This window comes from Spirosoma endbachense, from assembly GCF_010233585.1.
Classification (GTDB): Bacteria; Bacteroidota; Bacteroidia; order Cytophagales; family Spirosomataceae; genus Spirosoma; species Spirosoma endbachense.
The window spans coordinates 5987668-6028967 of the sequence record NZ_CP045997.1 but is presented as its reverse complement, the minus strand read 5'-3'; the positions used below and the strand labels follow the sequence as shown (position 1 = coordinate 6028967).

The window sequence follows — 41300 nt, the reverse complement described above, 5'->3', positions numbered from 1 at the left end:
CGACAGTAAGCATTGGCAGCAATGAATTTGGGAGGTTCAACAAAAAAGTCCCCGTTATCGAGCCGATAGCGGGGAACTTCAAATCTACTAACCCAAAACTACATGAAAAAATAGTAATAGGACTTTCTCGCCGACAAACTGCTGATTCTGGTTTTTAAAGAGCAGGTTGAAAGAAGTAAGGCTCCCGTATATTCTTGTGATGTATTGCTGAATATTCACTTTCTCTTCATCGTCCAGATTGCTGGCATTGATACGCTGTTCAAGTACACGAAGCCGGTCGCGGACCATGACAATTTTATGGAAAAAGCCATCGATCGGCATTTCTTTCGGCACCAGATCTGTGCGACCGGGCTTTAAGATCAACTTGCCTCCTTTCCATTTATCACCAAGCGGAACGACTTCGGTTTGGTCCGACCAGCGCTGTAGTACCCGCGCTAAAGCCTGTTCAACGTCGAACAAACTAACCAGGTCGCCATCTGGCTCGATGGCCTCCAGAATGGTCAGGGGTGTGTCGAATTTGAGTACCTTCACGCCATGTTGCAGAAAGGTGATGGTGTATCCAGTAGCTTTCAGGTTGATCACCACCCCATCGCCAAACTCCGTGTGGCTAATTCGGGAACCTATACCCAACAGTGTCGTCATAGGAATTGCAATGTTTAGATTTCATAAGAAAAATAAACAAACCTCGTGCCAGACTAAACTAATTACGCTTTAAATTACGTCATTCATCAATTTTGTATGCTGATAGAGGGAATTACTCCACTTACTACACAGAAAAGCAAGTTTAGTCTGCCTGAGGGGATTCATTACCTGAATTGTGCTACTCGTGCACCCTTAAGCAAATCCGTTGAACAGGCTGGACATGATGCCATCAGTCGCGACGCGAACCCATTTGGCCTTCGCCCCGACGATTTTTTTAGTGGATCGGTTCGTGTTCGCGCGTTATTTTCCGAGCTGATCAACAATCCCGACCCCGACCGTATTGCCATTGTTCCATCGGTTTCCTATGCGATGGCGGTGGTAGCCCGTAACCTGCCCAACAAGCCAGGAATTCGGGCCGGGCAAACCATTGTTCTGCTCGACAGTGAGTTCCCGAGCGACGTGTATGCCTGGGATCGTGTCAATAAGGAATTGGGATTACGGATAAAAACGGTTCCAATGCCCGATGAATTTCCGAGAGGTGCACGCTGGAACGAACAATTACTGGAGGCAATCGGTCCTGACACGGCATTGGTGTTGGCGCCACCTGTGCATTGGATGTATGGTATTCAGTTTGATCTGGAAGCAATCGGCAAGCGGGCCCGAGAAGTTGGAGCGTGGTTTGCCGTGGATGGCACGCAGGCAATTGGTGCATTACCTTTTGATTTGACTGCCTGCCAGCCCGACGTAGTCGTGTGTGCAGGCTACAAATGGCTCATGGGGCCGTATTCGCTTGGGTTGGCCTATTTTGGCCCGGCCTTCGATGAGGGTATTCCGCTTGAAGAAGGATGGATGAACCGATTAGACAGCAATCAGTTTCACCGCCTGATGGATTATCAGCCGATCTATCGGCCCAAAGCGTATCGCTATAACGTAGGGGAGCAATCGCATTTTATCCAGATGCCGATGCTGGAGGCTTCCCTGACGCAACTACTCGACTGGAAGCCGGAACGTATTCAGGCATACACCGAAGAACTGACAAAAAACGCCTGGCCGGCTCTGGAACAACTTGGTTGTCAGGTCGAACCGATAAATGGTAGTAAGGGGCGAAGTCATCACCTGGTTGGGCTTTGGCTACCCGAATATGCTGATTCACTGGCTGTTCAACAGGCGTTACTGGCTCAAAAAGTAGCTGTCTCACCCCGCGCCCGCGCCCTTAGAATTGCCCCACATGTCTATAATACGCCTGCTGATATTGATGCACTGGTTAGCGTATTGACCGAAGTGCTTTAAGATCAACAGCTTCAGTATATAGTTAGTAAACCACGTTTGCCGCCGACCGTATAGCGGTTCCTGGCGTTCGTGAGGTCAGGTTTATTGGCGTGAGGTCAGGTTCTTTAACCTGACCTCTTCGGTTTCTCCAAACCCCATCCGGTATGAAGGACGAGGTATAAAGAAACCGACACCACATCACCATACCCCCCTTTTTACTCACTAATTCACAGATTTATAAATCGCTCTGGAATCCTTCAGCCGAATGTAGGAAATACGGGTGTGGACTAGCCATATGGTTGTCTTAACAATGCACTGATTATAATCGATAAAATACTGAACCTAGCCTTTTCAGGTAGGAATTTCGATTGTACTAATCTATAATGACAATCGAAACCTGTCGTCAATTGGGAAATGAGTAATCAGATTGGCCGCTTGTTTATTTAGACTTTACCGGCATTTGTATTCTTTTTTGATAGAGTAATACTGCTTAGCAACCCCAAGCCTTTCTAAATAAAATTTTCTTAATAGTAATCTACATTTTTATTAAAGTATATAAAAGCCCTGGATATTATAGTAATAAAAACAAAGTTTCGTAAAATTGTGCAAAAATTTGTATATGCCATATTAATTATTGAGTCTTAAGGAATTTTTAATAGAATATATTGATTTTGTCGAGAATATGGTATTTTTGGGGTTTCAATTAAAAAATGGTTAAAACTTTTTACTGGTTACACTTCATGAGAAAACTTTTATTATGCATTTGGTTACTAACTACGTGCATCTGTCTGCCTGCGCTGGCTCAGGAGGTTACTGTGAGCGGCCGAGTTTCGTCTTCAGAAGATGGAACGGCATTGCCCGGAGTGAGTGTGCAATTGAAAGGAACAACCCGCGGCACAACCACCGATGCAGACGGGAACTATCGATTAAACGCTCCAGCTACTGGTCGATTGGTATTCAGCTTCATTGGGTTTAAGTCGCAGGAAGTTGCGGTAGGCAATCAATCGACGATTACCATTAGCTTATCGGCAGATGCGGCTAATCTGGATGAGGTCATCGTCACGACATTTGGTACCGCCAAACGGACATCGTTTACCGGTTCGGCTGGTACGCTTGCTCCCACTCAATTTCAAACCAGAGGAGTTAGTAACATTGGCCAGGCTCTTTCGGGGGCCATATCAGGCGTTCAGACGACTGCCAGTACTGGCCAGCCCGGTGCATCTCCTGATATTCGAATCCGGGGGTTTGGGTCAATTTCGTCGGGAAACGATCCGCTGTATGTAGTTGATGGTATTCCCTATTCGGGTAATATTTCCAACATAAGCCCTAATGACATTGAAAGTATTTCTGTCCTGAAAGATGCTGCTTCAACGGCTTTGTATGGCTCCAGAGCCGCTAATGGCGTGGTTGTCGTAACGACCAAAAAAGGGCAGAAAGACCGGAGTACGATCAATGTTCGTTATACAAAAGGATTGAGTACACGCGGCTTGCCTGAGTATGACCGTGTTGGCGTTGGCGAATACTACCCGTTGATGTGGGAAACGTATCGGAATAGTATTGCTTACCGCGCTACCAACCCTGTAGCGTTGGCCACGGCTAACGCGGATGCAACAAGCCGGTTGATCAGCCTGGTAGGCTACAATGCTTATAATGTGCCTGACAATCAGGTGGTCGACGTGAATGGTCAAATGAATCCGAATGCTCAGCTTCGGTTTTCGGCAGATGACCTGAACTGGGAGAAACCCATCATGCGCCAGGGAAATCGGGATGAACTGAACGTTAGCTTTGCAGGCGGACAGAACAAGTCTGATTATTTCCTGTCCCTGTCGTATCTGAACGATAAAGGCTATTTGATTCGCTCTGATTTCGAACGCATTACGGGCCGACTCAACATTAACTCACAGATGAAGCCCTGGCTCCGGACGGGTGCCAACTTGGGCGTAACCCTGACAAAGTCTAATCAGGCCGATGCGGGCGGTACGGCTGGTAGTACTACCTTTGTTAACCCGTTCTTTTTCTCCCGCAACATCGGGCCGATTTATCCAGTCTACGCGTACGATCCGAACAATCCGGGCCAGTTTCTGACACTCCCAAATGGAAACAGACGCTGGGACTATGGTAACCTGACGGCTTTGGGATTACCAGCCCGACCGCAGTTTGGTGGTCGCCATTCGGTTGCCGAAACGGTATTGAATCAGAACTATTTCCGCCGGAATGTACTCAGTGCCCGTGGTTTTGCTGAACTTTCCTTTCTACAGGATTTCAAATTCACCGCCAACATCGGTACTGACATTACCAATTACAACGGCTACACCTACGGAAACCCTGAAATTGGCGACGGTGCACCGGCTGGTCGTGCTAGTCATGAATTTCAAAACATTTCCAGTTATAACCTCAACCAACTGCTGAACTACAACAAGTCGTTTGGGAAAAATAACTTCGATGTTTTAGTGGGGCATGAAAACTTCCAGGTGGGCGATAACAATCTGGAAGGGTCACGCTCACAGCAGATTCTGGATGGGAACTACGAACTGGTTAACTTCACGACAACAACGAACCTGGCCTCGGTTGCCTTCCAGCGCCGGGTAGAAGGTTTCTTTTCGCGGATCAATTACGATTACGACCAGAAATACTTTCTTTCCGCTTCGGTACGGCGCGATGGGTCCAGTAAATTCTATCGGGATACGCGTTGGGGAAATTTCTATTCCGTCAGTGGTGCCTGGCGTTTAGATCAGGAGGATTTCCTACGGGCAATCCCAACAATCAGCGCCATGAAATTGAGGGCTTCCTATGGCCAGACAGGCAACGATGGTGGTGGAAATACAGGCCAGAGTGCCCAGGATAACACGATCAGTTATTATGCCTGGCAGCCGCTATATGGTCTGGGATGGAATAATGCATCGGAAGCTGGTATTTTACAGACGAGCCTGGGCAATCAGAACCTGGCATGGGAATCGAGCAATGCGTTTGACGTAGCGCTTGAGTTCAGCTTATTTAAAGGCCGCGTGTCGGGTACCGTCGAGTATTTCGATCGCCGATCGTCCAACCTGATTTTTGCCGTACCGTTGCCATTATCAGCAGGTATCTCAACCGTTACCCGGAATATAGGTACGATGTACAACCGGGGGATTGAGGTCGAATTGGGCCTTGAACCCATTCGTACCAAGAATTTCACCTGGCGTTTGGATCTGAATGCTACCCGGATCAAGAATAATATCACGAAAATGCCGGACGAAAATCCTGAGATTATCGACGGAACCAAGAAACTTGCGGTTGGCCGATCAATCTACGATTACTGGCTGCGTGAATTTAAAGGGGTCAATCCAGCAAATGGTGAGGTTGAGTATCGGGCGGCAAATTTCGTGGCGACCAACTCCCGCATCACGGAAGCGGGCGATACACTCACCAATAGTATCAACAACGCTCGTTTCCATTACAACGGAACTGCTATTCCGGCTTTGTCGGGTGGTTTTACCAACACGTTTCGGTACAAAGGTCTTTCGCTGTCGGCTTTGTTCGTCTACCAGTTAGGCGGCAAAACGTACGATGGAGCGTATGCTGCCCTGATGAGTTCGGGCGGGTATGGTAGTGCAAAATCTACCGACATCCTGAGACGGTGGCGGAATCCGGGCGACATCACGGATGTGCCCCGCATGGATGCTGGCCGGACCGGTGATTTCGACGCCCAATCGGATCGCTGGCTGATCGACGCCAGTTACATGAATCTTCGTTCGGTAACACTGTCCTATTCGCTGCCCAATGCACTGGCTCGTAAATTATTCCTGGAGAATGCTCAGGTTTACGTAAGTGGCGAAAACCTGCTTATTCTGTCGGGTCGGAAGGGGATGAACGTTCAGCAACAATTCAATGGAGTAACCGGTAACGTTTTCAGTCCGGCCAAGACCCTGGTACTGGGTGTTTCCTTTACACTTTAAGCTTCAGACAACTCATGAAAAAAAGATATTTGACGCTGGTATTGGCTCTGGGCCTGCTTACAACAGCGTGCGAAAAAGAATACTTAGAAACATCGCCTACCGGTAGTATCGATGCCGGATCTGCCTATTCAACCACGAAAAACGCTACGGCGGCTATTAATGGCATCTACCGGGCTATGGTCGTGCGGTATTTAAGTTCACAGGGACATTTTGGGCATCCGGCCATGATGATCATCCTGGACGTAATGGGCGAAGATGTTATAATTGCTAATACTTCGAATACCTGGCACCTTCCCGAAACACGCTGGCAGGCTCACCGCTCAGAAACGGCAGTAGGCAATCAGTTACCGTATGAATTGTACTACCGGCTGATCGGAAATGCCAATATCGCTATTGCGAATATCGATAAGGCGGCCGGGGCTCAGTCGGAGAAAAATCAGATCAAGGGCGAAGCGCTGGGATTACGGGCTTTTTCATATTTCAATCTGGTACAGCTTTTTGGTAAGCGATATAATGCCGCTGCAAAGCCGAATAGCCAGCTCGGCGTACCGCTGGTGCTGACACCGACAACCGAAGGATTGACCCGTGCGACCGTTGAGGACATCTATACGCAGATCAATAAGGATCTGGTCGATGCAGCTGCGCTCCTTACATCGGCCCGTAGCTACAAGTCACACATTAATCTTGAAGTGATAAAAGGCTTCCAGGCGCGGGTGGCGCTCACCCAGCAAAACTGGGCCGATGCCGCAAAGTATGCCGCTGAAGCGCGTAAAGGGTATGCACCAATGAGCGTAGCCCAATATCAGGATGGTTTTTCGGATATCAGCAATCCCGAATGGATCTGGGGATTCGATCACCTCGAAGATCAGTCGGAGTTTTTTGGTGCTTTTCACTCATACATCTCCTGCAATTATAATTCCACAAACATCCGCGTAGATCCGAAACAGATTAACAGTACGCTGTATGATCAGATTCCAGCGACGGATGTCCGCTCGAAAATGTGGGTTAAAACCCCAACAGCTACTAATTCTGTAGTACCGACGGGCGGGGTTCGGGTTCCCTACTTAAACCAGAAATTCCGACTGCCGGGTACACCATCGACGAGCGCCATGGGCGATATTCCGTATATGCGTTCTGCCGAAATGTACTTGATTGAAGCCGAAGCACAGGCACGTCTGGGGAATGCCACAGCTGCTGCCAGCCTGTTGTTTGACCTGGTTAGCAAGCGTGATCCATCCTACAAGCTATCGACCAAAACGGGTACTCAGCTAATGGATGAGATTCTGTTTAATCGGCGCGTTGAACTTTGGGGCGAAGGGTTTCGGTTTACCGACCTGAAACGTTTGAACCAACCCCTGAATCGGAATGGAGCTAACCTGAGCAGCGCCGTAGTGGTACTTTTCGACGTACCGGCTGGCGACAACCAGTGGGAGTTTTTGATTCCACGACGGGAAATAAACGCGAATAAGGCAATTGTACAGAACCCACTTTAGGAGTCCTGTCTTTTATACCAAACGCGCCTGACCGCATATGCGGTCAGGCGCGTTGATTTTGTTAGAGATGGCGTGTTTTCTGGTCCGGTTCAAAAACTTTAGTACGTTGGCTTAGAGCCGTGCCACGGTTTGTTTGCACATCATTAGTAACCGTGGCACGGCTCTAAGCCAACGTACTAAAGTGGATAAACACTTATAAAGTCTTCCCCGAATTAGGCTCTTCATACAGCTCCAGAGGCAAATCGTCGGGGTCGGCAAAAAAAGTGAAGCGACGGCCCGTGTGTTCATCAATCCGGACAGGTTCAGTCACTACGCCCTGCTGAGTCAGGTGCGCAATAGCTGCATCGAGATTTTCGACGGCAAAGGCCAGATGTCTCAGGCCAGCGGCTTCGGGTCGGGAAGGGCGTTTGGGCGGATTCGGAAACGAAAATAGCTCAATCAGATATTGCCCATTGAGTGCCAGATCTAACTTATACGATTGCCGTTCAGCCCGGTAGACCTCTCCCAGAATCGTTAGCCCTAGTATTTCGGTATAAAATCGTTTGGACGTTTCGTAGTCCGAGCAAATGATAGCAATATGATGTACGGCAGTCAGGTTAAGCATGATCACTAACGGGTAAGTAATGTATCGTCATCTGTTATGGCGGTGTCAATTGCCGTACCGTCTTTTCCGGCAGGGAAGGCCCGTTCAACTTCCCGTCGCTTGTTCCAGGGCGCAGTTGTCCGGCGAGCCATGTCAATGGCAAACAGAGCAACAATAGCCGTAAAGGCAATGAAAACGATGATAAAAATTCGACGATTGCGGTTCACGTAGTACGTACAATTTTTGATTTACGCTGACTATTTTACGTAAATCGGATCTCACAAATCTTTCGGAAGCTGCTTGGGAGCTATCTCGAAGCTTACGCTACCCGTTCGCCCGGATACCTCAGCCCAGCTAATGCCATCAAAGGTAACAGCTATTACGGCTCCCTTGCTCATAGAACCAACACTTTGGTGAGTCAGGAATTCGGCGAAATAAGATACATCAGGATTATGCCCGACAATCATTGCCGACTGAGGCCCCTCAGGCAAGGCGTTTATGGCAGCAAGGTACGCTTTAGGGCCTCCTTCATATAATTTATCGTCCAACTGAATCTGCGATTGATCAAAGCCGAGCTGCTCGGCAACAACTTTAGCCGTGTCTCTGGCGCGGGGAGCTGTACTGCTGAAAATAACATCAGGATGAATCCCTTTCGTATGCAGATAACGGCCTATACGGGCAGCCGCCATAATACCATCGGAAGTTAATTCACGACTATGATCGGTCATAAAAAGTGACCGATCCTCGGCCTTTGCGTGCCGAACAATATAAAGTGTAAGGGGCATCGGAAAAAGTATATAAAAACAAGAATTAGAAGGGACAGACAGAGCCGAAAGTTAGCTAACAGAAATAAATACTACGATGTTGATCCATAAATTCCCGCCCACAATCTCTTTATTTCCTGACCCACGTTGGGCCTAAGGGATCTTATACGCGATTGAATACTGAAGCAGAACGTTTAAGAGAAGCGGGCTACAGTAGTAGAAATTGTTAGGTTTAGTGGTTGAAAAACGCTCTATTTGAACTGATTTGAAATCAAAGTTTTCTTTATCATGTGGCTAATAGCCAATATGTTACGTGATTAATGCTGCCCGGTAATATCACGGACTATTCTGTTTAAGATTTTTTTGGAAATTGTTAAACAAAATAGTTCGTATGCCTTACTAACCGGTAACTACCCATATACGTATAAAAGCAACGCTTTGTTTAACTAACCTTCACCTTATAATTACAGTGGGCTATTCAGCCTACAATCTGTATTTTTGCGGACCGAACACAATCCGGTTGCCGTTTCAGCATGAGTTATTTACCCATTCAGCAAGTATTAAAAACATTACCCGTTGGCACTGATGTGACCATCAAGGGTTGGGTCCGCACTAAGCGCGAAAGTAAAAACGCCGTATTTATTGCGCTCAACGACGGCTCAACGATTAATAATATTCAGGCAGTTGCAGAGGCTGGTCAGCTTCCTGAAGACACGCTGAAACTCATCACTACGGGTGCCTGCATAGCGGTTACAGGTCCGTTGGTTGAGTCGCAGGGTGCTGGGCAGGCTGTAGAGGTCAAAATCGATACGATTCAGATTTATGGCCCGGCTGATCCTGACAAGTATCCATTGCAACCCAAGCGTCACTCCCTGGAGTTTCTGCGTGAGATAGCTCACCTTCGTCCACGTACGAACACCTTTAGTGCGATTCTGCGCATTCGCCATGCGCTGGCTTTTGCCGTGCATAAGTATTTCAATGATAATGGGTTTTATTACCTCAATACACCCATCATAACCGCTTCTGACGCAGAAGGTGCGGGCGAAATGTTTCGCGTTACAACGCTTGACGCTACCAAACCGCCCCTTACCGAAGAGGGTAAGGTTGATTATAGTCAGGACTTCTTTGGTCGCGAGACCAACTTAACCGTTTCGGGCCAGTTGGAGGGCGAACTGGGCGCCATGGCGTTGGGTAAGATCTATACCTTCGGTCCGACGTTCCGGGCTGAGAACTCCAACACCACGCGGCACCTGGCCGAATTCTGGATGATTGAGCCGGAAATGGCCTTCTACGAGCTGGAAGACAACATGAATCTGGCCGAAGATTTTGTTAAGACGGTTATTCGGTACGCCCTTCAGCACTGCGCCGACGATCTGGCTTTTCTGGACAACCGCCTGAAAGAGGAAGAGAAAACCAAAAAGAAGGAAGAGCAAAGCGAACTGGGATTGCTGGAAAAACTCCAGTTCGTGATCAGCAATGAATTCGTCCGGCTTACTTATACGGAGGCTATTGAGATTCTGGTGAATTCAAAGCCTGCCAAAAAGGGCCAGTTCCAGTATGAAGTTAGCTGGGGTGTCGATCTACAGTCAGAACATGAACGGTATCTGGTGGAGAAACACTTCAAAAAGCCGGTTATTCTGACCAACTACCCGCGCGAGATCAAGGCGTTCTACATGAAGCAGGACGAGGATGGTAAGACGGTTCGGGCTATGGATGTGCTCTTTCCGGGCATTGGCGAAATAATCGGTGGTTCGCAGCGCGAAGATGATTTCGATAAGCTCGTTGCCCGGATGCACGAAGTGGGTATCGAACCAGAAGCCCTATGGTGGTATCTGGATACGCGCCGGTTCGGTTCGGCACCACACGCGGGCTTTGGCCTTGGCTTCGAACGACTGGTGCTGTTCGTAACGGGCATGGGCAATATCCGTGACGTAATTCCATTTCCACGCGCTCCGAAAACTGCTGAGTTTTAATTAATCCTGAAGCGTGAAGAATAAGGTATTCTTCACGCTTCAGGATTAATTCCCGGACTTTTGCCAAAAGCCGTGCCACGGTTACCTATCGGGATAAATCAAACCGTGGCACGGCTTTTGGCAAAAGTCCTGAATTCTTCAATTTTTTATGCTGGCTCTCCCCATTTTTCTTGCCATTGCCTCCGGCTTCGTCGTTGTCGGCGTATACACAGAGCGGAAAGTATCCGCGTTCATGCAGGACCGTCTTGGCCCCATGGAAACAGGTAAATGGGGTTTGCTCCAGTTGTTTGCCGATCTGCTGAAACTGCTTCAGAAAGAAGATATCGTACCAACGGCGGCCGATCGTCGGCTTTTTCTGCTGGCCCCGGCGGTCATCTTTGCTTCAGTGTTTGCTGGTTTTGCCGTACTGCCGCTTACACCCGATTTGCAGGGTTCCGATGCGGCCGTTGGGGTGTTTTATCTGATGGCCATCGTTTCGTTCGATGTTGTCGGTATCCTGATGGCTGGCTGGGGTTCCAATAACAAGTACTCGCTCTTTGGCGCCATGCGGTCGGTGGCACAGATTATCTCCTACGAAATTCCACTGGGACTGACTATTCTCAGTGTCGTAATGATCTGTCAGACGCTAAACCTACAGGAGATCAGTTTTCAGCAAGGCATATTCACGCACGAAACGAATTATCTCTTTGGCCTGAAAGCGACGGGTATCGACGTAACGGGCTGGGGGGGCATTTTTTCCTGGAATATCCTGCGAAATCCATTTTTACTGGTGGCTTATGTTGTGTTTTTTATCTGCACGCTGGCCGAATCTAACCGGGCACCCTTCGATTTGCCCGAAGGCGAATCAGAGATCGTTGGCGGCTTTCATACCGAATATTCAGGAATGCGTTTTGCGCTGCTCTACCTTTCCGAATATGCCATGATGTTGCTGGTATCATTCCTGGGCGCGGTATTGTTTCTGGGTAGCTGGAACACGCCCTTACCCAACATTGGGCCGATTCGGCTGGCCGACTGGACAAGCGGTTCACCCGGTACGGTTTGGGGAAATCTGACCGCTGCTTTCTGGTTGCTTTCTAAAGTATTTCTGGCGGTACTGTTGCAGATGTGGGTCCGCTGGACATTTCCGCGCGTTCGTGTCGATCAGATGATGTTTCTGTGCTGGAAAGTGCTGACGCCGGTTGGCTTGCTGCTGCTCTTGATTTCAGGGATTTGGCGACTGCTGATGGTGTAATGCAATGAAGTACACGATGAACTGGCTGCTGGAGAAATACGAGCAATCAGCACGGCTTAAATACCTATTTTTCTGGGGGCATCAACCACGTAAAGACGGACGAATAGGGGAGTCCTGCTTTAGCCAGTGGTGGGTCGCTCCGTTTGACGTAAATGGAGTACAGTATAGGTCGGCTGAGCAGTACATGATGGCTGAGAAAGCCAGATTATTCGATGATACCGACGTTCTGGAGAAAATTCTTACCTGCCAGTCGCCTGCCGAGGCCAAAAAATTAGGTCGTCTGGTTCAGAATTTCGACCCGGCTGTTTGGGACGCCGAATCCGTTGCTATCGTTGTTGCGGCTAATGCGTATAAATTTTCGCAACACCCAGACCTGAAGGCTTTTTTGTTAAATACCGGAGAACGAGTTCTGGTCGAAGCCAGCCCTGTAGACACAATCTGGGGAATTGGCTTAGCCAAAGACCATCCTGATTGCGAAACGCCACAGAAATGGCCTGGGAAAAATCAGCTTGGCTTTGCGTTAATGGAGGTTCGGGATCGATTAAGAGCAGGCAATTTGCATGCTGAACACCTTTGAAATAGCCACGCAGAGCCGTTTGTCTGATCACACAGGGAGAACGTTACTGCTCAGCAAGCTACTCGGATTGTAATGGCCATAATCCTGATTGACTGGCCCATAAAAGACCACTTGATCAGTAAAATACACTCTTTCTGCAACTATTACGGCCTTATTCTGGTAGAAAGGAATAAGAAATCAGTTGTTACGGTAAACAAACCAATAGAATCATAGGGCTCTTCGTAAATTTGCGCCCTTTTACAGTACTAATGTCGATACTTTCACCTAATCCGACCGGCGACCTGGTCTGGCAAGCGGCCTGGCGATCTTCCGTATTTCGTTGGAAATTTATAATTGGACTGATCTGCACACTTGCCTTGCTGTTTACATTTCCAGTCTTTTTTCAGACCATCGAGCGGCACACCGGCCCCGTACTGAACGACTGGGTACTCAATCAACTCCCCCCGCGCGATGTATCGCTGTGGATTTTTCTGATCATCTGGGCTACCGCTTTACTCTTACTCATTCGCGCCCGGTTTAGCCCGGCCGTATTCATGATGTTTGTGTATGGCTATATCGTCGTCAGTCTGTCGCGGATGCTAAGCATAAATTTATTTCCGCTTGATCCGCCGGTTGGGCTGATTCCGCTTATTGATCCGCTCAGCAATGCATTTTACGGCAAGACGTACATCACCAAAGACCTGTTTTATTCGGGACATACATCGTCCATCTTTCTGATGTTTTTATGCCTTCGTCGCTGGTGGGATCGGCTGTTTGCCTTTGTTGGGTCACTGCTTGTGGGTGGACTGTTATTAGTGCAGCATGTTCATTACACGATCGATGTGCTGGGTGCATTTGTGTTCACGTATCCACTTTACTGGCTGGGCAAACGGATCGCGCTGAGCGGGTGGAATAATGTAAACCATCCTGTAGATCAGAAGGCTTCGCCCAATTGAAAATAAAGGCCATGGGAAGTGCTTTCGCCAAATCCCCAGCCATAGTCAACGCGTAAATTGAGTCGTTCTTTTCGGTTTAGAGCCACCCGAAGGCCACCTCCATATGAAAATTTAAGCTCCTGAAAATTCAGTTCACGCAGATGGTCGCCCACGTTTCCAAGACCCGCGAAACCAACAGCCCCCAGTCGCCAGATGATCGGTACGCGATATTCGGCCTGTAAAACAAGCTGGTTCTTACTCCGAAAGCGACCGTCATAAAACCCCCGCATACTGTTGGAACCGCCAAAACTGGCCAGACTGCGGAGTGGTACATCGCCCGCATTAAATTGCGCGTAAGCCTGCACGGCCAGCACCTGATCGCGGTATAAGCGCATAAATCGGCGCAGGTCGATGACATAGGCGGTATACCGGAAACTGGAGCCCAGCCAGGGGGTAAAATGATTGAAAAATACCTGCATCAACGACCCCTGATCGGGTGCAAAGGCATTGTTGCGCGTGTCGTACGTGAGGCTAAGTCCGGCACCGGAAATATGGTACGGATCACGTCCGGCTACGTTCTGCTGATCGAACAGGCCACCGGCTATATGATCGACAGCCAGGAGCCGCTGGTACTCATAAAGGAAGCCCCCAAAAAAACGTTCTTTTAGTTTGCGTTGTAAGTGCAGATACACATAATATTGCCGGAACGTGTAAGGTTCTTCATTGTGATCAGGAGCGATTTTTCCCAGTCCCCAGAACTTATCGGGGAAGTAACTGTACGACAGCTGGTGATTTAAGATATAGCGTTCTCCCGGAAAATAAGTCGTTCCGTTTACGGCTGTAATAAATTGTTGACGAAGTGAGTATAAAACCAGCGCTTGTGTGTTAGAGGTTCGAGTGACCGTATCGAATCGATTGAATCGAAAGGTGAATGAACCAGCTACACCAACCGACCAATCTGTCTCGATTGATCGGGCCACTAATGGTAAAATTAGAGTATGACGCGTTTTGGAGTCTTTTGATTTGAGTGCCTGAACCGGTAAAGTAAGGCTGTCTGATTGAGCCCAAACCTCACCTGAAAGGCTGGATAACGTGCTGATTAACAAGAGGATCAGTGGCCTGAAACAGAGTAAAGACACAAGGATTGAGTGAACCGTTAATTAAAGCCTGATTAATTAAATGTCAGCAAAGTAATCTGAAAATTGTAAATTTAGTAGATTTGGGGCTTAATAAACCATTATGGTTATTCCTGATTGACAAGGCGTAGCCACCGGTTGGCACCTAAAGCGGAGACCCCGAATTGTAAACCACCGATATGAGCAAAATCGATTTACCGCCCTTTACGCTGGGCGAAACTATTACCCCAGAACAACGTCAGTTTTTCAATAAACACGGCGTTATCGTTTTTCGTAATTTTATTAATCCCGAAACGGTCAAAGTATTCATTAGTGAAGTTGAACGAATCGAGAAGGAGTGGCTTGCCGAAGGCCGTGACAAAGTAAACGGAGTGCCGTTGAAGTTTGGTCAGGATGAAGCCGGTAATCCGATGATTCAGCGGATGTGCTTTCTCTCACAGCACAGCACGGCCTTACATGAGTTTTTGCAGGACCCTCGCCTGCAGGCCGCTGTCGATTTACTCCAGCCCTACGAAGGACGAATTGCTGAAATTGAAAAAGACGGACTTATTCTCAATCACTACATTCGGAACCCGAATAGCAAATTCTCGCAGATGGGCTGGCATACCGATAGCCCCCGCGATATTTTCCTCGGCCAGCGTATTATGCCGATGCTGAATGTAGGCATCCACCTGAATCCGACTCCCTACGAAAATGGTGGGTTGCGCGTTATTCCCGGTACGCACAAGCAGGGCTTATTTAAAATGCTGTTCCGTAAGCGGTACTTTGTTGATAACGACCCCGATAAACATGAAATCGGATTCGATATCAATGCCGGTGACCTCAGCGTTCATGATGGTCGGCTCTGGCACCGGGCACAACAGTCACCTTTTACCGGGGAGGCCAGCCGCCGTCGTGTTATGTACGTGCCAGTCGTAACGGGCAAGTATATGCCCAAACACGAGAACAGCAAGACGCCGTTCTACCACCGGTTTATTTCAAAAGTAAATATTTAAGTTTTCAGTCTCCAGTTTTTCGTGTAGCTCAGCTTGATGTAAAATCACTCGACACACCGAAAACTGGAGACTGAAAACCACAAACCCATTTATGGCTTACGCGCTCATTACGGGGGCCAGCAAAGGCATCGGATTGGCGATTGCTGAAGAGCTGGCTCGCCGGAAGTTCGACCTGCTGCTGGTAGCTCGTTCGAAAGCATTGTTGCAGGAGGTATCTCAGCGATTGGCCGCGACTCACGGAGTCAAAACTGATTTTCTGGCTGCCGATCTGGCAGAAACGGGTGCTGCCCAACGGGTATTTGACTGGTGTCAGACAAAGAATTATGCAATTCAGTTTCTGATCAATAATGCAGGATATGGCCTGAGCGGCCCGTTCGAAAAGCACTCGCTGGCCGAACATACCGACATGATGCGGGTCAACATGACCACCCTTGTCGAACTGACCTACCTGTTTTTACCACAGCTCCGCCAGCTATCCAAAGCTTATATTTTGAATATTGGGAGCTCGGCAGCCTATCAGGCTATACCGGGGCTGAGTTTATATTCTGCGTCTAAAGTATTCGTGCTTCAGTTTAGCAGGGGGCTACGTCTGGAATTGAAACGGTCGTCGGTTTCGGTTACCTGTGTTTGCCCTGGCGCTACCGACACGGCCTTCGTTGATCGGGCGCAGATTGGCGAGAAAGGGCGGAAAGCCGCCGAGCGTGTTAATATGACACCTACCGAAGTCGCTCGTCAGGCCGTTGAGGCAACGCTGGCCGGAAAGGCCGAGGTTGTTACGGGCGTACTCAATAAACTCGGTAAACTGATGGCCTGGTTGTTGCCAAAAGGTATTGTCGAGACAGCCGCCGGGAGCATCTATGAATAAACACTACGTCTTTTGTAGGTTAATATTGGCTGCTCTCATCGAGTAGACAAACATATCCCAAACGGCAGAAAAGCACAACCCATAGCTTTACGGTTATGGGTTGTGCTTTTCTGCCGTTTGGAGATAATGGCACTTTATTTGCCTTATTGCAGTTGTACAACTAAATAACTTCAATTTAGACGTTGGCCGTTGGAAGCGGGACTATAAGTTTAGGCACCCTTGCTTACCGTCAAAAACATCCGGCATTCGACGTCCAGCCAACACATGCAATTTACCGATTTATTATTAATTGATCCGATCCTGAAGGCACTTGCCGAAGAAGGATACTCTACCCCGACACCCATTCAGCAGCAAGCCATACCCATTTTGTTGAGCCGCCGGGATTTGCTGGGATGCGCCCAGACTGGTACCGGCAAAACGGCCGCTTTTGCTATCCCAATTCTGCAATTGCTTAACGAAGAACGGAGCAAAAATCCAGCTGCCCCCCGGCGTATTAAAACACTGGTATTGACACCAACCCGCGAACTAGCCATTCAAATAGACGAGAGTTTTGCTGCCTATGGCCGCCATCTGAACCTTCGCCATACGGTTATTTTCGGCGGGGTTTCCCAGCATTCGCAGGTAAATACCCTGAAAAGCGGTATCGATATTCTGATCGCTACCCCTGGCCGTTTGCTCGACCTGATGAGCCAGGGTATCATTTCGCTTCGTGATGTGCAGTTTTTTGTCCTTGACGAAGCCGACCGGATGCTCGATATGGGTTTTATCCATGACGTTAAAAAGATTATCGCCCGTTTACCAGAACGTCGTCAGTCGCTGTTTTTCTCGGCAACAATGCCGCCCGATGTGGCTAAACTGGCAGACACAATCCTGAACAAACCGGCTAAAGTTGAGGTCACACCCGTATCGTCTACAGCTGATACGATCCAGCAGGCCGTTTATTTTGTTGGGCGGGAAGACAAGCGGAAACTGCTTGTTCATGTGCTCAACGATAAGCAGATTGCATCAGCTCTGGTCTTTGCCCGCACCAAGCACGGAGCCGATAAAGTAGCCAAAGACTTGTTGAAAGCCGGAATTCAGGCCGAAGCCATTCACGGTAACAAATCGCAGAATGCCCGTCAGCGTGCTTTGTCCAATTTCAAAAGTCGTCAGACGAGAGTACTGGTTGCTACGGATATTGCTGCTCGTGGTATCGATGTTGATGAGCTCTCTCATGTGATCAACTATGAACTGCCGAATATTCCTGAAACCTACGTTCACCGAATTGGTCGCACAGGCCGGGCTGGTAACGATGGTATCGCGTTGTCGTTCTGTGATCAGGAAGAAACCGATTTTCTGAAGGATATTCATAAACTGATCGGCAAACGCGTTCCGGTTATTGAAGACCATCCTTATGTTCTTGACATATCAGTAGCTACTGTAACGCCAGCGCAACCCCGTCAGGGACAGGGACGGAATGGTGGTGGTAGTCGCAGTGGCGGTCAGGGCCGTAGTAATGGCTCATCGAATAACGGTTCTTTCCGGCGCGGTACTAGCAGTGCTGATAGCGCGAACAGTCGCAGTGGAAGCAATAACAACAGGCGGTTTGGTAACTCAGGTCGGAGTTAGGCCAATTGTTCGTAGAGATCGATCCACAGACATTCATAATACACAGAAATAACGCAAAAAGGGCTCTTGAGCCCTTTTTGCGTTATTTCTGTGTTGAGTACACCAAAGCTTCACTAGCTTTTCATCAGGAGTTGTACGCCACAATGGGCAGTTGCCAATTGGTGGGCTATTCGGCTTCCCTGTTCGTCAGTGAGTGTCACATTGCTTTATTACGAGCTGCGTCATGACTGGATACCCAATCGAGAGACGAAATAGCGGCAGCCAGCGATAGTTCTCCAGCTGCGATGACCCCAGCTACGATTTCGGCAAACTTATTGACCTTTCCGGTTCCATAACAGCCCATCAGTTCCAGACATTCACGCTGGGTGGGCAGTCCGGTTCCGCCCCCAACTGTCCCGACAACGAGTGAGGGTAAGGTGATCGAACCATAAAGATCCCCTTCCGGAGTGATTTCGGAGTATGTAATCGCAGCAGACGATTCTGCCAGGCAGGCCACATCCTGACCGGTAGCGATAAAGAGCGCAGCCAGTCCGTTGGCCGAATGAAGCCCGTTGTTATTCGTTCCTGCCAAACGGGCACCAACGTCGCCGATCCGTGCATGATGGACCAACTGTTCGGGTTCTACCTGCAACTCCCGAATGAGTAACGCCCTTGGAATGAGAACTTCAGCCGTTACGCGCTTCCCCCGAGTACGCAGAATGTTCAGTTGGGAGGGTTTCTTGTCCGTTGCCATATTCGACTCCAGAAAGAAATGTTCAATGCTACCTGGTGACCGAAGGCCATATTCCTGCAAAATGTAATTACAGGCAGCCAGTGTGGCTTTACTCACCATATTTTGCCCGGCAGCATCGCCGGTTTCGTAGCCAAATCGAAGAAAAGCCAGCTTGCCGTTCAGGTAGGTGTCCACATAGCGAAGTTTGGCAAAGCGCGAAGTTGCTTCAGCTTCAGCGGCCAATTCGCGTTGCTGGCCTTCCAGCCAGTGTACAAAAGTACGGGCCTGACGAGCATCGGCAAACTGAAATACCGGAGCACGCTGCATTGCGTCATCCTGAACAGTGCAGAGGACACCACCGCTTAGATTGATGAGTTTTATGCCTCGGTTATAGCTTGCTACAAGTGTTCCTTCCGTAGTGGCCAGTGGTATCAGGAAATCTCCCTGTGCCTGTTCGCCATTAACCCGTAACGGGCCCGCTAACCCAATCGGAACCTGTGCTACACCCACAAAACTTTCGCAATTCTGCTGGACAAGAGCCGGATCGAACGAGTTTTGAATGAGATGTTCAGGGGTTGTTTGAGAAAATTCAGTCAGGAACTGGCGTCGCTGGCTGATCGCATCGATGGAGTAGTCATTGATCCGGTCACGCGGAATAGCAGGCTGAGACTGGCCGCCAGTGGTCGGTTCGTCGGGTTGTAACTCATCCTCGACAAGCAGTGTAATCGTTCCAAACGGCTGAGTATGGAGGGTGATTTCGAGTGTATGTTTGCCGGGTTCCAGTGGTTGGGTAGTAGCCCGAACCTGCACGGATCGCCGTAGGGGGAAAGCGAATGGATTCTGTTCAGAAATACTTTTGAGTGCCACGGGTATTGCACCGTCGGGCTCCAGTGTAAACGCTTCAGCCGGATACTCGAGCCCGTCGATACGGGCGCGTTGCAGACCCGTAAATTGCGCATCAGCTAAACGATTTTTAAGCGAAAACGTAAAACCATCGGGCGTATTCCGGAGGCTATTCCGGGTAAATAACTGTTTTATAAGAATAGTAGGAATGAACCGGAACACGATAGAGAAGGCTATAGGATGGATGATAGACAGATGATAAGTATTTCTTATGCCAATCGATAAACTGTATTGCTCAGGATTGGTTTAGTAAGCCTATGCCCAATGTCTCCATCATCATTCCAACCCTTAATGAAGAAAAGACGCTGCCACGCACCTTGCGACTGTTGCAGCGATTGTGCCCGGAGCCGCTCGAAATCATTGTCGTTGATGGAGGCAGTACTGATCGAACCCGCCAATTAGCAGAAGCCACGCGTCCCTGCTTCCGGGCGTTGCGTGTGATCCAGAGTACACAGGCAGGTCGGGCTCATCAGATGAATATCGGTGCCGCAAAAGCATCCGGCGATATTCTATGCTTCCTCCATGCCGATACGACCTTACCCGACGATGCGTTGCGGGTCATTCTGCATACACTAGCCGACCCAAAAACGGCTGCGGGTGGTTTTATCTCCATCATGCGTGGACCCACAACAACCCGTTGGCTGACCTCGTTTCATAACTATATCAAGACCTATTACGCCCCTTTATTATTCCGTCCCTATCTCTTCTTTTTCAAAGGAGGACGCTTGCTTTTTGGTGATCAGGTTATTTTTTGCCGCCGTGAACAGTTTGCGGCTGTGGGGGGGTATTCTGACACGATGCCCATTATGGAAGAAGCTGATCTTTTGCTGAAACTGGTTCAGTTTGGACGCGTTCGTCAGGTGAACCGAATCGTGGAATCGTCGGATCGTCGGGTGGCTAAATGGGGATTCTGGAAGGCAAACAGTGTTTTTCTGGCTATTGGGTTCCTATGGGGAATAGGGTATTCGCCCGACAAACTAAAACGATGGTTTGATGACATTCGATAAGTTTACGTTTTGATGTAGCTTTGCTGAACTACTCCTACTCCTACATGAAACGACTGCTTTTGCCTCTTGGTGCACTGGCTGCACTTGCGTTTGGCTGGTCCCATTTTACGCAGAACCTGACCGACGATAAACCCAACGATAATACAAACTGGAGCGAATACCTCGGCGGACCTGATCGAAATCATTACTCGGCTCTCAGCCAGATTACCCCCGACAACGTTACAAAGCTGAAAGTAGCCTGGACCTATGCGGCCAGGGATAGTGGCCAGATTCAGACGAATCCGATTATCGTTGATGGGGTTTTATATGGCGTTACGCCTACGGTTCAGGTTTTTGCGCTCGATGCGGCAACCGGCAACGAATTATGGAAAGCTGGTGACCCGCTTAAAACCTGGTATAGCACCTGTCGGGGGGTTACGTACTGGCAGTCGGGTGATGAGAAACGCATTCTCTATACGGTTGGACCGTTGCTGTATGCACTCGACGCCCGAACTGGAAAGATCATTCCGAGCTTTGGCGATAATGGTCATGCCGACCTCCACGAAGGCCTGGGAGAAGCTGCCAAAGATAAGTTCGTGATCTCCAATACACCGGGTACACTTTTCGGAGATCTGATTGTTATGCCGGTTCGGGTTGCCGAAGAGGTTGGCGGTGCACCGGGTTATATTCGGGCCTTTAACGTTCGGACGGGCAAACTAACCTGGACTTTCCGCACCATTCCGTACCCTGGCGAATATGGCTACAATACGTGGCCTAAGGAAGCCTATAGAAACCCTGATATTGGTGCGGCAAACAACTGGTCGGGGATGGCCGTTGACCGTCGCCGGGGAATCCTGTACGTACCAACCGGATCGGCTTCATACGATTTTTATGGCGGAAATCGACTGGGCCCGAATCTGTTTGCCAACTGTTTGCTGGCACTTGACGCCAAAACAGGTAAACGACTCTGGCATTTCCAGGCCGTTCATCATGATGTTTGGGACCGCGATTTTCCGGCTCCACCCAACTTGATTACGGTAACACAAAATGGCAGGAAAATAGACGCCGTTGCACAGGTTACCAAGGCCGGTTTTGTTTACGTTTTTGACCGGGTTACCGGTAAGCCACTGTTTCCGATAAAGGAGGTTCCTGTACCCAAATCGGATATTCCTGGCGAAATGACCTGGCCGACCCAGCCCGTTCCGCAAAAGCCAGCTCCGTTTGCGCGGCAGACCATGACCGAAGCCGATATAAATCCGCATTCGGGCGACCGCGATTCGCTGTTGACCGTTTTTCGGTCGGTGGGTAAGCGCTTTTTTGAACCGATTAGTAAGCGAGGCAGCCTGATGTTTCCGGGCACCGATGGCGGTGCCGAATGGGGCGGGGCAGCGGCTGATCCAGATGGTATTCTGTATGTAAATGCCAACGATGTTCCGTGGATTTTCAAAATGATTGATACACCCAAGAACGATGAACTGGCGCACCTTAGCCCCGGCCAGCGGGTATATACCCAAAACTGCATCAGTTGTCACGGTCCCGAACGGAAAGGCAATGCCCGTAGCGGCTATCCGTCGCTGATTGATATTGGCCAGCGACGCGACCGGCCTTATGTAACACAGATTGTGAGCAATGGCAAAGGGATGATGCCTGGGTTTACGGCACTATCGGCGGAGGAAAAGCAGGCATTACTGGCGTTTTTGTTCGGCGATGAAAAGCAGGAGGTTGGTAGTTCGGCTGCCATGTCGAAAGTAAAGCAGCCCTATCTGCCGTATAAAATCACAGGTTATAACAAGTTTCAGGATAGCAAGGGTTATCCGGCTATTGCACCGCCCTGGGGCACGCTTAACGCCATCAATCTCAACACAGGAGAATATGTTTGGAAAATTCCGCTAGGGGAGGACAAAGACTTAAAAGCCAAAGGGATTCGTAATTCGGGTACGGAGAACTATGGGGGCCCGGTTATAACGGCAAGTGGGCTGTTATTTATTGCGGCTACAAAAGACGAGAAATTCCGGGCTTTTGATAAGAAAACCGGCAAATTACTCTGGGAAACCGATCTGCCGGCTGCGGGATTCGCTACGCCCGCTACATATCAGGTAGACGGAAAACAATATGTAGTAATTGCCTGTGGAGGTGCTAAACTTGGGGCAAAAAAAGGAAACCAGTATGTAGCGTTCGCGCTGCCCTAGTTATAAACTACCTGACCCCATCGCCACAAAGGCCACAGCGTAGTTATCTAACAAACGCTGTGGCCTTTGTGCTTGGAGCCACGGTTTCTAATGATGCGCATAAAACCGTGGTACGGCAACGGCCAACCGTGGCTCCAAGCGAAATTCCTTGGTGGCTATGGGTTCATTCTATTTTACTACTCAAGGTTATGAACATGATTTTGGTACGGACTATTGACTGGGAAAAGATGTTTGTTCCTGGTTTGTCGCTCTGGGAGATCCTGTTGCGCGGAACACTCACGTACTGGTTCTGCTTTCTCTACATCCGGTTTTTCAGGCGGGGTGCCGGTCAACTGGGTATCAGCGATTTACTGTTAATCACACTTATTTCAGATGCTGCGCAGAATGCCATGGCGGGCGAGTACAATTCCGTAACAGAAGGGTTTGTACTGGTCGGTACGCTTGTTTTCTGGGATTATGCCATCAACTGGCTGGGATACAGGTCGATATTCTTCAGCAAGATCGGGGAGCCTGATCCTGTTTTGTTGATTAAAGATGGCGTTATGTTACGGCAAAACATGAAGAAAGAGCTCATCTCAGCCGAAGAGTTAACGGGTATGCTTCGGGAACAGGGCGTCGATGAAGTGTCCGCTGTGAAAGCATGCTACATCGAAGGAAGCGGCAATATCAGCGTAATTAAGAAGTAACGGAGCTCAAACTGCCTTCCATCCTTTACAAATACCGTTCATCATCATTTCTGCTCATTTTTTTGTAATTAGATGGTTGTCTAAATAAATAATTAGATATTTGCCTAACTATTTAAGTTTCTGCTGATGAATAACCTGTTTAAAGCCTTAAATGACCCAACCCGCCGACAGATACTGGATCTCCTACGCGAAGGTGATCTTAACGCAGGTGAAATTGCCGAGCGGTTCGATATGACAAAGCCCAGCATTTCGCATCACCTCGACTTGTTACGTCAGGCTGGCCTCGTCGAATCCGTAAAGCAGGGGCAGTTTATTACGTATTCGCTGAACACGACCGTATTGGATGATTTGTTGGCGTGGCTCATGAGTTTTCAAAAAAACGAAACCCCGGCTACCGCTACCAATGCAACTGAGCAAGCACCTGAACAGATTCGTTAAACTCCCTTATCAATCATGAAACCAAATTCCACAGTAGCTGAGATTGTTCTGATTCTATTGCTGATAACTCCCTTTATCTATCTGGGGATCATCTGGAATCAATTACCGGCTGAAATCGCCATTCATTATGACCTGCTCGGAAAGCCTGACGACTGGGTGCGGAAAGAAACGGCTGCTTTACTGATGGGCGGGATGTCTTTATTGCTCTATCTTTTATTACGCTTTTTACCAGCGATCGATCCTAAAAGGCAACGTCAGTCGTCTAACTTTCAAAAAATCCGGCTAGTCATCACCCTGACGATGGCCGTCATTACGGGTTGGCTGTGGTATATGGCCGGGCACCAGACTAACCAGAAAATGCTGGTGAGTTTATTGCTTGCCCTGATTAGTCTGATGCTGGCTGGCATAGGAAACTACCTGACCACGATCAAGCCCAATTGGCTTGTTGGTATTCGTACCCCCTGGACGCTTGGCAATGAAATTGTTTGGCGAAAAACGCACCAGATGGGTGGACGACTGATGGTTGCTGGTGGCTTATTAAGCGCCCTGATGGCTATCGTTGTGCCAATGCCCTATACAGCAGGCGTAGTGGTTGGTATTATGATGATTACGCTACTTATTCCCGTCGTGTATTCCTACATCTACTTTCGGCAGGAAAAGACTCGCCAGCTTAATTAATCAGTCATACTAATTTCTGGATCAATGTATCGTTTATTGCTTTCCACCATTTTTCTGATTCTTACAGCCCTGCGTGTACTGGCTCAATCCGAAGAACCAATTCAACTCAAAGCAGATGCATTCACACTTGGAGGTACACTAGCACTTCCAGCTAACCTGAAGGGGCCAATACCAGTTGTATTGATCATTGCCGGTTCGGGACCGACGGATCGAGACGGTAACAGTCCCGCACCGATCGCCAATCTGGGGACGATGAAAGCAGGGACATACAGATTGCTTAGTGATAGTCTGGTGAGAAAAGGAATTGCTGTAGCACGGTACGATAAGCGTTTTTCAGGCAAGAGTATCCTCTTAACGGCCAAAGAAGAGGATTTGCGCTTTGATACGTACATCACAGATGCCGTGGGTTTTCTACAGCAATTGAAGTCGGATAAACGATTCTCCAAAGTAGTCGTGCTGGGACATAGCGAAGGTTCCTTAATTGGCATGGTCGCGGCAAAAAGGGCAAATGCCGATGCGTTTATATCGGTGGCCGGATCGGGCGATAATATTGCAGCCAAGCTGAAAACACAATTGGGTATGCAATTGGCTGCTGTTGATAAGGAGCAGACATTTAAGGCGCTTGATTCGCTAAAGGCGGGCTTCACACTGTCGACGCTACCAACCAATATTCCCGCAGTCAGGCAAATGTTTCGCCCCAGCGTACAACCCTATATGATCTCCTGGATGAAATACGACCCGGCAGAGCAGCTCAAAGCGTTGGCGATACCCGTTCTGATTATTCAGGGTAAACGCGATTTGCAGGTGAAAGTAGACGATGCCGAAAAGTTGAAAGCAGCCCGGCCAACTGATAAACTAGTCCTGTTCGATCAGATGACCCATACCTTAAAAGACATTGCTGGTGATGACCAGATGGCTAATCTGAAAACATACACTGATCCAGATCTACCTCTTACTCCGGGCCTGGCTATGGCCATTGCTGCGTTTGTGAAGCTGTAAGATAAAGGAATTTCTACCGCTTTAATTGGCCGAATAATGCTGTAAATAAGAAATCAGGCGCTCAAAGTGTAGTTGCTCATAGGGGTTCTGCGTCTGGCGGATGAGCAGATGCCGGTAACTGTCAATAAGTCCGTCAAAGTGAGGATTATGATTGAGTTGGGCAGCAATCAGGCCTTTATAGCATCGGTGCGCCTGATTATAAACATATTGACAGGGCTGGCTGGGGTGTTCGTTCAGCAACCGATCAAGGGTAGAAAGCGTGCAGGCATTATCCAGGAAATTAAAACCCTTTGTGGCGAAAAACTGCTCGATCTGATCACAGATATCGACTAGTTCCTCATCGGAATGGACTTTGTAGCGGAAATACTGAAATCCGTTAAACTTACCAATAGAAACGATGAGCGTATTGGCATCGGGCCGGTAATCGGGCAGGTTATTTAGAAACTGCTGGGCTATCTGCTCAACCTGGTCATTTCGACACCCAAAATTAACCTCCAGCATAGTTTCTTCACCATAGAACGATGGCGACAAAAGGACGTTCTGAAACCCAATGGCTGTTGTTCGGCGATACTGTTTTTTTTCAGGCAACAACGCATACGCATGCTCCGCAAAAAACGGGGTCAGATGCTGATAAAGGTTCGTTTCGAAGGGGGTGGTAGTCATTAGAATTTGTACATACGGATAGGAAGAGGAAGTCGGGTAGCGGCATAACTAACTAAAGGCGAATTAGTTTAATAAAGTTAGCATAAAAGCTATAGATTATTGTATCGGAGCCAGAACTAAATTGCCTATAGGGTGGTTTACTGATACACGCCCATAGCGGGAGTCATTTGGGGACGACCGGAATTGACAGCTTGCTGAGGTCGCGGGTAAGCATGCCGGGAGTTGTCGATAGTTCCCGACCCAAACAAATCGTCACAAGAATAACTGGCGAATATAACTACGCCATGGCTGCCTAATCCGGAGGATTAAGCAATAGCCATTGTCTCCCCGGCCTACGTGCTGCTGGCTGGATCAGGAGGCATCGACTCGCAGCGCTGGCTCGGTTTATGGTGTTAACGGCCGAGTAAGACACAAGCACCTACGGATGAGGCTTGGTCTGGTACACACCGGGCTGATTCCCGACAATTCTAAGGGTACCTAAGCATGTAGAAAGCACGTTGGTTTCCTTGACTGGACGAGAGTTCGAATCTCTCCGTCTCCACCTCTTAAAAGCCTGTAAGTCAATGATTTACGGGCTTTTTTGTGGCAAAAAAGTCAAAAATGGCAAAGCAATGGCAAAAAAAGTTGGACAAAACCATGAATAGCGGTTTTGAGCAGGGTGATCTGCCCTGGAAAGCGGCCAAAATTTCCAGGCCTAAAGACAACGATTTGTCGAAGCAATGGTGCGTGGTTTACGGCATCTGGAGCTTTGATAAAAACACTATCATCCGAAAGCGAATCATCCTCAAAGGGGATACCGTCGAGGCCCGGCTCGAGGATGCCAAGTCCGTGATGCAGGAGCTCAAACCCCTGCTTGACGGCAAACACTTTGTCGGCAGAAAGCCCAAAGATTTCAAGCCCCAGGTGATCGCTAAGCTTAAAGTCGATGTCGAGCCTGTCATCTCACCGAGTCTGCCCATTCACCAGGCTGTTGATATCTACATTCGCTTTACGGCCAAGGCACACAGCACCAATACGCTGAAGTCCTATCGAACCGCTGTAATGGCTCTGCTGGAGTATCTGGAACGCACCGATCGGCCCAACCTGCGCCTGGGCGAATTTTCGGACATCGATGCCCGCGAATTCTTAACAGAGCTGATCACCATCAAGGGACTGTCCAACCGAACCCGCAATAATACCAAGGGCTTTGTCTGTACCTTTTTTAATTACTTCATCGATCTGGATCGCACTCGTAAGCTCAAAAAGCTGGGCAACCCCTTCGAGGATATCAGCAAATTGCCCCAGGTGCAGAACAAGCACCAGTCCTACTCAACTATTCAGCAAAAAGAGTATCGAGAGCTCTGCGAGCAGACGGATCAGCATTACCTGCTCACCTTTTGTAGGTGGATGTACTACACGCTGATGCGGCCCCATGAGGAGCTGCGCCGGCTAAGGGTGCGTGATGTGCGAACCAAGATTATATACGTGACGGGCAACTCGGCCAAAACCAATGAGGGGGAGTATGTGGATATTCCGTTGCCACTGGAGCTGTTGATACAGGAGCAAAAGATCCGGGACTATCCTGGGCATTACTATGTCTTTTCAGCCGGTGGCCAGCCGGGTCCGACCATGGTGGGCAATAAATACTTTTACAGGCGGCACATCAAGGTGTTGGAGAAAATGAACCTGGTTGGCTCGGGACACGATATGTATTCCTGGAAACATACCGGTGCGATCGCTCTCTGGAATGCCACCAAAGACATCGATCTGATCCGCCAGCAGGCCCGCCACTCGGATATCAAACAGACAATCGAGTATTTGCGTGATCTAGGCATTCGTCTGGCTGACGATGATAAAATTCACCGGTTTCCAACATTCTAATTATCTACATAAATTGAGGATGCTCTTTGGTTGTTTTAATATAGCCAATTTTCCAGCAACCTGAAGAGATTGTTCGCATTTTTGTAATTAATGTAGCCAGAAGCTTACTACCTTTTTAATTAGATCTGGTATGAAGGTTCCAAAGAAAAGAATAATCCCGCTAGCTATTAATGAAACAATAAGCTTATTTCGAATATCTATTATGAATTTATTGTTAGCTGCCTTATATTCAGCTACTTTACTTATATCTCCACGGGTTATTCTAAAAATAGGACTTTCTTTAAATTTGAAAACAATATCGTTGATAGAGTCTGTATAATAATCTCCAATTAAATAGGCTATATATAAAAATGGAACTGAACTAGTTAAGAAGGCAAAAAACCACTTTGATACTTGCGAAATACTTTGGGATCCTAGATAATTAATCGCTGCTTTAAAGCCAATATTTAAAATTATAACCCCTGTTACTAATGCCAAGACCGTAATACCAGAGCGTATCCTGCGCCTGTTATTTTTAAAAAAGGTAACTAATGAACTGGTAGGCTCATTTTTAGAGAGCCCTTCATACCAATCAGAAACTAAATTCAGATATTCGCTTGCTAACACACTATTAATGAAGTCAACCTTACATATCATTTGAGAGGTTACTTCTGAAATTTCAAAATCTTCTCCTCCATTCATTACAACGTGAAAAAACTCGCTGGGACGAAGCTCGCTTCCAATTCGAATCTTTAACGTATGAGTCTGAGGAAGTGTCTTTTGCTGCGGTATTAGAACGGAAAAGTCCCAGTCAAGGACCATTGATTCCACTTGAGAATTGATACTTTGCCAATTATGCGTTTTAAACGCTTCCCAAGTACCAAAACTTTTTACTTCCTTATTAGAAAGCGAAACGACAATTTTAACCGTTAATGTTAGGTTGTCTGTCAACCTTAATTTTTCAGCAATTCTGGCGTCTAAATCTGTTATATCATTTAAAATAAATATTTTGTTGTTATCATATAATTTAATGTCAGTATCTCTAGTTTGCTTCATCAAATAAAGCCATGCTTTATACTGCTCCAAGCTTACCTTTTCGGGTAGTGCTTTCTTGCCGGAATTATCCTCGCTATCCGGTTCTATAACTATCTCATCGCTCATGGTGTGGGAAAAGAATAGTTCAAACATAAGTACTCCTAAATTATATTTAGGAGTACTTATGTTTGAAAGGATGGACTTGCTTTACTAAGCAACAGTCACTTGTAACAAACGCTTGCCTAGATCATGAACAGCAGCTTCTATTTTCTTAGCTTGATCTTCTGACGGGTTTTTAACACCGGAAGCATATTGTCGCAGGAGCGATTTGTTAAGTCCGGCCAACTCTGCGATAGAGTTTATTTTAAGAACATCGAAGACATCAAAAAGAGCTGTTACGTCGTATTCATAGGTAAATCGGATGTTTTCTATTGAAGCATATTTCCATTCGTCCAGTTCTCTACCCTCGTGTTCCAGAAAGTCTGAAATTAACATGCGTAAGTTCTCTGTAACATCATCTGTAGTATGAGCTACAGTGCTTAAGAAAAAGCCATCTGTTTGAATACTGCCTGCAATTTCGTTACTGTCGTCTCGTTCAATGACAATCGGCAGTTCGTATTCATAAGTAAATCGGATGTTTTCTATCGAAGTATATCTCCATTCGTCCAGTTCTCTACCCTCATGTTCCAGAAAGTCTGTAATTAACAGGCGTAAATTCTCTGTAACTTCAGCCGTAGAATGACCTACAGTACTTAGTAAAAAACTATCCGTTTCTACACTGCCTGCAATTTCATCAGTGTCATCTTTTTCGAGGACAATTGCCAATTGCATTGTTTGTATGTTTGGTTCGGCGATCATGATTGAAAATTCAATTTATAGTTTGGAATGATATACGCACCGACACAGAATTGATTGTAATCGGTAAGGAAAGTTTAATGGCAGTGGAATGTAAGTAAGAGATTTACGAGTGGATGATTTTTAGCAGCTTACCCAAAAGACCAGGTTTCAGGTCCTTATGACCATGATCCGGTACTGATAAAATCAGTACTTTCCCTTCTTTCTTGAATATTCGGTGGCTTCCAACTCGCCTTACTTCTCTCCATCCATTATCCTCTGCTTTCCTGATTAACTCTTGTGCGGTCATATTTTTTCTTAGTTTGATATAAACCGCAAATGTTAACGAAAAGGTAACATCATAGCAATTGTTTTAGTAGCAATTTAGCTACCGTAGCAAAAAAAAATTAGGGAGAGGGATGATCGGCATTCAGTGAGGATGAGGGAACGTAAGTAATGTCGTTTGTATATAATAAATATATAACGTATACATATAAGATGCTATTATGACTTTCCTTTAATTTTGATTGCATAGTTTTTAAGTGTTCGTTATCAGATCGCAAAGGTAGCAAAAAAGTTACCTAGTTGTCAAGTGTTCAGGTAACTTTTTTGCTACTTTCTCTTCTGCGGCGATAAAACCTCTGCAAGCTGACCGATTTAATTAGTTAGTTTGAGAACACATAAATGCACTTTAAGCTGCAATTAATTGTTTAAGCACTCCACCTTCAGCCAGGAGGCAACGATTTTCATGCCGTTCTCGATGGAGGAGGCCATACTTGCCTGATAAGCTGCCAGACCCAGAAACCGCACGGATTCATTGAGATACTGACGGATCTGCATATACTGTAGCTCCAGATTATTGGCAGACAAGACACAGGAGCTAGTCAGATTCATTTTTCTTTCCCGGCCAGAGGCTTTTAAAAGCAAAATACTCGCTTTTTAGTTAGTAATGATATAGAAAATGGTAATTACTATGGAGGTACATGGTGACCTAAAGCGATTTCTTAACGCCCAGGAGCGCGACTACGCCAGGGCATTTGTCGAAATTAAGAATGGCCGAAAACAAAGCCATTGGATGTGGTTTATCTTCCCCCAGATTGCTGGGCTAGGCTTGAGTGAAACCGCCAAATTTTACGCTATTAAGGATCTCGCTGAAGCCACGGCCTACCTGCAACATCCCCTTCTTGGGAGTCGGCTTGTTGAGATTGTCCGAGCGTTATTGGCAGTTGAAGGGAGAACGGCTAGTCAGATCATGGGCAGCCCTGATGATTTGAAATTACGGTCTAGTATGACCCTGTTTAGTTTGATTGAGGGAGCAGATCCCGTCTTTCAACAGGTACTGGAAAAATATTACGAAGGTGAACCCGATCAAAAGACGCTTACTATAGTCACAGAGTTAGCTAGACTAAACCTGGAAGCCCACCGATGCGGTGACGCTCTATAAAACAACCAAGGATATTCTTCGAGTGCAACGCCACTGCCAGCACTCTACGCCCGATCAGACGTATACCTATCTGCGTAAACATGGCATGCTGTTTGAAGGCATGGATACAACGGACTTTCCAGCGATCTGGAGCTAAGTGAAAGAAATACAATTGATAAAATCCTTGCCAAGAATTGTATGATTAATAAATTGAGCTTTAGGTTAGGTCATGTGCCTTAATCACAAGCCTTTAATTTGGCTCAATTAATTTTTTCATTGTGTTAATAATATCAAGAGGAATTAATCCAGGCATATCACTAATAGTTTTTGAAAGTATATCATCACTTAATTTATTAGCATTTTTTAAGGAGTTTAATTTGTCAAAACGTTTTAACACAAATTCTTTCAATTCATGATCGTCTACTATTGCAAACCATTCAGGTAGGGTTATTTCGTGACCATTCGCATAGCAACTTTTTATCGTTGGCAACAATGCCTTATTTACCTCATAGGCAAAAATAATATCAACTATTCTATCGCTAAATGATTGTAAACGATTGTTATCAAATCCTTCTATTGCCAAATGGGTTTCATAGTCACTTAAACCAACTTCACTTTTTGATAGAATTCGTTCCTGAGTAAGATAAGCGCCTAAAACTACAGGATCCAGTAAGTAATTTTCTATGCCATTTCTGTTTCCTTCTCCTAAAACAAGCAGGTTACCCTGTGACTTGTTGGTGTTATCATGATCAATTACACCATAAATGGAAGGCGCTGTTTTTAACTTGTTCAGTAAATCAATAACTTTTTCGCATGATCCATCTCCAGTTATATCTGATGGAATAAAATTTAACGAGAATTCGGTTCCAAGTGTGACTTTTAGTTTCGTAAATAAATAATCAAGGTTCTTAGCATCATACTTGCTTTCTACAAATACTATTCTTCGGTTCTCTATTCGTACACTTAAAGTTGGTATTCCAACGGTTAGTCTGCTAATCGCTTCGTCTGGGGAAAGCTTAGTTATAGTAGTTGGTTCTTTTTCTAGTAAATAAACCCCAGCAGTTTCAGGAGCTAAGGCAATAGTTGAAGGGGAATGTGTCGTCATAATAACTTTTACTCCATTTTTGATGAATACTTCATCAATCGTATAAAGTAACTTTTTAATCATCGACGGATGTAAAGACGCATCTGGTTCATCTAGCAAAAGCAAATCTATTGTAGAAGAATTGCCTAGTTCTATATTAAAGAGCGCTAATGCGAGTGCTACCAGCACTTTTTCGCCAGAAGACATTTTAATATTACCAACAATTTCCTTTGTTTGGAGATGACGAAAGTGCACAGCATGATATTGATTTAAGTTCTGACTGGAAATAATAATTTCATATGGAAGGCCACATTTTTTTAATATTTCATTTAATTTATATTTAGGGTTCTCACCATAATTTTCTTTGAAGGATTTTCGGTCTAGAAAATCAATTTTCTCTCCATATTCTTTTGCTTGGAAATGTTTGAACCGGTTATCATGATCCATTTTAGAATAGTACCCAACAATCTCGCCTATTTTTAAATAAAAAGGGTCGCTATTGGGAATTCCGTCATCTAGATGGTAATATTGAATTATTTCATCATCAGTAAGCTGATATACATTTTTGTTTAGTTTTAAGGCAATTTTTTCAAAGCCTATCGGTACGCTGCCAACTTTTAAGTGATTTTTATAATAATAGCAAATAGCAGTGAAAGGGTTTTTTTGCTTAGTTATATGAGGGGCTGATTGGTCGGTACTTGATAAATCGAGACTCGGTATCAAAGATGCTAAAGCGATATACTTAATGTTAGTTATTTGTTTCTCATCTGAATCAAGAATTTCTAGTACTGGTTCTGGACCCTGAAAAAGGTTCTCTAATAACATTGTTTTTCCGGTACCGTTTAGGCCAGTAATTATTGAGAAATCAGCGAGATTATGAGATCCACGTGTAAAACAGGCCCAGTTATATTTAATATTTAGCAGCATTTATTCGAATTTATAGATTAACAAAATTAAAAATTGAAAACCTTTGTCTGTAATGGGCATTTATTGAATAATAAATACCTTATAGACTGTGCATCTTTCAGCCTATAAGATTTTGACCAATCACAATTCCTCTACTCCTTAAATACACATACAAGGTCGACTTAGAGATATCAAGCAGCTTAGAAATATCCTTCACAGATAGCTTTCCTTCTTTATAGAGACTTTCGGCAATTCGTGATTTATTTTGGGCTTCTTTTGATAAACCGGTTGGTCTGCCCAACCGCTGACCACGTCGTCGAGCGGACTGGAGTCCGGCCTGTGTACGCTCCTTGATCAGCTCCCGCTCGAATTCAGCCAGGCTGGCAAAGATCCTAAACACGAGTCGGCCCTGCGCCGTCGTGGTATCGACGGGATCGTTCAGACTAATGAGTCCAATACCTTCTCGCTCAAGTACGTTAACCATCTCTACCAGGTGAGCTAGGGATCGGCCGAGTCGGTCGAGTTTCCAGATCACCACCGTATCGCCTACGCGCACGTGCTCGAGCAGCTTCGTTAGCTCAGGCCGATCGGCTTTAGTTCCTGAGGCTTTTTCCTGAAAAATTTTCTCACAGCCTTGCGCTTTGAGGGCATCGAGCTGCATGGATAAATTCTGGTCCTGAGTGGACACGCGGGCGTAGCCAATTTTCATTAGACAGGATTTTCGTTAATGAACGATTGGGCCGCTTCGGCAACTGAAAGATCGTAGTTCTCCCAGACATTATAGAGCCAGTCATGCTCTTGCTGGCTGAGGGGATCCGTATGGTGTAGCTCGCGCAGTTCATCGACTACTTCAGCAAGCCAGGGATCGAAGGATTGAGGTACGCTTGGTTTATGGTACTCAGACATAAAAATGGTTCAAATAAGCCTTAACAAGATACGAATTATTGGCCTATTTAATCGAACCGTTTTTTCGTACGGTTTTTCACAAAAAATAGCCTGTTAGCAGATACAGGATATTGGTACGGAAATACGACCGTTTTACTGGGCCGGCCAGAAAAATATTGCCCCATACAAAAAGAAGTCAATTTGTCATTAGGGGCGAAAAGCGCAACTAGTCGTCGAATAAAGGGAGCGTTTATTGATAATAAGTAACTGGTCGTATTAAATCCATTTTTAAGTAGGAAACAAAGTCCTGAGTTCCTTAATCAGTCAATTAAGAAAGTGGGTTGAGTGGGTTGTAGTAAGTCAGAATCCCTCCGCTTTCATTAAGTGCTCAAACTGTGCACTGTCTTTGATAGCCCAGTCTGCCAGGGCCAATAAAACGGGGCTTAATGCCTGTCGATGAAGGCGTCTGAGACGACCATTCATGCCTAGCAGATGGCGATTAAAAATCGGCCTGTTGAGCGGGAGTTAATCTTTCACTCTGATCGAGGAGTGCAGTATGCCTGTCATGCCTTTACTAAACTGCTAAAAAAACACCCGCTGGTTGTGCAAAGTATGACCGGGCTGCCGTAGCAGTGGGAAAGGCAACTGTTGGGACAATGCGGTGGCAGAAAGCTTTTTTAAAAGCCTAAAGTCGGAGTTAGTGTACCATCAGGATTTCCAAACGCAAACCATGGCTAAGCAAGCCATCTTTGAAGGTATAGAGGTTTGGTATAATCACCAACGCAGGCATTCAGCGTTTGGCTATCTTTCCCCTTTCGACTATTATAACCGGCAGGTTCAACAAGTAGCTTAAGGATTTGTCCAGTATTATGTTGCAAGTCTAACTAGATCCTGATCAACTTCTGATCCGCTAGAAAAACTCCATTAGTATAGCCGAGGATTTTAAAAGAGAGCCACTGAGCCAAACGTTAGCTTAGTAACAATCCCTAAGGAGAACCGATTATAGACGGGTCTAAACGACGGAGTGGTTTGCATTCGCTCGATATTGTTAAATACATCAGGTAGTTCAACATAGAGCCCTCCCAAAAAAGCACCCTTACTTTTAAAGAAATAACCACCGACGCCTACATCTGTAACTTCCGGAAATACAGCTGAATTACTGGTAAACTTCTGCCGTATGTAATAATTAGCAACTAACACCGATTTTTCGCCTAAAACGCCTGGATAAAACCGAACGTGATCTAGATTAAACGCAGATTGATTAAAATAATCGTATTTCACGTCCCCAGAAAAGGCTACAATCTTCTTTACCCCATCCAACCTATCCGTCACAACGGTAGTCGCCGTTGGCTGCGTAGTAGCCGTCGTTGAAGTAATTGTCGTCGTACTTGTCCTTACGTAGTCTGTATCAGATAGTAAGCTAAAATTATCAGCCCCTGTGAAGGTAAAACTAATGCCCCAAATCGCTCTTCCACCCCGCTTCCAGTTAAAACCCAGGCCAACTTTTCCGGCCTCGAGCTTTTTGTCCTGAAAGCGTTTATCAAAATCAAGCGCGTTAGGATCGGCCAGGTAGGTAAACTTGCTCCCCGCGGCTCCAAGAATGCCGTATATAAGATAACGATCAAGGGAAGAGACGCTTTTTATCGATTCTTGTAGTTGGGTGATTATGTTTTCCCGGCGAGTAATGGGAATTAATAAGGAGGTGATCTTAGCCTCTAGAGTAGCTGCAAGTTTTAGCAGGTCATCCCGATTATCTTTATATTTTTCCTTGTTAGCTATCGCTATAATTGCGTCAGCAACGAAGTTAAAACTTTTGGCTTTTACTGGGGCTAACTCACCATTTAAGTCAGTTGCTACGGGGTTGGCAGTAATGAAATCATCGATTACTTTATTAACCTGCTTGGTTAATGAGGTCCTGGCTTGCCCATTTTTTTTAGAAAGATCTATGATCTGGCTGGTCAAATCACCCAGTTCTCGTGTCGATTCATTGACCCAGGAGTGGCCAATATTTATGTTGATTGAGGCCTCGGGGACTACTTTTCCCGAGCTTAATATACTGGCTAGCCCTTCCTTACTATTCGCGGAAGCCTGAACAGCAAAAAAATTAATTTTCTTGTTATAGTCTGGATTTAACGCATTCAGAAATTTATTGAGCTGAAACGAGGTTCGCGCCTGGGTAATGTCGAAACTGATTGCAGCTCCTTGATAGCGAATGGACGAACTCTCCGAAGCATCCTGCACGATAACCTGGGCATGGGCCAGTGAAGCCATTCCCAGAATGACAGCTAACGTATAATATATAGGTTTCATTTGCTTACAGGTTATACCCATCGAACTGTTTGATCAAGCGTAGCAATACCAGCTCCATTAACAACAGCTCGCAGGGGGGCTGCCGGCGAAAATGGAGCAGATAAAGGCCTTAAATCCTGGTCTACAGCTGTAAATGTTAATGTCATTGTAAAATCAAATCCTTCATTACCAGTTCCGACGGCAAAAATTTTCACAAACTGATTTGACGGATTAACAATGTAGGCTTCATCAAACGAATTAACGGGCTGGCTTTTAAACGTGGGGGGAACAACAGCAGGCCGGTCGTTTTGCAAATTGGCCATCGACTCCTGATTAAACATAACCAGTTGCATGGCCACAAATTGCTCATCTACGGTTAGTTCGTAGTCTACTTTGACGAATGGCATAACAAACTTGTTAAAGGTGAAAAGTTTATACGTTCAATTTGTCCGGTACAGCCAACCATAGGGTTAGCGCCCCCAAAAGTAAGCCTACTATCACTGGCCAAGTAGGGGAAATTTCCCGTTTCTTGAAGCGGATGTATGATGATTCTATCGTCTCAAGTGGGAGGGATTTGTGAGACGTAGTTAAAAAGGGGGTTGAAATACAGGAACCTAGCTGGCTGTTATACGCAAGCCTACTACAACGTTACTTACTGTTTGGCAACACCTAACGCCCGCAAGGGCTGACGGTTGATAACGCTACGTCCCTGAACAAACGTAGTGTCAACCTTTACAACCTTGCGGGCGTTGGGCTGCCCTAGCCTCCTCACCGGCGAGCATCCTGTCGCCCGGAAACTTGCGTTTTTAGCTGGAACTTAGAAGCATAGATAAGCAGTATATCCTACTGCAGCCGGCAATTAAGGTAGCTGAACGCGTTCAGGAGTTTGATAATATCCCCCTACATGATTATTACCTAACTGACCAAATTCATCACTACCTATGCCCCAGACGCTGTTGTCTGTTTTTATAAGCAGTGTATGACTACTACCAGTCGAAATGGATTTAACGCCAGTAGTCACTTTGACAGGAATGTAATCGCTTACTGTGGTATTTAATTCTTTTACATAGCTCCCTAAACTGCCAGCTGCCCAAAGACTATTGTCAGTTTTTAAAGCTATGGCCTGATAATAGCCAGCCGTAACTGCCTTAACGTCCGCCATAACTTGAAATAGGTTGAAAGGGCCATCTTTGACAATTCCACTAATCAACTGTCCAGAGCCATTATCGCCTGCCGCCCAAAGCGTATTATCCGCTTTTAAAACAAGGGTATGGCTGAAGCCAGCGGCAATCGCTTTAACGTTCGTCGCGACCTGGACTGGTTTTGTTACTTTGGCAGGTAGTTTATCACTACCTAACTGTAGTTTACGGTTATCACCCATAGCCCACAATGTATTGTCTGTTTTTAGAACAAGGCTGAAATTAGTTCCAGCAGCCACCGCCTGAACATCGTCCATAATTTTAATTGGCGTAGATCGACTAGCGTACGTAGAGCCGTCCCCTAATTCCCCATAATCGTTGGAACCGGTTACCCATAAACTATTATCCATTTTGATAATTAGACTATGAGACCAACCCAACGATACTGCTTTCACATCATTCATTATTTTATACATGGTACTTCTTATAGTACCCAAGTTTGACGCACCGTCACCTAGCTGTCCCTTATTATTATCGCCTACGGCCCACAGGCTGTTATCGGTTTTAATGAAAAAGGTATGTCTGTAGCCGGACGAGACGGATTTGATATCGTCCATTATTCGTTCAGGTACCTGCCGATAATTGTACAATTGATTCTCGTTACCTGAAGCACCTACATACCCTGCTACCCAAAGGCTGTTATCTGATTTTATAAAAAAGCTACGATCCCCCCCGGCTATCGCTTCCTGAAGAACCGAAGCTACTGCAACTTTTTTGGTTACTCGAACTTCATAGCGTTGTGTACTACCATTCGCAGCCGTTACAGTATAAATTACTGGATTTGTGAAGTTTTGAAAACTTTTGGATGCAGGAAAGACGACGGCATTGGGCGACAGGGTAATAGTCGGCGCAAGCGCTGTTATAGAAACAAAACTTGGAACAACAGCCTCTATTATAGCGGTAGCCTGGTTAATCGTTGCTGACACCACTGGATCGAGCGATTCAAACGTAAAGCCCGTGATTTGTTTGTCTATCGATACAGGTCCTGCAGCCATCACCGCAACACTCACTGTAAACGATTGAGTACTGTTATCTTCAGCAGTTACCGTATAAGTTACTGGATTGGTGAAGTTTTGCACCACCCCAGAAGCAGGGGAAATTTTTGCTTTATCAGATAGGGTAATGGTAGGTACTAACTTTGTTACGTCCGTACCATTACTAACGGTAGCGGAGATTGCCCTGGACGTAGGCTCTATTTTAGCCGTTACAACTGGATTCAATCCATTGAAGACGAAACTAGTTATTTCTTTAATGTTGCTTTTGGGAGCTGCTCCTAATTCGACGGTCACAGTATACATAGAGGAGGTTCCATCTTCGGCTGTAACTGTATAAGTGACGGGATTTGTGAAATTTGTAGCTACTCCTGAAGCAGGAGAAACCGTTGCTTTGGCTGATATGGTTATCGTGGGCACTAATTTGGTCAAGTCCGTGCCATTGGCAACAGTCGCCGAAATCGTTCTGGACGTGCTGTTAATGGTACCGGCTACCGCTGGAGTGATATTACTAAAGGTAAATCCAGAAATTACCTTAGCAGAGCTTTTAGGGGGTGGCGTATCCGTATCCGCTTTTTTGCATTGAATGAGTAAGGCAACAATACTAAGTGCCAAAAAATATTGACGAATTGATAGAAGTATTTTCATTTTGGTATGGATTATTGATAATGAAAGTTGTGAAATCTGATTTTCTACAGCCAACGGACGCAGAGGTTGACTAATTAAATTCTTTAACATTTCCCTAAGGGATAAAACCACACTAATAACTTGTTATGCCTTCACTCGAAATTATTAGTCTCGGCGACCAGTCAATAAGTACTTTAAAACTATAGAAGACTAACGATGCACCAAGACGTTGCTTTGCCTTTATGCATTTTGAACCAGCCTAGGTAACAGAATCCGCAATTTTTTTGTCGGGGCGGTTGGCTTGTCAACCTACCGAACGAACTAAAAGCCTGATCCCTGTGATGCATTGCTTGTCAGCCGCAACCCGGAATGCAAACTCAAAGCCTACATAACATGGATTATATATACATGTAGTAAGGATTCGTCTTTTTTTCCTAACTTTCTGCCATCAGGACTTGAGCGATTGCCAACTGGCTATCAGGTTCGATCAGTACTTTCCACACTAACTTATCTTCTCTATGCGCCGGTTACTCTACCTGCTATTTTTCTATTGTTCCACTTATTATTTCCTGCACGCGCAGGCTCCCCTTACTCAATGGCAGCGTTGCCTGGGCGGCAGTAACAGCGATAATGCTGAAGCCATTCAGCCTACAACAGATGGGGGCTTTATTGTGGCCAGCGAAACCAACTCCAATGATGGCGATGTGAGTGGTTTTCACGGACGCAGCGATCTGTGGATTACTAAACTGGATAAAAATGGTGCCATCCAATGGCAGAAATGCCTGGGAGGGAGCCGGGAAGAGTCGCTTGGCTCAATCCTGACAACACCCGATGAAGGGTTTGTCCTGCTGGGTAGCACAGCATCGAATGATGGAGATGTCGTCGGCCTGCATGGCGGTAATTCCGACAGCTGGGTCGTAAAATTGGATAAAAATGGCGCGATCCAGTGGCAACGCTGTTTGGGCGGTTTAGGTGGGGAAGCGTCTACATCAATCGCGCTTACACCGGGTGGTGGCTACATCCTGGTGGGCACTGCGAATTACAACGATGGCGACGTCAGTGGCTTACACGGCACTCAGGTTAATTTTGATATCTGGGTTGTCAAACTGAATGATAAAGGGGTAATGGAGTGGCAACGAGCCTTGGGAGGAAGCAATGACGAATTCGGCTATTCAGTTCAGGCAACTCCCGATAAAGGATATATCGTAGCTGGCACTACCTCATCCAATGATGGAAATGTAACTGGTGCACACGGCTCGTCAGACGCCTGGGTTGTTAAATTGGATGAAACAGGTGCCATTAAATGGCAACGGACACTCGGTGGCAGCGGCATTGACGCTGCTCACTCGGTAGCTGTAACCGCTGACAAGGGGATTATTGTGGCAGGCTATACAGAGTCAAAAGATGGGGATGTCAAAGGTCAGCATGGCGTAGGGGAGGACGGCTGGGTCGTTAAGTTAGATTCAGCGGGCAATCTTAAATGGCAACGGGCACTCGGTGGCAGCAGCCGTGAAATATTGTATTCCGTGCAGACGGTAGCCAAGACGGGCTATATCGTTACAGGATTTACGGCCTCGGACGATGGCGATGTCAAAGCAACCCGGCATGGCAGCTTTATCATACCGGATCTATGGGTTGTCAAGCTCGATACAGTAGGGGCCATTCAGTGGCAGCGCTGTTTAGGCGGGACGGCCAGCGATATCGGGCAAGCCGTAGCAACGGCGCCGGACGGTGGCTTTATTGTAGCAGGTTATACCACCTCGAAGGATGATGAGGTGAGTGGACAGCACGGCGGGACCGATGGCTGGGTCGTTAAACTCGCCCCAGAGTTAGCACCCTGTATGCAAATCGGCGTTACCGGGAAAACCAGGTTTTGTTCGGGATCCAGCACGACCCTAACGGCTGGTGTGTCGGGAGGAGTAGCCCCTTATACCTATCAATGGAAACA

The 41300-nt window shown here is 46.6% G+C and carries 37 protein-coding genes, 1 other RNA gene and 1 pseudogene (1 of these 39 running past the window's edge); 22 read left to right on the top strand and 17 right to left on the bottom strand.

From position 1 onward, the window contains the following. Window positions 1-87: 87 nt before the first annotated feature. On the bottom strand, window positions 88-642 hold the full coding sequence (locus GJR95_RS24380; RefSeq protein WP_162388344.1) for a hypothetical protein: 555 nt from the start codon (window positions 640-642) through the stop codon (window positions 88-90). Window positions 643-738: 96 nt separating this feature from the next. Here GJR95_RS24380 and GJR95_RS24375 point away from each other — a divergent pair, with 96 nt between their 5' ends. The 3 genes from GJR95_RS24375 (at window position 739) to GJR95_RS24365 (ending at window position 7339) form a co-directional block, all read left to right on the top strand. Next, window positions 739-1932: an aminotransferase class V-fold PLP-dependent enzyme gene (locus tag GJR95_RS24375; protein ID WP_162388343.1), complete on the top strand. Its 1194-nt coding sequence runs from the start codon at window positions 739-741 to the stop codon at window positions 1930-1932. Between the two features lie 719 nt (window positions 1933-2651). Next, complete coding sequence (locus GJR95_RS24370; protein WP_162388342.1) at window positions 2652-5846, top strand: SusC/RagA family TonB-linked outer membrane protein; 3195 nt, start codon at window positions 2652-2654, stop codon at window positions 5844-5846. 14 nt (window positions 5847-5860) lie between these two features. Further along, window positions 5861-7339, top strand: a complete 1479-nt coding sequence (locus GJR95_RS24365; protein ID WP_162388341.1) for a RagB/SusD family nutrient uptake outer membrane protein — start codon at window positions 5861-5863, stop codon at window positions 7337-7339. 193 nt (window positions 7340-7532) lie between these two features. Here GJR95_RS24365 and gloA2 read toward each other — a convergent pair whose 3' ends face one another. Genes gloA2 through GJR95_RS24350 form a run of 3 tightly spaced genes read right to left on the bottom strand, consistent with a single transcriptional unit; the run spans window position 7533 to window position 8707 of the window. Beyond that, window positions 7533-7943, bottom strand: a complete 411-nt coding sequence (gene gloA2 / locus GJR95_RS24360) for an SMU1112c/YaeR family gloxylase I-like metalloprotein (protein ID WP_162388340.1) — start codon at window positions 7941-7943, stop codon at window positions 7533-7535. A 5-nt stretch (window positions 7944-7948) separates the two neighbouring features. Continuing rightward, window positions 7949-8149: a hypothetical protein gene (locus tag GJR95_RS24355; protein ID WP_162388339.1), complete on the bottom strand. Its 201-nt coding sequence runs from the start codon at window positions 8147-8149 to the stop codon at window positions 7949-7951. A 51-nt stretch (window positions 8150-8200) separates the two neighbouring features. Then, entirely contained in the window at window positions 8201-8707 is a 507-nt protein-coding gene (locus GJR95_RS24350; protein WP_162388338.1) for a SixA phosphatase family protein, read from the bottom strand. A gap of 512 nt (window positions 8708-9219) precedes the next feature. Between GJR95_RS24350 and asnS the strand changes: the two genes are divergently transcribed. The 4 genes from asnS (at window position 9220) to GJR95_RS24330 (ending at window position 13402) form a co-directional block, all read left to right on the top strand. Next, the gene (gene asnS, locus GJR95_RS24345) at window positions 9220-10659 is read left to right on the top strand and encodes an asparagine--tRNA ligase (RefSeq protein WP_162388337.1); all 1440 of its coding nucleotides are present in this window, start codon (window positions 9220-9222) and stop codon (window positions 10657-10659) included. A gap of 148 nt (window positions 10660-10807) precedes the next feature. Beyond that, a complete protein-coding gene (locus GJR95_RS24340) occupies window positions 10808-11890 on the top strand; it encodes a complex I subunit 1/NuoH family protein (RefSeq protein ID WP_162388336.1) in 1083 nt (360 codons plus the stop codon). A gap of 4 nt (window positions 11891-11894) precedes the next feature. After that, window positions 11895-12467, top strand: a complete 573-nt coding sequence (locus tag GJR95_RS24335) for an NADAR family protein (protein WP_162388335.1) — start codon at window positions 11895-11897, stop codon at window positions 12465-12467. Window positions 12468-12715: 248 nt separating this feature from the next. Further along, the gene (locus tag GJR95_RS24330; RefSeq protein ID WP_162388334.1) at window positions 12716-13402 is read left to right on the top strand and encodes a phosphatase PAP2-related protein; all 687 of its coding nucleotides are present in this window, start codon (window positions 12716-12718) and stop codon (window positions 13400-13402) included. On the opposite strand, the gene GJR95_RS24325 is transcribed toward GJR95_RS24330, so the two are convergent. Continuing rightward, window positions 13381-14361, bottom strand: coding sequence for a BamA/TamA family outer membrane protein (locus GJR95_RS24325; protein WP_232540852.1), 981 nt, complete (start codon window positions 14359-14361; stop codon window positions 13381-13383). The genes GJR95_RS24330 and GJR95_RS24325 overlap by 22 nt on opposite strands. Window positions 14362-14696: 335 nt before the next feature. Here GJR95_RS24325 and GJR95_RS24320 point away from each other — a divergent pair, with 335 nt between their 5' ends. The 3 genes from GJR95_RS24320 (at window position 14697) to GJR95_RS24310 (ending at window position 17985) form a co-directional block, all read left to right on the top strand. Beyond that, on the top strand, window positions 14697-15512 hold the full coding sequence (locus tag GJR95_RS24320) for a phytanoyl-CoA dioxygenase family protein (RefSeq protein WP_162388333.1): 816 nt from the start codon (window positions 14697-14699) through the stop codon (window positions 15510-15512). A gap of 91 nt (window positions 15513-15603) precedes the next feature. Further along, entirely contained in the window at window positions 15604-16377 is a 774-nt protein-coding gene (locus GJR95_RS24315; RefSeq protein WP_162388332.1) for an SDR family NAD(P)-dependent oxidoreductase, read from the top strand. Window positions 16378-16641: 264 nt separating this feature from the next. Then, the gene (locus tag GJR95_RS24310; RefSeq protein ID WP_162388331.1) at window positions 16642-17985 is read left to right on the top strand and encodes a DEAD/DEAH box helicase; all 1344 of its coding nucleotides are present in this window, start codon (window positions 16642-16644) and stop codon (window positions 17983-17985) included. Between the two features lie 196 nt (window positions 17986-18181). On the opposite strand, the gene GJR95_RS24305 is transcribed toward GJR95_RS24310, so the two are convergent. Then, window positions 18182-19762, bottom strand: coding sequence for a hydroxymethylglutaryl-CoA reductase (locus GJR95_RS24305; protein WP_162388330.1), 1581 nt, complete (start codon window positions 19760-19762; stop codon window positions 18182-18184). A gap of 95 nt (window positions 19763-19857) precedes the next feature. On the opposite strand from GJR95_RS24305, the gene GJR95_RS24300 reads away from it, so the two are divergent. The 6 genes from GJR95_RS24300 to GJR95_RS24275 all read left to right on the top strand — a co-directional run bounded on the left by GJR95_RS24300 (window position 19858) and on the right by GJR95_RS24275 (window position 25576). After that, window positions 19858-20607, top strand: a complete 750-nt coding sequence (locus GJR95_RS24300) for a TIGR04283 family arsenosugar biosynthesis glycosyltransferase (RefSeq protein WP_162388329.1) — start codon at window positions 19858-19860, stop codon at window positions 20605-20607. A 44-nt stretch (window positions 20608-20651) separates the two neighbouring features. Further along, the gene (locus GJR95_RS24295) at window positions 20652-22775 is read left to right on the top strand and encodes an outer membrane protein assembly factor BamB family protein (RefSeq protein WP_162388328.1); all 2124 of its coding nucleotides are present in this window, start codon (window positions 20652-20654) and stop codon (window positions 22773-22775) included. 188 nt (window positions 22776-22963) lie between these two features. Beyond that, complete coding sequence (locus GJR95_RS24290) at window positions 22964-23461, top strand: DUF421 domain-containing protein (RefSeq protein ID WP_162388327.1); 498 nt, start codon at window positions 22964-22966, stop codon at window positions 23459-23461. Between the two features lie 126 nt (window positions 23462-23587). After that, the gene (locus GJR95_RS24285) at window positions 23588-23899 is read left to right on the top strand and encodes an autorepressor SdpR family transcription factor (protein WP_162388326.1); all 312 of its coding nucleotides are present in this window, start codon (window positions 23588-23590) and stop codon (window positions 23897-23899) included. 15 nt (window positions 23900-23914) lie between these two features. After that, window positions 23915-24577, top strand: a complete 663-nt coding sequence (locus GJR95_RS24280) for an SdpI family protein (RefSeq protein ID WP_162388325.1) — start codon at window positions 23915-23917, stop codon at window positions 24575-24577. A gap of 24 nt (window positions 24578-24601) precedes the next feature. Next, window positions 24602-25576: an alpha/beta hydrolase gene (locus GJR95_RS24275; protein ID WP_162388324.1), complete on the top strand. Its 975-nt coding sequence runs from the start codon at window positions 24602-24604 to the stop codon at window positions 25574-25576. Between the two features lie 21 nt (window positions 25577-25597). Here the strand turns inward: GJR95_RS24275 and GJR95_RS24270 are convergent, their stop codons facing one another. Next, entirely contained in the window at window positions 25598-26239 is a 642-nt protein-coding gene (locus GJR95_RS24270) for a hypothetical protein (RefSeq protein ID WP_162388323.1), read from the bottom strand. A 169-nt stretch (window positions 26240-26408) separates the two neighbouring features. On the opposite strand from GJR95_RS24270, the gene ssrA reads away from it, so the two are divergent. Together ssrA and GJR95_RS24260 are read left to right on the top strand one after the other, a co-directional pair. Beyond that, window positions 26409-26783, top strand: a transfer-messenger RNA (tmRNA) gene (gene ssrA, locus GJR95_RS24265). A gap of 92 nt (window positions 26784-26875) precedes the next feature. Then, window positions 26876-28099 (top strand): tyrosine-type recombinase/integrase, encoded by a 1224-nt coding sequence (locus tag GJR95_RS24260; RefSeq protein WP_162388322.1) that lies wholly within the window; start codon window positions 26876-26878, stop codon window positions 28097-28099. An 87-nt stretch (window positions 28100-28186) separates the two neighbouring features. On the opposite strand, the gene GJR95_RS24255 is transcribed toward GJR95_RS24260, so the two are convergent. From GJR95_RS24255 to GJR95_RS24240, 4 genes are all read right to left on the bottom strand, one after another. Further along, the gene (locus tag GJR95_RS24255) at window positions 28187-29239 is read right to left on the bottom strand and encodes a hypothetical protein (RefSeq protein ID WP_162388321.1); all 1053 of its coding nucleotides are present in this window, start codon (window positions 29237-29239) and stop codon (window positions 28187-28189) included. 84 nt (window positions 29240-29323) lie between these two features. Beyond that, a complete protein-coding gene (locus tag GJR95_RS24250; protein ID WP_162388320.1) occupies window positions 29324-29971 on the bottom strand; it encodes a hypothetical protein in 648 nt (215 codons plus the stop codon). Window positions 29972-30074: 103 nt separating this feature from the next. Further along, window positions 30075-30257, bottom strand: coding sequence for a type II toxin-antitoxin system HicA family toxin (locus GJR95_RS42880; protein WP_162388319.1), 183 nt, complete (start codon window positions 30255-30257; stop codon window positions 30075-30077). A gap of 392 nt (window positions 30258-30649) precedes the next feature. Continuing rightward, entirely contained in the window at window positions 30650-30841 is a 192-nt protein-coding gene (locus tag GJR95_RS24240; protein WP_162388318.1) for a hypothetical protein, read from the bottom strand. Window positions 30842-30908: 67 nt separating this feature from the next. Between GJR95_RS24240 and GJR95_RS24235 the strand changes: the two genes are divergently transcribed. Continuing rightward, a complete protein-coding gene (locus GJR95_RS24235) occupies window positions 30909-31391 on the top strand; it encodes a DUF1810 domain-containing protein (RefSeq protein WP_232540851.1) in 483 nt (160 codons plus the stop codon). After that, window positions 31378-31527 (top strand): hypothetical protein, encoded by a 150-nt coding sequence (locus tag GJR95_RS24230; RefSeq protein WP_162388317.1) that lies wholly within the window; start codon window positions 31378-31380, stop codon window positions 31525-31527. The genes GJR95_RS24235 and GJR95_RS24230 overlap by 14 nt, the downstream gene beginning before the upstream one ends. A gap of 93 nt (window positions 31528-31620) precedes the next feature. Here GJR95_RS24230 and GJR95_RS24225 read toward each other — a convergent pair whose 3' ends face one another. The 3 genes from GJR95_RS24225 to GJR95_RS24215 all read right to left on the bottom strand — a co-directional run bounded on the left by GJR95_RS24225 (window position 31621) and on the right by GJR95_RS24215 (window position 34266). Next, the gene (locus GJR95_RS24225; RefSeq protein ID WP_162388316.1) at window positions 31621-33381 is read right to left on the bottom strand and encodes an AAA family ATPase; all 1761 of its coding nucleotides are present in this window, start codon (window positions 33379-33381) and stop codon (window positions 31621-31623) included. 97 nt (window positions 33382-33478) lie between these two features. Continuing rightward, entirely contained in the window at window positions 33479-34069 is a 591-nt protein-coding gene (locus tag GJR95_RS24220) for a recombinase family protein (RefSeq protein WP_162388315.1), read from the bottom strand. Beyond that, on the bottom strand, window positions 34069-34266 hold the full coding sequence (locus tag GJR95_RS24215; protein ID WP_162388314.1) for a hypothetical protein: 198 nt from the start codon (window positions 34264-34266) through the stop codon (window positions 34069-34071). The genes GJR95_RS24220 and GJR95_RS24215 overlap by 1 nt, the downstream gene beginning before the upstream one ends. A gap of 628 nt (window positions 34267-34894) precedes the next feature. Between GJR95_RS24215 and GJR95_RS24210 the strand changes: the two are divergent. Beyond that, window positions 34895-35098, top strand: a pseudogene (locus GJR95_RS24210) (IS3 family transposase); the annotation flags it as partial. An 89-nt stretch (window positions 35099-35187) separates the two neighbouring features. Here GJR95_RS24210 and GJR95_RS24205 read toward each other — a convergent pair. From GJR95_RS24205 to GJR95_RS24195, 3 genes are all read right to left on the bottom strand, one after another. Continuing rightward, window positions 35188-36555 (bottom strand): hypothetical protein, encoded by a 1368-nt coding sequence (locus GJR95_RS24205; protein WP_162388312.1) that lies wholly within the window; start codon window positions 36553-36555, stop codon window positions 35188-35190. 11 nt (window positions 36556-36566) lie between these two features. Further along, entirely contained in the window at window positions 36567-36941 is a 375-nt protein-coding gene (locus tag GJR95_RS24200; protein WP_162388311.1) for a hypothetical protein, read from the bottom strand. A gap of 452 nt (window positions 36942-37393) precedes the next feature. Then, window positions 37394-39463: an RCC1 domain-containing protein gene (locus GJR95_RS24195; protein WP_162388310.1), complete on the bottom strand. Its 2070-nt coding sequence runs from the start codon at window positions 39461-39463 to the stop codon at window positions 37394-37396. 407 nt (window positions 39464-39870) lie between these two features. Here GJR95_RS24195 and GJR95_RS24190 point away from each other — a divergent pair, with 407 nt between their 5' ends. Continuing rightward, window positions 39871-41300, top strand: partial view of a T9SS type A sorting domain-containing protein gene (locus GJR95_RS24190; RefSeq protein WP_162388309.1) — the 5' portion only. 652 nt of this gene lie beyond the right edge of the window; only the first 1430 of its 2082 coding nucleotides appear in the window; the start codon lies at window positions 39871-39873; its stop codon lies beyond the right edge, outside the window.

What these genes read in the sequence shown, in the direction of transcription:
- GJR95_RS24380 (WP_162388344.1), bottom strand. Translation starts at nt 642, where the DNA reads ATGACGACACTGTTGGGTATAGGTTCCCGAATTAGCCACACGGAGTTT.
- GJR95_RS24375 (WP_162388343.1), top strand. Translation starts at nt 739, where the DNA reads ATGCTGATAGAGGGAATTACTCCACTTACTACACAGAAAAGCAAGTTT.
- GJR95_RS24370 (WP_162388342.1), top strand. Translation starts at nt 2,652, where the DNA reads ATGAGAAAACTTTTATTATGCATTTGGTTACTAACTACGTGCATCTGT.
- GJR95_RS24365 (WP_162388341.1), top strand. Translation starts at nt 5,861, where the DNA reads ATGAAAAAAAGATATTTGACGCTGGTATTGGCTCTGGGCCTGCTTACA.
- gloA2 (WP_162388340.1), bottom strand. Translation starts at nt 7,943, where the DNA reads ATGCTTAACCTGACTGCCGTACATCATATTGCTATCATTTGCTCGGAC.
- GJR95_RS24350 (WP_162388338.1), bottom strand. Translation starts at nt 8,707, where the DNA reads ATGCCCCTTACACTTTATATTGTTCGGCACGCAAAGGCCGAGGATCGG.
- asnS (WP_162388337.1), top strand. Translation starts at nt 9,220, where the DNA reads ATGAGTTATTTACCCATTCAGCAAGTATTAAAAACATTACCCGTTGGC.
- GJR95_RS24340 (WP_162388336.1), top strand. Translation starts at nt 10,808, where the DNA reads ATGCTGGCTCTCCCCATTTTTCTTGCCATTGCCTCCGGCTTCGTCGTT.
- GJR95_RS24335 (WP_162388335.1), top strand. Translation starts at nt 11,895, where the DNA reads ATGAAGTACACGATGAACTGGCTGCTGGAGAAATACGAGCAATCAGCA.
- GJR95_RS24330 (WP_162388334.1), top strand. Translation starts at nt 12,716, where the DNA reads ATGTCGATACTTTCACCTAATCCGACCGGCGACCTGGTCTGGCAAGCG.
- GJR95_RS24320 (WP_162388333.1), top strand. Translation starts at nt 14,697, where the DNA reads ATGAGCAAAATCGATTTACCGCCCTTTACGCTGGGCGAAACTATTACC.
- GJR95_RS24315 (WP_162388332.1), top strand. Translation starts at nt 15,604, where the DNA reads ATGGCTTACGCGCTCATTACGGGGGCCAGCAAAGGCATCGGATTGGCG.
- GJR95_RS24310 (WP_162388331.1), top strand. Translation starts at nt 16,642, where the DNA reads ATGCAATTTACCGATTTATTATTAATTGATCCGATCCTGAAGGCACTT.
- GJR95_RS24300 (WP_162388329.1), top strand. Translation starts at nt 19,858, where the DNA reads ATGCCCAATGTCTCCATCATCATTCCAACCCTTAATGAAGAAAAGACG.
- GJR95_RS24295 (WP_162388328.1), top strand. Translation starts at nt 20,652, where the DNA reads ATGAAACGACTGCTTTTGCCTCTTGGTGCACTGGCTGCACTTGCGTTT.
- GJR95_RS24290 (WP_162388327.1), top strand. Translation starts at nt 22,964, where the DNA reads ATGAACATGATTTTGGTACGGACTATTGACTGGGAAAAGATGTTTGTT.
- GJR95_RS24285 (WP_162388326.1), top strand. Translation starts at nt 23,588, where the DNA reads ATGAATAACCTGTTTAAAGCCTTAAATGACCCAACCCGCCGACAGATA.
- GJR95_RS24280 (WP_162388325.1), top strand. Translation starts at nt 23,915, where the DNA reads ATGAAACCAAATTCCACAGTAGCTGAGATTGTTCTGATTCTATTGCTG.
- GJR95_RS24275 (WP_162388324.1), top strand. Translation starts at nt 24,602, where the DNA reads ATGTATCGTTTATTGCTTTCCACCATTTTTCTGATTCTTACAGCCCTG.
- GJR95_RS24270 (WP_162388323.1), bottom strand. Translation starts at nt 26,239, where the DNA reads ATGACTACCACCCCCTTCGAAACGAACCTTTATCAGCATCTGACCCCG.
- GJR95_RS24260 (WP_162388322.1), top strand. Translation starts at nt 26,876, where the DNA reads ATGAATAGCGGTTTTGAGCAGGGTGATCTGCCCTGGAAAGCGGCCAAA.
- GJR95_RS24255 (WP_162388321.1), bottom strand. Translation starts at nt 29,239, where the DNA reads ATGAGCGATGAGATAGTTATAGAACCGGATAGCGAGGATAATTCCGGC.
- GJR95_RS24250 (WP_162388320.1), bottom strand. Translation starts at nt 29,971, where the DNA reads ATGATCGCCGAACCAAACATACAAACAATGCAATTGGCAATTGTCCTC.
- GJR95_RS42880 (WP_162388319.1), bottom strand. Translation starts at nt 30,257, where the DNA reads ATGACCGCACAAGAGTTAATCAGGAAAGCAGAGGATAATGGATGGAGA.
- GJR95_RS24240 (WP_162388318.1), bottom strand. Translation starts at nt 30,841, where the DNA reads ATGAATCTGACTAGCTCCTGTGTCTTGTCTGCCAATAATCTGGAGCTA.
- GJR95_RS24235 (WP_232540851.1), top strand. Translation starts at nt 30,909, where the DNA reads ATGGTAATTACTATGGAGGTACATGGTGACCTAAAGCGATTTCTTAAC.
- GJR95_RS24225 (WP_162388316.1), bottom strand. Translation starts at nt 33,381, where the DNA reads ATGCTGCTAAATATTAAATATAACTGGGCCTGTTTTACACGTGGATCT.
- GJR95_RS24220 (WP_162388315.1), bottom strand. Translation starts at nt 34,069, where the DNA reads ATGAAAATTGGCTACGCCCGCGTGTCCACTCAGGACCAGAATTTATCC.
- GJR95_RS24215 (WP_162388314.1), bottom strand. Translation starts at nt 34,266, where the DNA reads ATGTCTGAGTACCATAAACCAAGCGTACCTCAATCCTTCGATCCCTGG.
- GJR95_RS24205 (WP_162388312.1), bottom strand. Translation starts at nt 36,555, where the DNA reads ATGAAACCTATATATTATACGTTAGCTGTCATTCTGGGAATGGCTTCA.
- GJR95_RS24200 (WP_162388311.1), bottom strand. Translation starts at nt 36,941, where the DNA reads ATGCCATTCGTCAAAGTAGACTACGAACTAACCGTAGATGAGCAATTT.
- GJR95_RS24195 (WP_162388310.1), bottom strand. Translation starts at nt 39,463, where the DNA reads ATGTTAAAGAATTTAATTAGTCAACCTCTGCGTCCGTTGGCTGTAGAA.